General features: G+C 63.7%; 56 protein-coding genes and 1 pseudogene (1 of these 57 running past the window's edge). 31 read left to right on the forward strand and 26 right to left on the reverse strand.

The genetic code is table 11. The features are described 5' to 3' along the window. A pseudogene (locus tag FJ424_RS04730) lies at positions 1 to 112 on the reverse strand (S-(hydroxymethyl)glutathione dehydrogenase); the annotation flags it as partial. Positions 113 to 526: 414 nt separating this feature from the next. On the opposite strand from FJ424_RS04730, the gene FJ424_RS04735 reads away from it, so the two are divergent. The 6 genes from FJ424_RS04735 to FJ424_RS04760 all read left to right on the forward strand — a co-directional run bounded on the left by FJ424_RS04735 (position 527) and on the right by FJ424_RS04760 (position 5,581). After that, a complete protein-coding gene (locus FJ424_RS04735) occupies positions 527 to 1,774 on the forward strand; it encodes an ABC transporter substrate-binding protein (RefSeq protein ID WP_140652921.1) in 1,248 nt (415 codons plus the stop codon). Positions 1,775 to 1,841: 67 nt separating this feature from the next. Next, positions 1,842 to 2,768, forward strand: a complete 927-nt coding sequence (locus FJ424_RS04740) for a YVTN family beta-propeller repeat protein (RefSeq protein ID WP_181167029.1) — start codon at positions 1,842 to 1,844, stop codon at positions 2,766 to 2,768. Between the two features lie 32 nt (positions 2,769 to 2,800). Then, entirely contained in the window at positions 2,801 to 3,247 is a 447-nt protein-coding gene (locus FJ424_RS04745) for a hypothetical protein (RefSeq protein ID WP_140652892.1), read from the forward strand. Positions 3,248 to 3,288: 41 nt separating this feature from the next. Continuing rightward, positions 3,289 to 4,083: an ATP-binding cassette domain-containing protein gene (locus FJ424_RS04750; protein ID WP_181182018.1), complete on the forward strand. Its 795-nt coding sequence runs from the start codon at positions 3,289 to 3,291 to the stop codon at positions 4,081 to 4,083. 11 nt (positions 4,084 to 4,094) lie between these two features. Continuing rightward, entirely contained in the window at positions 4,095 to 4,955 is an 861-nt protein-coding gene (locus FJ424_RS04755) for an ABC transporter permease (protein WP_181182021.1), read from the forward strand. Next, positions 4,955 to 5,581, forward strand: coding sequence for a hypothetical protein (locus FJ424_RS04760; protein ID WP_140640299.1), 627 nt, complete (start codon positions 4,955 to 4,957; stop codon positions 5,579 to 5,581). The genes FJ424_RS04755 and FJ424_RS04760 overlap by 1 nt, the downstream gene beginning before the upstream one ends. Before the next feature lie 17 nt (positions 5,582 to 5,598). Here the strand turns inward: FJ424_RS04760 and FJ424_RS04765 are convergent, their stop codons facing one another. Further along, entirely contained in the window at positions 5,599 to 5,799 is a 201-nt protein-coding gene (locus FJ424_RS04765) for a hypothetical protein (protein WP_140640301.1), read from the reverse strand. A 215-nt stretch (positions 5,800 to 6,014) separates the two neighbouring features. Then, complete coding sequence (locus FJ424_RS04770) at positions 6,015 to 7,004, reverse strand: LysR family transcriptional regulator (protein ID WP_140652888.1); 990 nt, start codon at positions 7,002 to 7,004, stop codon at positions 6,015 to 6,017. Positions 7,005 to 7,123: 119 nt separating this feature from the next. On the opposite strand from FJ424_RS04770, the gene FJ424_RS04775 reads away from it, so the two are divergent. From FJ424_RS04775 to gph, 10 genes are read left to right on the forward strand one after another with little or no spacing between them, the layout of a single operon-like run. Further along, a complete protein-coding gene (locus tag FJ424_RS04775; RefSeq protein WP_140652887.1) occupies positions 7,124 to 8,173 on the forward strand; it encodes a class 1 fructose-bisphosphatase in 1,050 nt (349 codons plus the stop codon). Between the two features lie 8 nt (positions 8,174 to 8,181). Next, positions 8,182 to 9,054 (forward strand): phosphoribulokinase, encoded by an 873-nt coding sequence (locus FJ424_RS04780; RefSeq protein WP_140640307.1) that lies wholly within the window; start codon positions 8,182 to 8,184, stop codon positions 9,052 to 9,054. A 10-nt stretch (positions 9,055 to 9,064) separates the two neighbouring features. Further along, a complete protein-coding gene (tkt, locus tag FJ424_RS04785; RefSeq protein WP_140652885.1) occupies positions 9,065 to 11,068 on the forward strand; it encodes a transketolase in 2,004 nt (667 codons plus the stop codon). 11 nt (positions 11,069 to 11,079) lie between these two features. Then, positions 11,080 to 12,159, forward strand: coding sequence for a class II fructose-bisphosphate aldolase (gene fba / locus FJ424_RS04790; protein WP_140652883.1), 1,080 nt, complete (start codon positions 11,080 to 11,082; stop codon positions 12,157 to 12,159). Between the two features lie 35 nt (positions 12,160 to 12,194). After that, positions 12,195 to 13,655, forward strand: a complete 1,461-nt coding sequence (locus FJ424_RS04795; RefSeq protein WP_140652881.1) for a form I ribulose bisphosphate carboxylase large subunit — start codon at positions 12,195 to 12,197, stop codon at positions 13,653 to 13,655. Between the two features lie 11 nt (positions 13,656 to 13,666). After that, positions 13,667 to 14,086: a ribulose bisphosphate carboxylase small subunit gene (locus FJ424_RS04800; protein WP_140652879.1), complete on the forward strand. Its 420-nt coding sequence runs from the start codon at positions 13,667 to 13,669 to the stop codon at positions 14,084 to 14,086. Between the two features lie 24 nt (positions 14,087 to 14,110). Further along, complete coding sequence (cbbX, locus tag FJ424_RS04805; RefSeq protein WP_140652877.1) at positions 14,111 to 15,049, forward strand: CbbX protein; 939 nt, start codon at positions 14,111 to 14,113, stop codon at positions 15,047 to 15,049. Then, entirely contained in the window at positions 15,046 to 15,732 is a 687-nt protein-coding gene (rpe, locus tag FJ424_RS04810) for a ribulose-phosphate 3-epimerase (RefSeq protein ID WP_140652875.1), read from the forward strand. The genes cbbX and rpe overlap by 4 nt, the downstream gene beginning before the upstream one ends. A gap of 19 nt (positions 15,733 to 15,751) precedes the next feature. Next, positions 15,752 to 16,309 (forward strand): thioredoxin family protein, encoded by a 558-nt coding sequence (locus FJ424_RS04815; RefSeq protein WP_140652873.1) that lies wholly within the window; start codon positions 15,752 to 15,754, stop codon positions 16,307 to 16,309. Next, a complete protein-coding gene (gene gph / locus FJ424_RS04820) occupies positions 16,306 to 17,004 on the forward strand; it encodes a phosphoglycolate phosphatase (RefSeq protein ID WP_140652871.1) in 699 nt (232 codons plus the stop codon). The genes FJ424_RS04815 and gph overlap by 4 nt, the downstream gene beginning before the upstream one ends. Positions 17,005 to 17,046: 42 nt before the next feature. Here gph and FJ424_RS04825 read toward each other — a convergent pair whose 3' ends face one another. Then, positions 17,047 to 17,427, reverse strand: coding sequence for a cytochrome c family protein (locus tag FJ424_RS04825; RefSeq protein WP_140640321.1), 381 nt, complete (start codon positions 17,425 to 17,427; stop codon positions 17,047 to 17,049). A gap of 291 nt (positions 17,428 to 17,718) precedes the next feature. Here FJ424_RS04825 and FJ424_RS04830 point away from each other — a divergent pair, with 291 nt between their 5' ends. From FJ424_RS04830 to FJ424_RS04845, 4 genes are all read left to right on the forward strand, one after another. Beyond that, positions 17,719 to 17,928 carry a hypothetical protein gene (locus FJ424_RS04830; protein ID WP_140640323.1) on the forward strand — a complete coding sequence of 70 codons (210 nt, stop codon included), beginning with the start codon at positions 17,719 to 17,721 and terminating at the stop codon, positions 17,926 to 17,928. Between the two features lie 37 nt (positions 17,929 to 17,965). After that, entirely contained in the window at positions 17,966 to 18,958 is a 993-nt protein-coding gene (locus FJ424_RS04835) for an ABC transporter substrate-binding protein (protein WP_140652869.1), read from the forward strand. Between the two features lie 77 nt (positions 18,959 to 19,035). After that, positions 19,036 to 19,782 (forward strand): ABC transporter permease, encoded by a 747-nt coding sequence (locus tag FJ424_RS04840; RefSeq protein WP_181182020.1) that lies wholly within the window; start codon positions 19,036 to 19,038, stop codon positions 19,780 to 19,782. Continuing rightward, entirely contained in the window at positions 19,751 to 20,491 is a 741-nt protein-coding gene (locus FJ424_RS04845; protein ID WP_140652917.1) for an ATP-binding cassette domain-containing protein, read from the forward strand. The genes FJ424_RS04840 and FJ424_RS04845 overlap by 32 nt, the downstream gene beginning before the upstream one ends. 56 nt (positions 20,492 to 20,547) lie before the next feature. Here the strand turns inward: FJ424_RS04845 and FJ424_RS04850 are convergent, their stop codons facing one another. Beyond that, positions 20,548 to 20,901, reverse strand: a complete 354-nt coding sequence (locus FJ424_RS04850) for a hypothetical protein (RefSeq protein ID WP_140640327.1) — start codon at positions 20,899 to 20,901, stop codon at positions 20,548 to 20,550. Between the two features lie 696 nt (positions 20,902 to 21,597). Here FJ424_RS04850 and FJ424_RS04855 point away from each other — a divergent pair. The 3 genes from FJ424_RS04855 (at position 21,598) to FJ424_RS04865 (ending at position 25,056) form a co-directional block, all read left to right on the forward strand. Further along, positions 21,598 to 23,499, forward strand: a complete 1,902-nt coding sequence (locus FJ424_RS04855) for a methanol/ethanol family PQQ-dependent dehydrogenase (RefSeq protein ID WP_140652865.1) — start codon at positions 21,598 to 21,600, stop codon at positions 23,497 to 23,499. 158 nt (positions 23,500 to 23,657) lie between these two features. Further along, the gene (locus FJ424_RS04860; protein ID WP_140640331.1) at positions 23,658 to 24,182 is read left to right on the forward strand and encodes a c-type cytochrome, methanol metabolism-related; all 525 of its coding nucleotides are present in this window, start codon (positions 23,658 to 23,660) and stop codon (positions 24,180 to 24,182) included. 1 nt (position 24,183) lies between these two features. Beyond that, on the forward strand, positions 24,184 to 25,056 hold the full coding sequence (locus tag FJ424_RS04865) for a substrate-binding domain-containing protein (protein WP_348640106.1): 873 nt from the start codon (positions 24,184 to 24,186) through the stop codon (positions 25,054 to 25,056). On the opposite strand, the gene FJ424_RS33445 is transcribed toward FJ424_RS04865, so the two are convergent. Beyond that, positions 24,999 to 25,490, reverse strand: a complete 492-nt coding sequence (locus tag FJ424_RS33445; protein WP_181182017.1) for a hypothetical protein — start codon at positions 25,488 to 25,490, stop codon at positions 24,999 to 25,001. The genes FJ424_RS04865 and FJ424_RS33445 overlap by 58 nt on opposite strands. Here FJ424_RS33445 and pqqB point away from each other — a divergent pair. Genes pqqB through pqqE form a run of 4 tightly spaced genes read left to right on the forward strand, consistent with a single transcriptional unit; the run spans position 25,474 to position 28,599 of the window. Next, a complete protein-coding gene (gene pqqB / locus FJ424_RS04875) occupies positions 25,474 to 26,412 on the forward strand; it encodes a pyrroloquinoline quinone biosynthesis protein PqqB (RefSeq protein ID WP_140652916.1) in 939 nt (312 codons plus the stop codon). The genes FJ424_RS33445 and pqqB overlap by 17 nt on opposite strands. Next, a complete protein-coding gene (gene pqqC, locus FJ424_RS04880) occupies positions 26,409 to 27,167 on the forward strand; it encodes a pyrroloquinoline-quinone synthase PqqC (RefSeq protein WP_140652861.1) in 759 nt (252 codons plus the stop codon). The genes pqqB and pqqC overlap by 4 nt, the downstream gene beginning before the upstream one ends. Beyond that, positions 27,164 to 27,460, forward strand: a complete 297-nt coding sequence (pqqD, locus tag FJ424_RS04885; protein ID WP_140652859.1) for a pyrroloquinoline quinone biosynthesis peptide chaperone PqqD — start codon at positions 27,164 to 27,166, stop codon at positions 27,458 to 27,460. The genes pqqC and pqqD overlap by 4 nt, the downstream gene beginning before the upstream one ends. After that, positions 27,457 to 28,599: a pyrroloquinoline quinone biosynthesis protein PqqE gene (pqqE, locus tag FJ424_RS04890; RefSeq protein WP_140652857.1), complete on the forward strand. Its 1,143-nt coding sequence runs from the start codon at positions 27,457 to 27,459 to the stop codon at positions 28,597 to 28,599. Before pqqD ends, pqqE begins: the two co-directional genes overlap by 4 nt. A gap of 53 nt (positions 28,600 to 28,652) precedes the next feature. Here the strand turns inward: pqqE and FJ424_RS04895 are convergent, their stop codons facing one another. The 12 genes from FJ424_RS04895 to uxuA all read right to left on the reverse strand — a co-directional run bounded on the left by FJ424_RS04895 (position 28,653) and on the right by uxuA (position 42,286). Beyond that, entirely contained in the window at positions 28,653 to 29,501 is an 849-nt protein-coding gene (locus FJ424_RS04895) for an SMP-30/gluconolactonase/LRE family protein (RefSeq protein ID WP_140652855.1), read from the reverse strand. Between the two features lie 10 nt (positions 29,502 to 29,511). Next, positions 29,512 to 31,368 carry a CoA-transferase gene (locus tag FJ424_RS04900; RefSeq protein ID WP_181182016.1) on the reverse strand — a complete coding sequence of 619 codons (1,857 nt, stop codon included), beginning with the start codon at positions 31,366 to 31,368 and terminating at the stop codon, positions 29,512 to 29,514. Continuing rightward, positions 31,365 to 32,147 (reverse strand): enoyl-CoA hydratase/isomerase family protein, encoded by a 783-nt coding sequence (locus FJ424_RS04905; protein ID WP_140652853.1) that lies wholly within the window; start codon positions 32,145 to 32,147, stop codon positions 31,365 to 31,367. The genes FJ424_RS04900 and FJ424_RS04905 overlap by 4 nt, the downstream gene beginning before the upstream one ends. 2 nt (positions 32,148 to 32,149) lie before the next feature. Then, complete coding sequence (locus tag FJ424_RS04910) at positions 32,150 to 33,355, reverse strand: CaiB/BaiF CoA-transferase family protein (protein WP_140652851.1); 1,206 nt, start codon at positions 33,353 to 33,355, stop codon at positions 32,150 to 32,152. A gap of 19 nt (positions 33,356 to 33,374) precedes the next feature. After that, positions 33,375 to 34,160 carry an SDR family oxidoreductase gene (locus tag FJ424_RS04915; RefSeq protein WP_140652849.1) on the reverse strand — a complete coding sequence of 262 codons (786 nt, stop codon included), beginning with the start codon at positions 34,158 to 34,160 and terminating at the stop codon, positions 33,375 to 33,377. A gap of 1 nt (position 34,161) precedes the next feature. Further along, the gene (locus FJ424_RS04920; protein ID WP_140652847.1) at positions 34,162 to 35,157 is read right to left on the reverse strand and encodes an ABC transporter permease; all 996 of its coding nucleotides are present in this window, start codon (positions 35,155 to 35,157) and stop codon (positions 34,162 to 34,164) included. A gap of 63 nt (positions 35,158 to 35,220) precedes the next feature. Further along, positions 35,221 to 36,753: a sugar ABC transporter ATP-binding protein gene (locus tag FJ424_RS04925; RefSeq protein WP_140652845.1), complete on the reverse strand. Its 1,533-nt coding sequence runs from the start codon at positions 36,751 to 36,753 to the stop codon at positions 35,221 to 35,223. Beyond that, positions 36,743 to 37,726, reverse strand: a complete 984-nt coding sequence (locus FJ424_RS04930) for an ABC transporter permease (protein ID WP_140652843.1) — start codon at positions 37,724 to 37,726, stop codon at positions 36,743 to 36,745. The genes FJ424_RS04925 and FJ424_RS04930 overlap by 11 nt, the downstream gene beginning before the upstream one ends. Positions 37,727 to 37,950: 224 nt before the next feature. Beyond that, positions 37,951 to 38,982 carry a sugar ABC transporter substrate-binding protein gene (locus FJ424_RS04935; protein WP_140652841.1) on the reverse strand — a complete coding sequence of 344 codons (1,032 nt, stop codon included), beginning with the start codon at positions 38,980 to 38,982 and terminating at the stop codon, positions 37,951 to 37,953. A gap of 26 nt (positions 38,983 to 39,008) precedes the next feature. Next, complete coding sequence (locus FJ424_RS04940; protein ID WP_140652839.1) at positions 39,009 to 39,860, reverse strand: IclR family transcriptional regulator; 852 nt, start codon at positions 39,858 to 39,860, stop codon at positions 39,009 to 39,011. Then, positions 39,860 to 41,002, reverse strand: a complete 1,143-nt coding sequence (locus FJ424_RS04945; RefSeq protein ID WP_140652837.1) for an extracellular solute-binding protein — start codon at positions 41,000 to 41,002, stop codon at positions 39,860 to 39,862. Before FJ424_RS04945 ends, FJ424_RS04940 begins: the two co-directional genes overlap by 1 nt. 99 nt (positions 41,003 to 41,101) lie before the next feature. Further along, positions 41,102 to 42,286 carry a mannonate dehydratase gene (gene uxuA, locus FJ424_RS04950; RefSeq protein ID WP_140652835.1) on the reverse strand — a complete coding sequence of 395 codons (1,185 nt, stop codon included), beginning with the start codon at positions 42,284 to 42,286 and terminating at the stop codon, positions 41,102 to 41,104. A 187-nt stretch (positions 42,287 to 42,473) separates the two neighbouring features. Between uxuA and FJ424_RS04955 the strand changes: the two genes are divergently transcribed. Genes FJ424_RS04955 through FJ424_RS04970 form a run of 4 tightly spaced genes read left to right on the forward strand, consistent with a single transcriptional unit; the run spans position 42,474 to position 45,826 of the window. After that, positions 42,474 to 43,208 carry an FCD domain-containing protein gene (locus FJ424_RS04955; protein WP_140652833.1) on the forward strand — a complete coding sequence of 245 codons (735 nt, stop codon included), beginning with the start codon at positions 42,474 to 42,476 and terminating at the stop codon, positions 43,206 to 43,208. Positions 43,209 to 43,221: 13 nt separating this feature from the next. Further along, positions 43,222 to 44,007 (forward strand): SDR family oxidoreductase, encoded by a 786-nt coding sequence (locus FJ424_RS04960; protein WP_140652831.1) that lies wholly within the window; start codon positions 43,222 to 43,224, stop codon positions 44,005 to 44,007. A 2-nt stretch (positions 44,008 to 44,009) separates the two neighbouring features. Further along, entirely contained in the window at positions 44,010 to 45,125 is a 1,116-nt protein-coding gene (locus FJ424_RS04965; protein WP_140652829.1) for a mannonate dehydratase, read from the forward strand. Continuing rightward, positions 45,125 to 45,826 (forward strand): RraA family protein, encoded by a 702-nt coding sequence (locus FJ424_RS04970; RefSeq protein WP_140652827.1) that lies wholly within the window; start codon positions 45,125 to 45,127, stop codon positions 45,824 to 45,826. The genes FJ424_RS04965 and FJ424_RS04970 overlap by 1 nt, the downstream gene beginning before the upstream one ends. 32 nt (positions 45,827 to 45,858) lie before the next feature. Here FJ424_RS04970 and FJ424_RS04975 read toward each other — a convergent pair whose 3' ends face one another. The 8 genes from FJ424_RS04975 to FJ424_RS05010 all read right to left on the reverse strand — a co-directional run. Further along, positions 45,859 to 46,770, reverse strand: coding sequence for a DMT family transporter (locus tag FJ424_RS04975; RefSeq protein WP_140652825.1), 912 nt, complete (start codon positions 46,768 to 46,770; stop codon positions 45,859 to 45,861). Positions 46,771 to 46,979: 209 nt separating this feature from the next. Beyond that, entirely contained in the window at positions 46,980 to 48,773 is a 1,794-nt protein-coding gene (locus FJ424_RS04980) for a hydantoinase B/oxoprolinase family protein (protein ID WP_140652824.1), read from the reverse strand. A 26-nt stretch (positions 48,774 to 48,799) separates the two neighbouring features. Beyond that, positions 48,800 to 50,860: a hydantoinase/oxoprolinase family protein gene (locus tag FJ424_RS04985; protein WP_140652822.1), complete on the reverse strand. Its 2,061-nt coding sequence runs from the start codon at positions 50,858 to 50,860 to the stop codon at positions 48,800 to 48,802. 26 nt (positions 50,861 to 50,886) lie between these two features. Then, entirely contained in the window at positions 50,887 to 51,876 is a 990-nt protein-coding gene (locus FJ424_RS04990) for an ABC transporter permease (protein ID WP_246677142.1), read from the reverse strand. Next, positions 51,873 to 52,898 (reverse strand): ABC transporter permease, encoded by a 1,026-nt coding sequence (locus FJ424_RS04995; RefSeq protein ID WP_210239387.1) that lies wholly within the window; start codon positions 52,896 to 52,898, stop codon positions 51,873 to 51,875. Before FJ424_RS04995 ends, FJ424_RS04990 begins: the two co-directional genes overlap by 4 nt. Further along, positions 52,895 to 54,382: a sugar ABC transporter ATP-binding protein gene (locus FJ424_RS05000; protein WP_140640378.1), complete on the reverse strand. Its 1,488-nt coding sequence runs from the start codon at positions 54,380 to 54,382 to the stop codon at positions 52,895 to 52,897. The genes FJ424_RS04995 and FJ424_RS05000 overlap by 4 nt, the downstream gene beginning before the upstream one ends. 109 nt (positions 54,383 to 54,491) lie before the next feature. Continuing rightward, positions 54,492 to 55,550, reverse strand: a complete 1,059-nt coding sequence (torT, locus tag FJ424_RS05005; RefSeq protein ID WP_140652820.1) for a TMAO reductase system periplasmic protein TorT — start codon at positions 55,548 to 55,550, stop codon at positions 54,492 to 54,494. 255 nt (positions 55,551 to 55,805) lie between these two features. Continuing rightward, positions 55,806 to 55,820, reverse strand: partial view of an aspartate aminotransferase family protein gene (locus FJ424_RS05010; protein ID WP_140652818.1) — the 3' end only. Its footprint extends 1,362 nt past the window's final position; 15 of the gene's 1,377 nt are visible here — the last part of the coding sequence; the start codon falls outside the window, past its right edge — the gene reads right to left on this strand; its stop codon occupies positions 55,806 to 55,808.

The raw sequence follows: 55,820 nt of genomic DNA on the forward strand, positions 1-55,820 counted from the left end.
CCGGTCGCCTTGACCTCGACCAGCACCTCGCCGTCGCGCGGCCCTTCGAGGTCCACCTCCATGATCTCAAGCGGCTTCCGGCGGCAACGGCAACGGCGGCACGCGTTTTCATGAGGCACTCCTCCCAAGGCAATCGAAAAACTTCATGTTCCGGCGGACTTGACGTCCGCCGGACAACAAAAAATACCGTTTCCAAGCCGTAGTGAGCTAGCAATAATCGAACGCTCTACCTCATAAGTCTATTCTACCAAGGTCCCCCCACCCTTCACCTGTTTCGAGGTGGCCACCCGATAGACGCGTTGCTTGATCTCGAGGATCGACCGGGAACTTTCCGCGCAGTTCGGCATGCCGCGATCCACTTGATCGCCGGCCGCCTTGCCGGCGGCGAATAGGACTAAAGCAGAAGTGGCAGGTCAGCTTACAAGGTTTGAGAAATCCAACACGTCCGCTAAGTTTTCCGCGGGCACCTTGGCTTGGCGCCGGTCCGATAGGATTGGACCCGGCACGAGAGTGGGTAATGTTATCGATGACGAGCGCGGTGCCGACCACTCTCACGACCTTTTTGTGCTTTCTTTTCCTGGCCGCCAACATTTCCGGTGCGCCGGCTCAGGAAGCGAGCAAGCAACCGGCCGCAACGGCCAAGCCTGAAAAGAAGATCACCGAAATCAAGATAGGCTATTTGCGGGCATACGCGCCGCAGCTGACGCTTTCCCTGCTCGACCTGCCGCCAAGAGACGAGGGTGTTGCCGGCGCCAAGGTGGCGATCAGCGACAACAATACGACAGGAACGTTCCTCGGCCAGAAATTCAGCCTCGACATCACCGAAATAAAGCCGAACGCCGATGTGGTTCAGGCATTCGACGACCTGATCGTCAAGGGCGACCGCTATGTGGTAGCGGACCTCTCGGCCAGGCAATTGCTGTCCATCGCCGACATCGCGCGCGACAAGGGCGTGCTGATCTTCAACATCGGCGCCACCGACGATAGCCTGCGCGAGGAGGACTGCCGCATAAACGTCTTCCACATCGCGCCGACGCGCAGCATGCTGGCCGACGCGCTGGCGCAATATCTCATGGTGAAGAAGTGGCCGAACTGGGTGCTGCTCTACGGTTCGCATGAGCAGGACCATCTCTATGCCGATGCGTTGCGCCGCGCGGCTGCCCGTTTCGGTGGCCAGATCGTGGCGGAGAAGGAGTTCAAGGACTCCGGCACCGCCAGGCGCACCGACACCGGCGCCACGCAGATCCAGCAGCAGATCTCCGTGTTCACGCAGGACCTGCCGGAACACGACGTGGTGCTGGTCGCCGATGAGAGCGAGGTATTCGGAACCTATGTGCCCTACCGCACCTGGACGCCGCGGCCGGTCGCGGGCACGGCCGGGCTTGTCGCCTCGTCATGGCATCCCGCGAGTGAGCAGTGGGGCGGCATCCAGATGCAAAGCCGGTTCCTGAGGACGACGGGCCGGCGAATGTTGTCCAAGGACATGTCGGCCTGGACGGCCGTGCGGGCCGTCGGCGAAGCCACCACGCGCACCAATGGCGACGATCCGAAAAAGATCAGCGACTATATCCGCTCGGACGAATTCTCGGTCGCCGCCTTCAAGGGCCAGAAGCTGACCTTCCGCAAATGGAACCTTCAGCTGCGCCAGCCGATCCTGCTCAGCGACGCCAAGTCGGTCGTCTCGACCTCGCCGCAGGAGGGCTACCTCCATCAGGTTTCCGAGCTAGACACGCTCGGCGTCGACCAGCCGGAGACGAAATGCGCCCTTAAGTAAAAAGCAATCGGGAGGAAAATCGGTGCAAGGACGAGCTTGTGCACTCGCCTTTCTCGCGACCGGCCTCATGGCCGGTCCGGCATCGGCCTATACGGCCTATGTCTCCAACGAGAAGGACAACACCATGACCGTCGTCGACACGGCGACGATGAAGGTGATCAAGACCGTCGATGTCGGGCAGCGGCCGCGCGGCATCACGATTTCGCCCGACGGCAAGTTCGTCTATCTGTGCGCCAGCGACGACGACACGGTCCAGATCATCGATACGTCGAGCCTTCAAATCGTGGGCGACCTGCCCTCCGGGCCCGATCCTGAATTGTTCGTGCTCTCGCCCGACGGCAAGACCCTCTACATCGCCAACGAGGACGACAATCTGGTGACCGTCGTCGATGTCGCGAGCAAGGCGGTGCTCTCGGAGATTCCGGTCGGCGTCGAGCCGGAAGGCATGGGCGTCAGCCCCGACGGCAAGACCATGGTCAACACCTCCGAAACCACCAGCATGGCCCATTTCATCGACACGCAAAGCCATGAGGTGACGGACAACGTCCTGGTCGATACGCGCCCGCGCTTCGCCGAATTCAAGCCCGACGGCTCCCAGGTTTGGGTCAGCGCCGAGGTCGGCGGCACGGTAAGCGTCATCGACAACGCCAAGCGCCAGGTGGTGAAGAAAATCCAGTTCGCGATCAACGGATTGCGGGCCGAGACCATCCAGCCCGTCGGCATCGCCATAACCGCCGACGGCAAGAAGGCCTATGTCGCGCTCGGCCCGGCAAACCATGTCGCGGTGATCAACACCGAAACCTACGAAGTGGAAAGATACATCCTCGTCGGCCAGCGCGTCTGGCATCTCGCCTTCACCCCCGACCAGAAGACGCTGATCACCACGAACGGCAACTCGAACGACATCACCTTCATCGACACGGCGACCGATGAACCGGTCCAGTCACTCACCGTCGGCCAGCAGCCGTGGGGCGTGGCCATATCGCCGAACTAGCGATGTCCCAAGCAAGCCAGGAAGTTCGCTCCATGAAGACCAGTCGCATGATTGCCTTCGCCGTTCTTGTCGGGCTGGCGGTTGCCCCGCTCGCGGCCAGTGCCGACGACGATGATGCCCCGAAGGTGACGAGATCCAGCAAGAACCTCCCCGAGCTTGTCCTGGGCTCGGACAAATCCAGCTACGACGTCAATCGGACGGATTTCGAACTGGTCGCCGGCCAAGGCTATCGCTGGAAGATCACATCTCACGGCGGCTTCGAATACAAATTCATGACCGATCTCTGGCGCAACGTCTGGATTGACCAGATCGTCATAAACGATCTCGAGGTGCACATGGCCGGCGCACCGGCCTGGTTCGAATTCGACGATGCGGGAACCATATTGGTTCAGTTCCATACCGTGCGCCCCGGCGAATACACGTGGTCCGTCGCCGACCTTGCCGACAAGGGCCTGAAGGGCAAGATCACAATCAAATGAAAACCGGCAAATGAGGACCGGGCGCACATGAGAACAGGGTGATGGGCGTGCAGCATGTACGGACAGGCGGTTCGGAAAATGAGGTGGCGGCGCTCGACGTCGTCGGCATCAGCCATTCCTACGGTCCCAAACGGGCGCTGAACAACGTGTCCTTCTCGATCGCCCCGGCGACCTTCACGGTGCTGCTCGGCCTCAACGGGGCGGGCAAGACAACCTTGTTCTCGCTGATCAGCCACCTTTACGACACCCGCCATGGATCGATCCGCATCTTCGGCCATGACATCCGCCGCGCTTCCGGCGAAGCGCTCAGATGTGTCGGCATCGTGTTCCAGGCACGTACGCTCGACCTCGATCTCAGCGTGTACCAGAACCTCTCCTACCACGCCTCGCTGCACGGTATCGGCGGCGGCGAGGCCCGGCAGCGCATCGCCGCCCTGCTCGAAACGGTCGACATGCAGGGCCGTGAGCATGACAAGGCCCGTTCTCTCTCCGGCGGCCAGATGCGACGGATCGAAATCGCCAGGGCGCTGCTCCACCGCCCCTCCCTGCTGCTGCTCGACGAGGCGACCGTCGGTCTCGACGTCCAGTCGCGCGCCGGCATCCTGGCCACCATCCGCAGGCTCGTCGAAACCGAAGGCATCGGCGTTCTGTGGGCCACGCACCTGATCGACGAAGTCGACGACAGCGACCATGCCGTCGTGCTGCGACAGGGCAACCTTGTCGCCAGCGGCACGGTGTCCGATCTCATCCAGGCCAGCGGCGTCGGTTCGATCCGCGACGCCTTCTCGAAGCTCAACCGCAGCGAGACGACCGGCATTGCGGAGATTTCGCCATGAGCACGTCCGCGATGCCGCAAAAGGTCGCCTCCGTCACGCCGGTGAGGTCGGACGCGTTCGGTCCGCGCCACTATCTCGTCTGCCTCAAGGGCATCGTCCTGCGCGAGTGCTTGCGTTTCCTGCATCAACGGGAGCGCTTCATCTCCTCGCTGGTCAGGCCGCTCGTCTGGCTGTTCATCTTCGCCGCCGGCTTTCGCCAGGTGCTCGGCGTCTCGATCATACCGCCCTATAAAACCTACGTCCTTTACGAGGTCTACATCACGCCCGGCCTGTGCGGCATGATCCTTCTGTTCTCAGGCATGCAGTCTTCGCTGTCGATGGTCTACGACCGCGAGATGGGCAATATGCGCACCCTGCTTGTCAGCCCGTTTCCGCGCTGGTTTCTGTTGGTGTCCAAAATGCTCGCCGGCGTCGCCGTATCGATCGCGCAGGTCTACGCGTTCCTGATCGTGGCCTGGTTCTGGGGCGTCAAGGCGCCGCCCCTTGGCTACCTGTTCGTGCTGCCGGCGCTGTTTCTGTCGGGCATGATGCTTTGCGCCCTCGGGATGCTTTTATCCTCGGTGATCAAGCAACTCGAAAACTTTGCCGGCATCATGAACTTCGTCATATTCCCTGGCTATTTCGCCTCACCCGCCTTGTATCCGTTGTGGCGCATCCAGGAAGCCAGCCCTCTCCTCTACAAGATCTGCATCGTCAATCCGTTCACCTACGCGGTCGAACTCATCCGCTTCGCCTTTTACGGTCAGATCGATTGGGTGTCGCTGGGCGTCGTCGCCGGATGCACGCTGCTGTTTCTGGCCGGAGCCATCATCGCCTACGACCCCTCGCGCGGCCTGATGACCCGCAAGCAGGATACGGGAGGAAATGCCTGATGACGGGAATGCTTGCTCGCAGCCTGGTTGTGGTCGCCATGCTAGCGCCGGGCGCGAATGCCGGGGCGGCGACCGCCGATCCGGGCTGGCCCTGCGTCCAGCGCAAGGTGCCGCAATTGTCGCTCGGCCAGGTCTGGAACGGGCCGGACCTTCCGCCGTCGGCCAAGGACTGGTCAAACGACTCATCGGTCTCCGCCCTTGTCGAGGACGTCTCGGCGCGGCGGCTGCCGCTCGGCGACGCTCAGAAGAAAATCAGGGATTTTGCGGCATCGCTTCCGGCCGAGCAGCTTGCGCCGAAAATGGCGATGCTCGTGCAGGGCATGTTCGACCACATGGACGCCGAGCGTTCGCACGTCATTTCCGGCATTTCCCGTTATGCCCACAGGCAGCTCGAAATGGCCGCCGACTTGCGCAAGCAAGCGTCCGACGTCGATGCGTTGCGAGCAAAGCCCGGCGCGGATCAGGACGAGGTCGAGCGGCGGACCGACCAGCTGAATTTCGCGACGCGGATCTTCACGGAGCGCGCGCAATCACTGACCTACGTCTGCGACGTGCCGACGATAATCGAGCAGCGGCTTTACCAGCTGGCCAAGACCGTCTCGGAGACGCTTGCCGCGAAGAAATAACTCTTCCTGGAATTGCTCTAGCTGCTCCGGCCGGGCAGCACGCGCCAGCGCTGCACGAAATAGCCGGGATGTGTGTCCAGCCAATGCGCGACCAGCGGCTGTGCCTGCATGAAGGCCACTCCGGGATTCATGGCCAGGCCGTCCGCCATTTCCTCGCGTTGCTCACAGGTCTGCGGCACGGTCGTCATGCAGACCATCATCACGATTGTATAAAGCATTGCCCCTTCCCCTTCGAAATCCCGAACCCCACGCCGGGACGCATGGCGATTTGCCTGCAGGTTTGGCTGCACTTCCGCCTTGTGTGAATTGCTGCCCTACCCCTTCCATTAGCAATATGCCATGCAGGCCTGCCGACCACCATGGCGATGACCCATTGCTCACGCCCTTCCCCAACCTTTTCGCACGATCCCCGACAGCCGATATGTCAGGCGTTTCACTTGGGCCGCCTTGCAGGCGTTCTCGCTTGCCGTGTCTGCGCTGCTTCATCCGCTTCGGCATGTGGATACAGTTTGCCGAACAAAGGCAGGTAAGTCGCGCCCTTGCGCATCAGGAAATCGTTGAAGGTTGCCATCGCGGGCGAGATCACGTGATCGGTGCGCATCACCGAAAACCATTGCCGGCGGATCGGCATGCCGGCCACGTCGAGAATGACGAGCCGACCGGCTTCCGTTTCCGCGGCGATGGTGTGGGCGGAGATGAAGGCAATACCGAGACCTGCCATCACCGCCTGCTTGATCGTCTCGTTCGACCCCATCTCGACGCCGAGATCGTCGATCCGGCCAGGCACGTCGCTCAGGAATATCTCCAGCGAGATGCGCGTGCCCGAGCCTGGCTCGCGGATCAGGAAATGCTCCTCGGCGATCCTTTCCTTGGAAATGTCGCGTGCCGAAACCAGTTTGTGTTCGGGCGGCGCGATGATGACCAGCGGATGGTCGCCGAAGACCGAAGCGCGCACCGAAACTTCCTTGGGTGGACGGCCCATCAGCGCGATGTCGATGTCGTGATTCTTCAGCCTGTCGATCGTTTCGGCTCTATTGCCGATGGCAAGCCGCATGTCGATGTCGGGATGTTCCTTCATGAAGCCGGCCATCAGCCGCGGCGCGAAATATTTGGCGGTGGAGACGACGCCGAGCCTCAGGCTGCCGGCGCGCACGCCCTTGATGGCGTCCATCTCGTCTTCAAGCATGCGCAGCCGCTCCTCGATGGCCTGCGCCGCCTCGACGAAGGCCAGCCCTGCGGTAGTAGGACGCATGCCGTCCGACGTCCGGTCGAACAAGGCCAGCTGGAACTCCTCCTCCACTTGTCGCAACTGGATCGTAACCGCTGGAGGAGAGAGGCCTAACACCTTGGCCGCGCTCACGATTTTCCCGTGGCTGACGATGGCCTGGACGGTCTTGAATTGCTTGAGCGTGAGAGTCCTCATGCAGCATACTAAATTATTTTTAGCGCCAAGGTAAAGTTATTGAATTTTACTTATCTTGGGCCGTTTGATTTCATCTCTCCATCCGGCGCCTGGGAAATACGCCGGACCGGGAGGTTACGATGCCAGCGGCAACGCTCGACGCTTTTCTGAACTCCTATCTCGGCGATCAGCCGGACGAACGCCGATCCGCGGTCGTCGCCACCGTCCGTCAGTTCACGCAGGCGGCTACCAAGGTCCGCAATGCCATCAACCAAGGAGCGCTCGGCGCCGCTTTTGCCGGGACCCGCGGCGCCAATGCCGACGGCGATGTCCAGAAGGATCTCGACGTCTTCGCCGACGATATCTTCCTCGACGCCATGCGTCGCGCCCCGGTCGCGCTCTATGCCTCCGAGGAGCTGGAGCAGCCGGTCCTGCTCGACAGGCAAGCCCCCCTCGCCGTCGCCATCGACCCGCTGGACGGCTCCTCCAACATCGACACCAACGTGTCGGTCGGAACGATTTTCTCGCTCCTCCCTGCAACTGGCGCGCCGGACGCCGATCCGGCCGCCTCCTTTTTGCAGGCAGGCGCGAACATGCTGGGCGCCGGCTTCTTTATCTACGGGCCGCAGTTGGCGCTCGTTCTGTCGCTCGGTAGCGGCACGCACGTCTTCGTGCATTCGACCAGGCTAGGCACCTTCGTCCAGGCCTACGAAAGCCGGATCATCCCGGAGCGGACCCAGGAGTTCGCCATCAACGCCGCCAACTACCGCCACTGGGACGAGGCCGTGCGCCTCTATGTCGACGACTGCCTGGAAGGCACCGAAGGCCCACGGGAGAAGGATTTCAACATGCGCTGGATCGCCTCGTTGGTTGCCGAATGCTACCGCATATTGATGCGCGGCGGCGTGTTTCTGTATCCCGGCGACCAACGCCGGGGTTACAGCCAGGGACGGCTTCGGCTGGTCTATGAGGCCAATCCGATTGCCTATCTGATCGAACAGGCGGCCGGTGCCGCGACCGATGCGATCACCCGCATCCTGGAAATCGAACCCGAGAGCCTGCACCAGCGCGTACCCGTGGTCTTCGGATCCGCGCGGGAAGTCGCGCGGATCGCCCGCTACCACACCGAACCCAGCGCCATCGGCGAGCGTGCGCCGCTGTTCAGCCGCCGCGGACTCTTCAGGGCCTGAGCGGAACCATGTCGGCGAAGCACCCCATCATCACCATCACCGGATCGTCGGGCGCGGGCACGACCTCGGTCAAGCGCATCTTCGAGATGATCTTCCGGCGCGAGAACATCGAGGCTGCCTTCATCGAAGGCGACGCCTTTCATCGCTACGATCGCGCCGCGATGAAGGTGGAGGTCGCCAAGCAGGAAAAGGCCGGCAACCCGAACTTCACCCACTTCCATGCCGAGGCGAACGAGCTCGAGATCCTCGAGGAGGTTTTCGAGGAATATGGTCGCCGGGGGAGCGGGAAGACCCGCACCTACATCCATGACGAGGATGAGGAGAAGCAGTACGGCACGCCGCCCGGCCATTTCACCGAATGGCGCGAATTCGCGCCGAGCGACCTGCTCTTCTACGAAGGCCTGCATGGCTGCGTCGTCACCGAAAAGATCAATCTGGCCAGGCATGCGGACCTCAAGATCGGCGTGGTGCCGGTCATAAATCTCGAATGGATCCAGAAGATCCATCGCGACCGCGCCACGCGCGGCTATTCGACCGAGGCGGTGATGGACGTGATCCTGCGCCGCATGCCGGACTATGTCCGCTACATCGTTCCGCAATTCTCGCAGACCGCGATCAATTTCCAGCGCGTGCCGATCGTCGACACGTCGAACCCGTTCATCGCGCGCTGGATCCCGACCCCCGACGAATCGATGCTGGTGATCCGCTTCGCCAATCCCCGCGGCATCGATTTCCCTTACCTGCTTTCAATGATCCACGACTCCTTCATGTCGCGGCCGAATTCCATAGTGGTGCCGGGCAACAAGCTCGACCTTGCCATGCAGCTGATCCTGACGCCGCTCATCCTGCAATTGATCGAACGCAAGAAACGTGTGTCGTGAGGAGGATGCCATGACCACGCTGGCAGCACTAAAGTCCACCGCCGCAGTGTCCGAGCGCGACATGGCGAACGCCATCCGCGCACTGGCCATGGACAGCGTGCAGAAGGCCAGTTCCGGACATCCGGGCATGCCGATGGGCATGGCCGATGTCGCGACGGTATTGTTCAGCCGCTTCATCGCCATCGATCCGACGGCGCCGGATTGGCCCGATCGCGACCGGTTCGTGCTTTCGGCCGGACACGGCTCGATGCTGCAATATGCCCTGCATTACCTGCTCGGCTACCAGGACATGCCGATCGAGGAGTTGCAACGGTTCCGTCAGTTGGGCAGCCGTACTGCCGGGCATCCGGAGCATGGCCACGCGCTTGGTATCGAGACGACCACCGGTCCCCTCGGGCAAGGCATTTCGACCGCTGTCGGCATAGCGCTGGCCGAGCGCATGCTGGCCGCCCGCCACGGCGCCGATCTCGTCGACCACTACACCTATGTGATCGCCGGCGACGGCTGCCTGCAGGAAGGCATCAGCCACGAGGCGATCGACCTCGCGGGTCACCTGAAGCTCTCCCGCCTGATCGTGCTTTGGGACGACAACGCGATCTCCATCGACGGACCGACCTCGCTTTCGACATCGATGGATCAGCCGGCCCGGTTCAAAGCCGCCGGATGGCATGTGCAGTCGGTGGACGGCCACGACATGGAAGCCGTCGCCACGGCGATCGAGGCAGCACAGCATTCGGATCGGCCATCCCTGATCGCCTGCCGTACGGTGATCGGCAAGGGCGCGCCCAATCTTGAGGGTTCGGAAAAGACGCATGGCGCGCCGCTGGGCGATGCGGAGATCGCCGCGACGCGCGAAAACATCGGCTGGGCCCACGCGCCGTTCGAGGTGCCGCACGACATCCTTTCGGCCTGGCGCGAGATCGCCGAACGCGGCCAGGCGGCGCGGCGCGCCTGGGAGCGGCGGCTTGCCGCCTCGGCGCGCCGCGAAGACTTCGAGCGCGCGCTTTCCGGCAAGCTGCCCGATGCGGTCTTCGAAGCGCTGAACGCCTTCCGCGCGGAGCATGTCGAGAAGGCGACCAAGGTCGCAACGCGCAAGGCCTCCGAAATGGCGCTCGCCGCGATCAACGGCGCAACCGAGCTGACGGTCGGCGGCTCCGCCGATCTGACCCATTCGAACCTGACGATCACCAAAGGCATGGATCGCATAGCGCCGGGCGACTATGCAGGCCGCTATATTCATTACGGCATTCGCGAGCACGGCATGGCCGCGGCCATGAACGGCATCGCCCTGCATGGCGGGTTCGTGCCTTATGGCGGCACCTTCCTGTGCTTCGCCGATTATGCTCGCGGCGCGATGCGGCTCTCGGCGCTCATGAGCCAGCGCGTCGTCTATGTGATGACGCACGATTCCATCGGCCTCGGCGAGGACGGACCGACCCATCAGCCCGTCGAGCACCTGGCGATGCTGCGGGCGACGCCAAACCTCAACGTCTTCCGTCCTGCCGACATCATCGAAACGGCGGAGTGCTGGGAACTGGCGCTGAAGAGCGGGACGCGGCCGAGCTTGCTCGCGCTCTCGCGCCAGAACCTGCCGATGCTGCGCCAGGTACATGGCCACGAGAACCGGTCCGGCCGCGGCGCTTACGTCTTGCGCGAGCCATCCGCGCACCGCGCCGTGACGCTGATCGCCACCGGCTCGGAGGTCGAGATCGCCGTTGCCGCCGCCGAACGGCTGGAAACCCAGCACGGCATCGCCGCCGCGGTCGTCTCGATGCCGTGCTGGGAATTGTTCGAGGAACAGGAAGCCGACTACCGCAAGTCCGTCCTCGGCTCGGCGCCGCGCGTCGCCATCGAGGCGGCCGCCCGTCTCGGCTGGGACCGCTGGATCGGCGACACGGGCGCTTTTGTCGGCATGACCGGCTTCGGCGCCAGTGCCCCCGCCCCTGACCTGTATCGGCATTTCGGCATCACACCCGAAGCCGTCGCCGAGGCGGCGCTGAAACTCATCATCTAGGAGGACCGACAATGGCCCGCATCACCCTTCGCCAGCTTCTCGACCATGCCGCCGAGCACGGTTACGGCGTGCCGGCATTCAACATCAACAACATGGAACAGGGCCTCGCCATCATGGAGGCGGCCAGGGCCTGCGACGCGCCTGTGATCATCCAGGCGTCGCGCGGCGCGCGCTCCTATGCCAACGACATCATGCTGTCCAGGATGATGGAGGCGCTGACCGAGATCCATCCGGCCATTCCGCTGTGCATCCATCAGGATCACGGCAACAACGAAGCCACCTGCCTTTCGGCGATCCGCCACGGCTTCACCTCGGTGATGATGGACGGGTCGTTGATGGCGGACGCCAAGACCCCGGCGAGCTACGACTACAACGTCGCCATCACCGAACGCGTCGCGCGCATGGCGCATTGGGTCGGCGCTTCCGTCGAAGGCGAGCTCGGCGTGCTCGGCTCGCTGGAAACCGGCCAGGGCGAAGCGGAGGACGGTCACGGAGCGGAGGGCGCGCTGTCGCACGACCACCTCCTGACCGATCCCGATCAGGCGGTCGACTTCGTGACCGCCACCCGTGTCGATGCGCTCGCCATCGCCTGCGGCACTTCCCACGGCGCCTACAAGTTCACGCGCAAGCCGGACGGCGACATCCTGGCCATGCAGGTGATCGAGGCGATCCACGAGAAGCTGCCGAACACGCATCTGGTCATGCACGGTTCGTCCTCCGTGCCGCAGGAGCTGCAGGACATTATCAACAAGTACGGCGGCGAGATGCCCCAGACCTTCGGCGTTCCGGTCGAGGAGATCGAGCGCGGCATCCGCTATGGCGTGCGCAAGGTCAACATCGACACCGATTGCCGCATGGCCATGGCCGGGCAGTTCCGCCGCGTCGCGACGCAGGATCCGCGTGAATTCGATCCGCGAAAATTCCTGAAGCCCGCCATGGACGCCTTGCGCGACCTCTGCCGCGATCGCTTCGAACGCTTCGGCACCGCGGGCAACGCCTCGAAGATCAAGGTCATCGCCATGGACGAGATGGCCAAGCGCTACGCCGCGGGAAAGCTCGACCCGCAGATCGCAACCGCGAAAGCCGCCTGAGCGGCGGTCCGCCAAGCAAGGAAAGGACCAGACTCATGCCCAACAAATCCGAGACCGTGACCGGCAAGGACCGCTACAGATCCGGTGTGATGGAATACAAGAAGATGGGCTATTGGGAGCCCGACTACGAGCCCAAGGACACCGACATAATCTCGGTGTTCAGGATCACGCCGCAGGACGGCGTCGACCCGATTGAGGCCGCCGCGGCAGTCGCCGGCGAATCCTCGACCGCAACCTGGACTGTGGTCTGGACGGACCGGCTGACGGCGAGCGAAAAATACCGCGCCAAGGCTTATCGGGTCGACCCCGTGCCGAACGCGCCCGGACAGTACTTCGCCTATATCGCCTACGATCTCGACCTGTTCGAGCCGGGTTCGATCGCCAATCTTTCGGCATCGATCATCGGCAACGTCTTCGGCTTCAAGCCATTGAAAGCATTGCGGCTGGAGGACATGCGTTTTCCCGTCGCCTATGTGAAGACCTTCCAGGGTCCGGCGACCGGTATCGTTGTCGAGCGCGAGCGCCTCGACAAGTTCGGCCGCCCGCTGCTCGGCGCCACCGTCAAGCCGAAGCTCGGCCTTTCCGGCCGCAACTACGGCCGTGTCGTCTACGAGGCGCTGAAAGGCGGGCTCGATTTCACCAAGGACGACGAAAACATCAACTCGCAGCCCTTCATGCATTGGCGCGAGCGTTTCCTCTACTGCATGGAGGCGGTCAACAAGGCGCAGGCCGAGACCGGCGAGATCAAGGGGACCTATCTCAACGTCACCGCGGCCACCATGGAGGACATGTACGAACGGGCCGACTTCGCCAGGGAGCTCGGCTCCAACATCGTCATGATCGACCTCGTGATCGGCTACACGGCGATCCAGTCGATGGCAAAGTGGGCGCGCAGGAACGACATGATTCTGCACCTGCATCGCGCCGGGCACTCGACCTACACGCGGCAGAAGTCGCACGGCGTTTCCTTCCGCGTCATCGCCAAATGGATGCGGCTTGCCGGCGTCGATCACATCCATGCCGGCACCGTCGTCGGCAAGCTGGAAGGCGATCCGGCGACGACAAGGGGTTACTACGATATCTGCCGCGAGGACCATAACCCGATGCGGCTGGAGAACGGCATCTTCTTCGACCAGCACTGGGCATCGCTCAACAAGCTGATGCCGGTGGCGTCGGGCGGCATCCATGCCGGCCAGATGCATCAGCTCATCGACCTGCTCGGCGAGGATGTGGTGCTCCAGTTCGGCGGCGGCACGATCGGCCATCCGATGGGGATCGCGGCCGGCGCCACCGCCAACAGGGTGGCCCTCGAAGCGATGATCCTCGCCCGCAACGAGGGTCGCGACTACCTGCGGGAAGGGCCTGAGATCCTCGAGCGCGCCGCCCGCTCATGCCTGCCTCTGCGACAGGCCCTCGACGTCTGGAAGGACGTGACATTCAACTACGCCTCGACCGACACGCCGGACTTCGTTCCGGTGGCAACAGCCGCCGAATAAGGAGACAGACAATGCGCATAACCCAAGGGGCCTTTTCCTTCCTGCCCGACCTGACCGACGATCAGATCCGCGCTGAGGTGCAGTATTGCATCGACAACAAATGGGCCGTCAGCCTCGAGTTCACCGACGACCCGCACCCGCGCAACACCTATTGGGACATGTGGGGCCACCCGATGTTCGACAATCCGGACGCGGCGGCGCTGATGATGGAGCTCAACGCATGCCGCAAGCTCTATGGCGATCGCTATATCCGCGTCGTCGCCTTCGATTCCTCGCAGGGCTGGGAATCGGTGAAGCTCTCCTTCATCGTGAACCGCCCGGCCGAGGAACCCGGCTACCGGCTCGACAGGCAGGAAACCGCGGGCCGCATGATCCGCTACACCACCAAGCCCTACGCGGCCGACAGGCCGGCCGGGGCGAGATACGGCTGATCATCGCGACAGGAGGAAAATACCATGTCGGCGCCAGCCTTAGCCGAAACGCAAGTGCCGCAAGCCGCCGCCCCGGCGGCGATCGATCTGCGCGAGGAATTCGAAACGTCCGGCGTCAAGGACGTCCTGGCCGAGCTCGACCGCGATCTGATCGGGCTCGCCCCGGTCAAGCGGCGCATCCGCGAGACGGCGGCGCTCCTGCTGGTCGAGCGGGCCCGCCGCCGCATGGGCCTCGCGCACGAAACGCCGACGCTGCATATGAGCTTCACCGGCAATCCGGGCACCGGCAAGACGACCGTCGCGCTGCGCATGGCCGACCTGCTGCATCGCCTGGGCTATATCCGCAAGGGCCATCTGGTTTCGGTTACCCGCGACGATCTGGTCGGCCAGTATATCGGCCATACGGCCCCCAAGACCAAGGAGATCCTGAAGAAAGCAATGGGCGGCGTCCTGTTCATCGACGAGGCCTATTATCTCTATCGCCCTGAGAACGAACGGGATTACGGCCAGGAAGCGATCGAGATCCTGCTGCAGGTGATGGAGAACCAGCGCGACGATCTCGTCGTCGTCCTCGCCGGCTATGCGCAGCGCATGGATCGCTTCTTCGAAAGCAATCCGGGATTCCGTTCACGCGTTGCCCACCACATCGACTTTCCCGATTATTCCGACGACGAGCTTCTCAGGATCGCGGAACAAATGCTCGAAAAGCAAAACTACCTGTTCGACACCGAGGCAACCGCCGCAATGGCCGACTACATCGCGCGCCGCCGCGCACAACCGCATTTCGCCAATGCCCGCTCGATCCGCAACGCGCTCGACCGGACACGGCTGCGGCAGGCCAACCGCCTGTTCGAGAGCGCTAGGGAACCGCTCGACGCCAAGGCGCTGTCGACGATCTCCGCCGAGGACATCACCGCCAGCCGGGTGTTCGCAGTGAAGCCCGGGGAAGGAGAAGGCAAATGACCGCAAAGACCATCATCGCCCCTTCCGTTCTGTCGTCGGATTTCTCGCGGCTCGGCGACGAGATCGAAGCGGTCGCGCGGGCGGGCGCCGACTGGATCCATCTCGACGTTATGGACGGACATTTCGTGCCCAACATCACCTTCGGCCCGCCGGTGATCAAGGCGATCCGCGATCGAACCGACAAGATCTTCGACTGTCATCTGATGATCGCGCCGGCCGATCCCTATCTCGCCGCCTTCGCCGACGCCGGTTGCGACATCATCACGGTGCACGCCGAGGCCGGGCCGCATCTCGACCGCTCGCTGCAGGCGATCAGGAACCTCGGCAAAAAGGCCGGCGTGTCGCTCAACCCGTCGACGCCGGAAAGCGTCATCGAATATGTCCTCGACCGGCTCGACCTAGTGCTTTTGATGACCGTCAATCCGGGTTTCGGCGGTCAGGCCTTCATTTCGGCGGTCATCGACAAGGTCAGGCGTGTCAAGGCGCTCGTCGGCCAGCGTCCGATCGACATCGAGATCGACGGCGGCGTCACGCCCGAGACGGCTCCCCTTGTTACCGCGGCCGGCGCCAATGTGCTCGTCGCCGGCTCCGCCGTTTTCAAGGGTGGCGCCGAGGCCGCCTATCGCGCCAATATTGGCGCGATCAGACAGGCGGCCGACGGAGCGGTCCGGCGAGCCGCGTGAACCACTTGCGGAGGATGACATGGCGGCAATCCCACCGGTCTGCGATTTCGGCTGGCAAGGCGTCGACGCCGTCTTGCCCGGCATCGACGGCAGATCGCATTCGATCTTCGGCCAGGCCGGACCCAACGGGCTGGTCGTCGCCTTCATCTGCAATCACTGCCCCTATGTGAAGGCGGTGATTTCGCGCATCGTGCGCGACGCCGACGACCTCAAGGCCGAGGGTATCGGCTTTGTTGCGATCAACGCCAACGATGCCGACGCCTATCCTGACGATGGCTTCGACAACATGAAGCTCTTCGCCAGGGCGAACGCCTTCACCTTCCCGTATCTCCATGACGAGTCGCAGGCGGTGGCGCGCGCCTATGGCGCCGTGTGCACCCCGGATTTCTTCGGCCTCAACGGCGAGCTGACGCTGCAATATCGCGGCCGGCTGGATGCATCGCGACGCGAGGCCGGACAGCCTGGACTGAGACGCGATCTGCTGGAGGCGATGAAGCAGGTTGCCCGAACCGGTAACGGACCGCGCGACCAGATCGCTTCGATCGGCTGCTCGATCAAATGGAAGGAAGCCGCATGAAAGACGCAAGCAAGCCGTTTGGGTCGCCAAGGGCGATCCTGTTCGATCTCGACGGCACGCTGATCGATTCGGCGCCCGATATCGCGGCGGCCGTGAACGAGCTGCTGGCCGGCCGCGATCTGCCGCCGCTCAGCGTGGATCGGGTCAGGGCGATGATCGGCGGCGGTGTCATGAAATTGGTCGAGCGGGCTTTCGCCGCCTCGGGGTCGCCGCTTGCCGGCAGCGTTCTCGAGGAAGCCAATCGCGACATGGCGCCGATCTACCGCAGACATCTGACCGGCCTGACGAGGCTGATGCCTGGCGTCAGGGAAGTTCTCACCCACTTCCATCTGAACGGAACGGCCATGGGCGTTGCCACCAACAAGCCGCAATTGGCGACGCGCGAAATCCTGCTGCATTTCCACTTGACGGAATATCTCGGCGCGATCGTCGGCGGAGATGCCGTGACAAACCTGAAACCGGCGCCTGACGCTCTGCTTCTGGCGCTCGACCAGCTTGGCGTCGAACCATACGAAGCGCTGATGGTTGGAGACAGCATCAGCGACGTCGGCGCCGCGCGCGCGGCCGGCATGCCGGTCGTTCTGGTGCGCGGCGGCTACACCCATGTCCCCGTCGAGGAGCTGGGCGCGGACCTCGTATGCGACAGCCTGCTCGATCTGCCTTCCGCCATGCGGAGGCTGCGTGACGCCGCGTAGAGCGGCTCGGCGATTCTATCAACGCTGGACCGCTTTAGGCCGTCACTTCGAGAATTGCTTGAGATAGGCGATGACGTTGGCCACGTCCTTGTCGTCCTTGAGGCCGGCAAACGCCATCTTCGTGCCTTTCACCATGGCCTTTGGATCATGGAGATAGGTCGTCAGCGTCGGCTCGTCCCATTTGACGCCGGACTTTCCGGCCGCGACCATGGCCTGGGAATAGCTGAATCCCGGATGCGTGCCGGCCGTGCGGCCGATGACGCCGTTCAACGACGGACCGACCTTGTTCTGGTCCTTGTCCGCGACGTGGCAGACCTTGCATTTGGTGAAGACCTTCTCGCCTGCCGCCGCATCCTGCGCGTAGGATTGGTCCGTAATGAAAGTAACCAGGAATATGGCGGCGAAAAATGCGATAGCGCGCATGGCAATTCCTCATTGATCGTCAAATCCCCGGCATGAGCAAAAAGCTAACCGGCGGATGGCGGAAGTCAATCATACGAAGGTCCAGACTGCCACACCCGAGAGAGCCCATCCTGTACTTTCGACTTTGTTGACGGTCCTGGGGCGAGCGCGTAGCTTCAGGCCGTTCTGGATTCCCAAGGGCACCTCGGGACACCGGTCAGGCTGGTTTCATCCAGGCTGGGATTTGCCCAGGCAATGGGGGCGGCGGCATTTCGCCAGAGCGGGCGTCTTCGCGCGCGCAAGAGGTGCTGAATGAATATGGTCGACCTCATATTGACGGTTTGCCTGAGTGCCAATCCCGGCGATTGCCGAGACGAGCATCTCTATTTTGAAAGCCGCGGCTCCCTGTTCCAATGCATGATGCTGGCGCCCAGCGAAATCGCGAAATGGTCGCAGGAACACCCGGCCTTGAAGGTCAGGCGCTGGAAATGCGCTTTCCCGACGAAGGACCGGGCAATCTGACCGGCGCCCCTGGTTTGTTGCAGTCCCGGGAGGACGCATCGTGATTTCGCGGCGGGAAGCGCTCCGTCTGGCGGCTCTTGGAACGGCGGCGGTTCTCGGCTCACACGCCGTTGCCGCCTCCGCCGCGTCCAAGCTTCGCATCGGCGTGCTGAAGTTCGGCACGGTGAGCTGGGAGCTTGATACGCTGAAGCAGCACAAGTTCGACACCGCCAACGGGATCGATCTGGACGTCATCAATTTCGCCGGGGAGGATGCGACCAATGTGGCGATGCTGGCAGGCGCGATCGACATGATCGTGACCGATTGGCTGTGGGTCTCGCGCCAGCGCTCGGAGGGCGGCGACGTGACATTGGCCCCCTATTCGACCGCCGTCGGGGCGATCATGGTGAAGGACGCATCGCCGATCCGCACGATCGCAGACCTCAAGGGAAAGAAGATCGGCGTCGCCGGCGGAGCCATCGACAAGAGCTGGCTGCTGATACAGGCGCTGGCCAGGCGCGATCACGGCATCGACCTGCCGGCGGTCAGCGATGTCGTCTTTGGCGCGCCGCCGCTGATTTCGCAAAAGGCCATTCAGGGCGAGCTCGATGCGGCGCTCAATTTCTGGCACTTCTGCGCCAGGCTCGAGGCCGACGGCTTTCGTCGGCTGATCGGCGCCGGCGACGCGCAGATGGCGCTCGGAGCATCGGGTCCGGTATCCGCGCTTGGCTATGTCTTCCACGACAAATGGGCGAACGACAATCCGCAAGCCGCCCGCGGCTTCCTCAAGGCTTCCGCGCAGGCCAAGGATCTGCTGGCAAGGTCCGACGAAGAGTGGCTGCGCCTCGCGCCGGTCATCCGCGCCGACGGCAAGGAGCTGGCCAAGCTGCGCGACCGCTACCGCGAGGGCATCCCCAGGCGGCCGGTCGCCGAGGAGGCGGTCGATGCCGGCAGGCTCTATCGGGTGCTGGCCCGAATCGGCGGCGAAAAGCTGGTCGGCAGCGCGCCGGAGATGGCGCCCGGCACATTCTGGCGGGAGCCGCCGCAATGACCGCAAGAGACGGCGGCGATCGCACGCTCGGCGAAGCGGCCGGCATCTCCGGCCGTTCCGGCTCCGCTGCGACGCTGATGCCCGCGCTGACGGTGACAGTCTCCTTGCTCGGGCTTGGCCTGCTGTGGAGCCTGGCGGCGAATACCTGGCCGAGCCCCGCCTTTCCGGGACCAGGTGAGGTCTGGCAGGTGTTGCTGAGAGAGGCGGCGAGCGGCGACCTTTTCTACCACCTCGGCACAACGCTGGGCCGGGTCGCCGCGGCGTATCTCGTCGCGATGATCGTCGGATCGGCGATCGGCATCCTGCTGGGCAGCTACCGCCGCGCGGACCGGTTCTTCAACCCCTGGCTCATCCTGTTCCTCAACATCCCCGCGCTGGTGGTCATCGTGCTGGCCTATATCTGGTTCGGCCTCAACGAGGCGGCGGCGATAGGCGCGGTCGCCGTAAACAAGATCCCGAATGTCGTGGTGACCATGCGCGAGGGCGCCAGGGCGCTGGACCCGAGTTACGCCGAAATGGCGGCCGTCTACCGCTTTGGTCCCCTCGACCGCCTTCGCCATATCCTGCTGCCGCAATTGCAGCCCTATCTGGCCGCGGCCTCGCGCTCCGGTATCGCTCTCATCTGGAAGATCGTTCTGGTGGTCGAACTTCTCGGCCGCTCCAACGGCGTGGGCTTTCAGATCCACCTCTATTTCCAGCTTTTCGACGTCGCCGCCATTCTTGCCTACACGCTGGCATTCGTGGCGGTGATGCTCGTGATCGAACTTCTTCTGGTGCAGCCCGTTGAACGACATGCAACCCGTTGGCGCCGCCGCTCCGCTTAGGGTCGACATCGCCGAAAAAACCTTCAGGTCCGCGCAGGGCGTCTCGGTCATGGCGCTGAAGAACCTTTCCTTCGAGGTCCAACAAGGCGAATTCGCCTGCCTGCTCGGGCCATCGGGCTGCGGCAAGACCACGACGCTGCGCATTCTGCTTGGGCTCGACAGGCAGTTCTCCGGTTCTTTCCAGCTGCCCGAAGGCGGCTCGAACCGCATAGCCGCCGTGTTCCAGGAACCCACCTTGCTGCCCTGGCGCACGGTGGAACAGAATGTCAGGCTGGCGCTGCCGAAAGACCTGCGCGCGAAAAATCTCGACGCGCTGTTCGACACGCTCGGTCTCGCCGGCATGCGCTCGCTCTATCCGGCGGAACTTTCGCTCGGCCTCGCGCGAAGGGCGGCGCTTGCGCGGGCCTTCGCGACCGAGCCGGCGGTGCTGTTCCTCGACGAGCCCTTCGTCTCGCTCGACGGACGGACCGCCGGGCAACTCCGGCGCCTGCTTCTCGACGTCTGGTCGGCCAGGCCCACGACCGCCCTGATGGTGACACACAACCTGACCGAGGCGCTAACGCTGGCGGATCGCATCATCGTGCTTGCGCCGCGGCCCTCGCACGTGCTCGGCGTTTTCGACATAGGGCTGCCCCGGCAACACCGCGGCCCCGAGGCGACGAACGGCCTTTTGCGATCGTTCCATCAGAAATTTCCGGGCGTGGCCTGACCGCCCTGGTCCATGCAGTTCCGGACGGAAAACCACTGCGGACTTTCCCGGATGCTTCAGAAGCAACGCACGTCGGCTTCGGCCTGCGCCTGCTTCAGCTCCGTCCGCGCGGCTTTCGCCGGCGCGCTTTCGCGGAACAGACCTGCATTCTCGCCTGTCGTCAGGGACAGGCTCTTGAAGGTCTCGGCCCTCTCATAATGGTCGTAAGGGAGGATCGAGGCGATGACGTCGATCGAGCATGAACAACTCTCCAGCGCCTGACGCGTCTGGCCGTTCGTCTGCATGCAGCCGAGCACGTAGTCGACAATCGTCGCCGTCGGGTAGTCCCCCGCGGCGCCGGCTGGGTTTGCAAGGACCATTGCCGGCGAAAAGAGGAGCGGAAGGATCGAAAATCCAACATATCTGACCATGAGAAATTCCTCCGATTGCCCGCGCGCGCTGCAGCGAGGCAGCACCATCGTGCCCAGTTGGCGGCATGCCGCAAGCCCGGTCAAGTTCTCACCGCCCCGGTATAGGACCAAAGGAGGAATGCCTTTCCCACCGACGGCAGCTCTCCAAAGCAGCTCCACGGCTCGTCCCAGCGCCCATCTTAGCGAATATTTTTTCATAGCCAGATCAATGCGGACAACCAGAGATATCAAGCGAAACGAGACACAAGAATATTTAGAAATATACTTAGAAGTTTATCACGCCTATAATACGATCATATTAGATATTGCATATGAAATTATTCGATTTTAAACTTCTAACCATGGTGAAATTTTGAATGTCTTTTTTCTCTAAATTTTATATTGCGTCGCACTAGATAAATGCTGCATCGCACAATTCAGGCGGGGGTTTTTCCTTGCCTGACATTTTGCAATGACATAGCCTTACCCTGTTTCCGGCTTCAAGGACATCGCTGTAACAAGGGAGCGGCGGCAGTCTTTCGTAGGCCAACCGGGCGGGTGCAGGCTAGGCTGATTTGGTAGAGGATAGGAAAGTTCCTCTGCTACTTGAAGTTTAGGTCGTGACAGCTGCCGGAAATACTTCCCAATACCAATCGCCTGAACAAGCTCTTGCGAGCTTGATTGCCGATTTCTTGTTGTCAACATGGGAGGAATTTGATGCGCGCACTTACTCAAGCCACCTACATCGCAACAACCGCCACGCTACTGTCGTTAGGCGCACTCTATACAGCGTCAGCCAACGAAGACCTCGTGAAGATGGCCGAAAATCCGAAAGACTGGGTGATGCAGACTGGCGACTACGCCAACACCCGGTATTCCAAGCTCAAGCAGATCACCAAGGAAAACGTGAAGAATCTGCAGGTCAAATGGACCTTCTCGACCGGCGTGCTGCGCGGCCACGAGGGCGGACCGCTGATCATCGGCAACGTGATGTATGTCCACACACCGTTCCCGAACACCGTCTTCGCCCTCGATCTCGACAATGACGGGAAGATCCTCTGGAAGTACGAACCCAAGCAAGACACCAACGTCATTCCGATCATGTGCTGCGACACGGTCAATCGCGGCGTCGCCTACGGAGACGGCAAGATCATTCTCAACCAGGCCGACACCACCGTCGTTGCGCTCGATGCCAAGACCGGCAAGGTCGTGTGGTCGGTCAAGAACGGCGAACAGACCGACGGCGGCAAGGGTGAGTCCGGCACATCGGCGCCGGTGGTCATCAAGGACAAGGTCCTCGTCGGCGTATCCGGCGCGGAATTCGGCGTCCGCGGCTGGCTGGCCGCCTACAATCTGAAAGACGGCAAGCTCGCCTGGAAGGCTTATTCGGAAGGTCCGGATGCGGACACCTTGCTCGATCCCGAGAAGACCACGCAGCTCGGCAAGCCGGTGGGAAAGGACTCCGGCACGAATACCTGGGAAGGCGAGCAGTGGAAGACGGGCGGCGGCACGACCTGGGGATGGTATTCCTATGATCCCAAGCTGAACCTCGTCTACTATGGCACCGGCAATCCCTCGACCTGGAACCCGGTCCAGCGCCCCGGAGACAATCGCTGGTCGATGACCATCTTCGCCCGCGATGCCGACACCGGCGTGGCCAAATGGGTCTACCAGATGACCCCGCATGACGAATGGGACTTTGACGGCATCAACGAGATGATTCTCGTCGACGGCATGGAGGTCAAAGGCAAAAAGCACGATGTGCTGGTGCATTTTGACCGCAACGGCTTCGCCTACACCATGGATCGCGCCAACGGCGAACTTCTCGTCGCCAAGAAGTACGACCCGGCGGTGAACTGGGCGACCGAAGTCAATATGGACCCCAACAGCAAGGAATACGGCCGCCCGCAGGTCGTGGCGAAATATTCGACGCAGCAGAACGGCGAAGACACCAACTCGACGGGTATCTGCCCGGCAGCGCTCGGAACCAAGGACCAGCAGCCGGCCGCCTACTCGCCGAAGACCGGGCTGTTCTATGTGCCGACCAACCACGTCTGCATGGACTATGAGCCGTATAAGGTGAGCTACACGGCCGGCCAGCCTTATGTGGGCGCCACGGTGTCGATGTATCCGGCGCCTGGCGGTGACGGCAACATGGGCAACTTCATTGCCTGGGATGCCGCCAAGGGTGAGATCGTCTGGTCGAAGCCCGAGCAGTTCTCGGTGTGGTCGGGCGCTCTGGCGACCGCTGGCGACGTCATCTTCTACGGGACCCTCGAAGGCTACATCAAGGCAGTCGATGAGCACGGCAAGGAACTTTACAAGTTCAAGACCCCGTCCGGCATCATCGGCAACGTCACGCCCTTCGAGCATGACGGCAAGCAGTACATCGCCGTTCTGTCCGGTGTCGGCGGATGGGCAGGTATCGGCCTCGCCGGCGGACTGCTGTCACCCGACAACGCCGCCGCTTGGCATGGCGCCGTCGATCAGGGCCGCGCGCAGGGCGATCAGGCCGCGGTCGTTGGAACTGCCGGTCTCGGAGCGGTCGGTGGCTACGCGGCACTCGCCGACTACACGACGCTGGGCGGCCAGCTCACCGTCTTCGGTCTTCCGGATTGATATCCCGGGAAAACCTTAAGACCGAAGGCTGAAAGATCGAGAGCCCGGATCATCCGCAGGCAACGGCCGGGCTCTCGATCTGCAGCACACCCGAACACCGGTCAACGCCGCTTCGCGACGGCAACCCCTCGTCCTTGGCAAAATAAGGAAGTGTCTGAATGTCCATCCGCATCGCAGTTTCCGTTCTCGCCCTGACCCTTCTGCCTTTGGCCGGCCCGACTTCAGCGCAGGCCGAGGACAGCGCCGACAAAGCCAAGGCGGTGAAGGACGAGGGCGGCAAATATTTGGATGCGGATGGAAATCCAACCTACAAGATCGAGAACGGAACCGTGGATTGGTACACCTTCAGCGGCTATCGCCGCTATCACTCGGACTGCCATGTCTGCCACGGACAGGACGGGATGGGTTCGACCTATGCCCCGGCCCTGGCGAACAGCCTGAAGACAATCGACTACCCTACCTTCCTCTCGATCGTCGCCCAGGGCCGCAAGAACACCGCCAACGGCAAGGAGAATGTCATGCCGGCCTTTGGTGACAACAAGAACGTCTATTGCTACCTGGATGACCTCTACGTCTATCTGCGCGCCCGCGCCGACGGCGCCGCGCCGCGCGGCAGGCCGCCCAAGCACGAGGACAAACCCCAAGCGGCCAAGGATGCCGAAAAATCCTGCATGGGGGGATGACGTGACAGGCCGGGTTGCATCGAAGCCACGTTTCGTTCTGCCCCTGCTCGGCGCGCTCGCCTTGCTGCCATCGGCCGCCTGGGCGCAAGGCGCCGGCCTTGGCGCAGCGGGAGAGCTGGTCGATCCCGACATTCTGCGCGTCTGCGCCGATCCTTCGAACATGCCCTTCACCGACCAGAACGGTCAGGGATTCGAAAACAAGCTGGCCGAGCTGGTCGCCAGGAAGACAGGGCGGAAGTCGGTCGCCTACACATGGTTTCCGACTGTCATGGGCTTCGTGCGCAACACGCTTGCCGCCAACCGATGCGACATCATCATGGGCTATGCCCAGGGCGACGAGCTGGTGCAGAACACCAACGCCTACTATCGCTCCTCCTACGTGCTTGTGCACCCGAAGGGCGATGACCTCGAGGGTGTCGAGACGATCGAGGATCCGAAACTCACCGGTAAGAGGATCGGCATCGTCGAACGCACACCGCCGACCGCCAATATGGCCGCCAACAAGCTCTTGCGAACGGCGAAGATCTACCCGCTGGCCGTCGATACGCGCGTCACCCCGTCGATGGGAGAAGTCGTGCTCAAGGACATGCTTGCCGGCAAGATCGACGCGGCGATCCTGTGGGGGCCGATGGCAGGCTACTACGCAAGGCAGCTCGGCGCGAATGTCACGATCGTCCCGCTGGTCAAGGAAAAGACCGGTTCGCGCATGTCCTACCGCATCACCATGGGCGTGCGTCCATCCGACCAGGAATGGAAGCGTATGCTCAACAAGGTGATCCGCGAGAACCAGGCGGAGATCAACAAGCTCCTGCTCGACTACAACGTGCCGCTGATCGACGAACATGACAACCCGATCACGGCGGCGCCGGGGTGAGCGCGATCGGCGCGAAAACGGCGATGGAGGGAAGGAACCGATCTTCGAGGCAGATAGTTTTCTTTAGTTGTTTTGAGAACCCGGTGTTTCATTTGTCCATTTGTGAAGTGATGGACGAGCCATTGCACCGCCCGCAATGGCGTCAATGACATGACCGGCCCCTTCGGGCTGGCAGAAGAGGAGAATGCCATGAAGAAGAGCTGGAAGAAACCGACCATGTGCCAAGTCGCTGCGGGCTTCGAAATTTCGCGGTATCTGCCTGCTGAAATTCCTCCCAGGAAGTAGGCCGCAAGGGTGCATGTCCCTGGCAGCAGGGGCATGCACCCCGCCGCAGGCTTTGCAGCGGGAAACAACGCGGATACAAAGCTTTCTAACGCCGACAAGCCGGTCAGACTGGCCGCGGAGCACGCATTTGCCATGCGCGTGAAGATCATCGGATCGGCGGCCGGAGGCGGCTTTCCGCAATGGAACTGCAATCACCGCCTGAGCCGCGCGGCTCGCAGCGGGATGTTCGGCGTACATTCGCGAACCCAATCATCCATTGCCGCATCGGCGGACGGGACGGGTTGGGTTCTCTTCAACGCATCGCCCGACATCCGCCAGCAGATTGCGCACGCGCCCGAGCTGCAGCCCGCGGCCGACGCACCGTTGCGCTCGACGCCTATCCGCGCGGTGGTGCTGACCAATGCCGACGTGGACCATATCGCCGGCCTGCTCAGCCTGCGTGAACGACAGCCCTTCGCGATCTATGCGACGGCACAGGTGCTGGCGACGCTGGAGGCGAATTCGATTTTCAATGTCCTCGATCCGGTGATCGTGCCGCGGCGTCTCCTGGCGCCAACGGAGGAAATGGCGATCCGCGACGCGGACGGCCATCCGACCGGCGTTGTCGTCGGCAGCTTTCCGGTGCCCGGGAAGGTCGCGCTCTATCTCGAGCAAGGAGGCGATCCCGATGCCGACTTCAGCTCCGACACGGGCGACACGATCGGGGTCCGTATCAGCGGGGCCGACGGCAGCGGCGCCGTTTTCTACATTCCGGGCTGCGCGCGCATCAATGCCGCGCTGCGCGCGCGCCTGGCCAATGCCCGCTGCCTTCTGTTCGACGGCACCGTCTACACGGACGACGAGATGATCGCGGCGCGTGTCGGCCAGAAAACCGGTGCGCGCATGGGGCACATCGCAATGTCCGGACAAGTGGGTTCGATTGCCGGCCTGGCCGATGTGAAGATCGCTCGCCGTATCTTCATTCATATCAACAACACCAATCCTGTTCTGGACGAGAATTCCGCCGAACACGCGGCGGTCAGGGCGGCTGGCTGGGAAATCGCCAGCGATGGAATGGAGATGGAATTTTGAGCGATTTCCGCGACGCGGCCAGAGGTGGCCTGTCCAAGAGCGAGCTCGAGGCTGTGCTGCGGCAGGTCGGTGACGAGCGCTATCACAACCGCCATCCTTTCCATCACAGAATGACCGGCGGCGCGCTGTCGAAAGCCGAAATGCAGGCCTGGGCGCTGAACCGATATTGCTACCAGGCGGTCATTCCGCGCAAGGACGCCATGATCCTGGCACATGCCGAGGATCCGGCGTTTCGCGCCGCCTGGCGCAAACGCATCGAGGACCATGACGGCGAGGACGGCTGGAGCGGCGGCATCGCGCGCTGGCTGCATCTGGCGACCTCGCTCGGGCTCGATGCCGAAGCGGTCAAAAGCGAAAGGCTGGCGCTGCCGGCGACCCGCTTCGCCGTCGGCGCCTACCTGTCATTCTGCACGAACCGGACGCTGCTCGAGGCGGTCGCGTCGTCGCTGACCGAGATGTTCTCGCCGCGCATCATCGGCGAGCGGGTGCCGGCGATGCTGGCGAAATACGATTACATCACCGAGGATACGCTGGCCTATTTCAGCCGGCGTCCCGAACAGGCATCGCGCGACGCCGACTTCGCCCTCGCCTACGTGCTCGCCCACGCCGACACGCCCGAACGCCAGCAGCAGGCGATCGATGCGCTGGTGTTCAAATGCGATATACTCTGGGCCATGCTCGATGCTCTCCAGCATGCCTACGGCGCGCCGGGAAACATCCCGCCCGGCGCCTTCCGCCCGGAGGAGGCCTTATGACGGCGCTGCGCGAAAGAGCCATTGTGTCGTTGCGGTCTGCGCCATCGCTGCCCAAGCATGTGCGCATCCAGTACGATCCCGTGCGGCAGGCCTTCGCCGTGCTTTCGCCGGAGAAGGTATTCTGGCCGAACGAGATCAGCCTCGACATACTGCGCCGCTGCGACGGCCAGTCCACCGTCGACAGCATCATCGCCGGTCTTGCGGCCGATTATGACGCAGGCCCGGAGGACGTGGCGGCCGACGTCATCGCCTTCCTGCAGGAATGGTCGGACAAGCTTTTGGTGAAGCTATGAGCGAGCCCATTCTGCCTCCGATCGGCATGCTGGCGGAACTGACGCATCGCTGCCCGTTGCAGTGCCCCTATTGCTCCAATCCGCTCGAATTGCTGAAGGCCAATCGCGAGCTCGACACGCAGACCTGGCTCGATCTCTTCTCGCAGGCCGCCGATCTCGGCGTGCTGCAGGTGCATCTTTCCGGCGGCGAGCCGACCCTGCGCCGCGACCTCGAGCAATTGATTGCCGGGCTTTCGGCGCGTGGCGTCTACACCAATCTCATCACCGCCGGCGTCGGCATTGCCGAGGGCCGCATCGAGGCCTTTGCCGAAGCCGGACTCGACCACCTGCAACTGAGCTTCCAGGGCGCCCGACCAGTGACAACCGACCGTATCGGCAACCACCGGGGCAGCCACGAGAAAAAGCTGGAGACGGCGCACCGCGCCCGCGCGGCCGGGCTGCCCCTCACCATTAATGCGCCGGTTCACCGGCACAACATCGAGGAAGTGCCGGAATTCATCGATCTGGCCCTTTCGTTGGATGCGGAGCGGATCGAGATCGCCAATGTCCAATATGCCGGTTGGGCGCTCGCCAACCGCGACAGGCTGATGCCCGACCTGGCAGCGGTCAACCGGCAGGCGGACATTGTCGCGGCGGAGCGCGAAAGGCTTGCCGGCATCATGGACATCGACTTCGTCACGCCGGATTATTTTGCCATCTATCCCAAGCCATGCATGGGCGGCTGGGCGCGCGACGCGTTCATGGTGGCTCCCGACGGCACCGTGTTGCCGTGCCATGCCGCGCAGACGATTCCCTCGCTCCGCTTCGAGCGCTTTGGAGAACGCAGGCTAGCCGAAATCTGGACCGATTCAGAGGCATTCAACGCCTTCCGCGGCACCGAATGGATGCAGGAACCTTGCCGAAGCTGCGAACGGCGCGAGGTCGATTGGGGTGGGTGCAGATGCCAGGCGATGGCGATTGCCGGCGATGCCGCGGCCACCGATCCGGCCTGCATCAAGTCACCGATCCACAAGTACATGGCGATACTGACCGAAGCCGCGCAGGGAGAGGCAGCACCGGGGGAAAATGAAAGCTTCATTTTCCGGCGGATCGGCGCCGCAACCCGACCTGACACGCGCGCCGAGCCTGCCCACCGATAACGGCCCGAAGGATACCTTGGCCCTTGGCGGTATCGCCTTGTGTCTCTTGCCGATTAGGCGCCGCTCAAGCCCGGAATCCCGGCCAGATCGATCTCGGTGATGTGCCAGCGGCCAAGGTTTGCGGTGTAGAGCTTGTCGCCCTTGAAGGCGATGTTGGTGGGATGCGCCAGCGTCGTCGCCGCCAGATCCTCGATCAGCACTTCGAGACCTTGCTGCTTTCGCCAGCGATAGATGCGGCTCGGCTCGTAGCATGAGATCAGCAGCGAGCCGTCGCGAGCGAAGGCGACACCATCGGGAACGTTGCGCACGCCTTCGACCACGACCTCACGGTCCCCTGCACTGCCGTCGCCAAGGATCGGCACAAAGCTGACGCAAGGCGCGTTGCTTTCCACCACGTAGAGGCCGTTGCCGTCCGGCGCCATGGCCATGCCATTGGCGAACGACATCGGCTCCTGAAACCACAGGCCGCCCTCGCCCGTCTTGAGATCGTAACGGAAGATGCCCGAGCGGTTGTCCTGGCCGACGCTGTCCGAAACGAAGAGCCAGCCTCTCGCCTCGTCGACGATCGGATAGTTGGGCACGCGGATACCGGACGAAGCGAAGCGCTCCATGCGACCTGTCGCGGCGTCCCAGCGGAAGATAGCGGCATGCCTGAGATCGCAGGCAAAGCAGTTGCCGGCACGGTCGAAGGCAATGCCGAGCAGAAAACCGTCGGTGCCGCCCATGCGCTCGACCGAACCGCCATCGGCGGCAAGCCTCAGAAGGTCGCCAGTCTCGGTGCCGCACCAGATCGATTCGTCGCGATGGACAGCCACGCCCTCCGGATGCGCGACACGCGGATTGCTGAAGATGCCGTCGAAGAAGACCCGGGCGGCGGACATGTCGAGCAACGGCTTTGCCATGGAACGCACCTCAGCTTGCGGCAGGCGAGCTTTGAGCGGCGATGCAGCGCTCGACCATGGCGCGGTCGGCCGCGAGGATTTCGGCGATGAGCGCGCCGCGCTCCTTGGCGCTGACGAATTCGAGACGTCGCAGGCCAAGCGGGTCGATGCGGTTTCGCAGCACGGCAAGCGTATCGCTGGAGGGCGCCGGCACCTCGTGGCAATCGGCGTCGAACGTCACCGCAAAGCCGGTGGCGTCACGGATCTGCTGTCGGGTGACGCCCGGCATGGTTTCGATAACGATCAACTCCCGTGATGCCTCGTCGAGCCGGAGGACGCAGAGGTCGGTGAAGACCAGCGCCTTGCCTGTCCGATACCCCATCGGTTCGCGTTCGGCCGGCGTGAGCAGCCCGCGGGCGGAACTTGCGATCTCGACCGCGTTCACCAGCGATTGGACCGAATGACGCGGGACGTAGAGCAGATAGTCGCGATGCATGTTGGCGACGTCGGCCATGCCGCCCTGCCCTGGCAGCCGGATGAGGCCGCCGTTCGGCTTGCGCAACGCGATGGTGTTGACGCGGCCGCGCCGGTCAACCTGTGCCGCGCCGACGATCTCATGCGTCACCGCGCCCGCCTGATAGTAGGCCGAATAGGTGTCGTCGCCGCCGGCATGCGCCACGGCCGTCTCGCAATCGAGGCTTTCGATCAGCGACAGCACCATCGGGCTCGGCGCGATGTCGAGGTGGCCGCAGCTCATCGTCGCGATGATCATGTCCGGCGCGTGCGTCGCCTTGGCCAGCCGGTAGGCGACGTTGGCGAGCGGCGAGACCGCCCCGGCGCTGGCGAAGCTCTCATTGTCGAGCTCGGCGGCGATGCGGGCGGCGATGATCTCGTCGACGGTTGCCTTCCCGTTCCCCTGTGCGGGCACCGGCATCGCGAGGACCGTTTCGGCGGTGACCTTGGCCGCTTTTTGAAGCCGCTCCGGCAGGCCGTCAGCAGGCAGGCCGAGCTTGTCCGACAAAGCTGCGTCCTTCGTCGCGAACGCCTCCGACAAGGCCTGATAATCCGTGACGTAGAATGGCAGGCACGAGGCCGGATAGGCGCCGCCCGGGACCAGCGCTATCGCCGAAACTTGATTGCGGGTAAGCACGCTCTGGCGGCCGTCCCGCCGCAGTGCTCCGACCGGGACGATCTCCTCGACCGTGACCAGCACCTGGCGCGCCGCGCCCGCCATGGCGAAGTCCAGCGCCCGCGGCCCGATGATCTCGACATTGCCGCTTTCGTCGGCGCGCTGGGCATGGACGATGAACGTATCGAGCCTGAGCGGTGGGACGAACCCCGTCTCGGTCCCGGCAAGCGGATCGGGCCTGGCGACCGCACCCGGCACGCGCGCCAGCATGTCGGAACCCTGAGGCAACTGGAACGGCATCGACGGCAGGTTCTGCTGTGCCGCCCGCAGCGCCTGGATCATGGCCAGAGCCGTCCAGTCGCGGACGGGGATCGCGCCGTTTTCGGCCGCCGCGCGGAACCTCGGCGGCAGCCCGAAGATGTCGAGGCTGGAAAAGCACAGCTCGATTTCCGCCACCGCGCCCGCCTCGAGCAGCAGCTCGAGCGGCAGCCCGCCGGCCCAGGAGACGTAGTGCAAGTCTTTCACGCCGGACCCGGCGATCGCGCGCAGCAACGCGATCGGCAGCCGGGCGAAGTGGTGGCCGCCGACGCCGAAAGCGTCGCCGTGGCCGACCATCGCCGCCAGCCCCTCGATATCGGTGAAGCGGGGCCGGTTCGACTTGACCAGGGAAACTGACCTGCGATCTGTCACAGCGCCGAGCCGCTGCACGGTCAGCGCGCCATGCGCCCAGCCGAGGTCGCGATGGTCGTCGCCACTCATGAGCCGGCCTTCTTCACGGCGCTCCTCTCGGCGAACTCCTTGACGCGCCGCTGGCCGATCTCGCTGCGGTAGAGGCCGCCCAATATGTTGCGCTCCATGGCGAGGCCATCCGCCAGATCGCCGGACTCGGCATGGGCCGTCAGGGCCTTCAGGCCTTCGATCGCGGCGGCGGGCTCGGCGGCGATCATCCCGGCCAGTTCCAGCGCGCGCGGCATCAGCCTTTCGACATCGACGATCTCGTTGACCAGGCCGGTGCTCACGAATTCGGAGGCCGGCACGATGGCGCCGGTCATCAGCAGAAGATTGGCGCGGTTGCGGCCGAGCTTGGCGACGCTGCGTTGCGTGCCGCCACCGCCGGGGATCAGCCCGAGCTTGATTTCCGGCAGGCCGAGTTTCGCGAACTGGTTGGCGATCACGATGTCGCAGCACAGCACCAGCTCCATGCCGCCGCCCAGCGCGAAGCCGTTGACCGCCGCGATCACCGGCTTGCGGTTGTTCTCGATCGCCGCATACATGCGCGTCCCGGCAGCCTGGAACGTGTCGAACTCGGCGGCGGTCTGGGCGGCGTATTCCTTGATGTCGGCGCCGGCCATGAAGCCGCGCCCCTCGCCTGTCACCACGATCGCGCCGACGCCGGGGTCAGAGGAGAGAGCCTCGAACGCCTCCGTGATCTCGCCTTGCATGATCCGGTTCATGGCGTTGAGCTGGTCGGCGCGGCGGAAGGTGACGACCGCGACCCGGCCCTGGGTTTCGACCGTGAGTGTCTGGTAGGCGCCCATCCTCAGACCGCGTCCACGGTCATGTCGCCCGACGCTTCGAGTGCAGCGATCTCGTCCTTCGACAGACCGAACTCGGCCAGGATCTCGCGGCCATGCTGGCCGACCAACGGCGCCGGTCGCTCGATGGTCGCGGGCGTCTCGCTCATCTTGACCGCTGGCGCCACCACCTTCACCTTGCCGCCGCGCGGATGATCGTAGCTGGTGATCATGCCCATATGCGTGACCTGCGGGTCTTCCGCCGCGCGACGAATGTCCTTTACTTCGGCGCACCAGATGTCGGCTGCCAGTAGCCGCGCCAACAGGTCCTGCGTGGCGAATTTCTTCGTCTCGGCATTGACCTTCTCGAACACCTCGTCGCGCTTGTCGAACAGCGTCTTGAGATCGTCGTAGACGGCGAGTTGCGGCGCCTCCAGCACTTCGTAGAGCGTCTTGAACGGGCTCATGGCGATCGACACATAGCCGCCATCCCTGGTCTCGTAGATGCCAAACGGCGCCTGCATGCCGGGATGGCCGATGCCGGAATTCGGCCGCACGAAATCCTCGCCGAGATTGAGCACGGCGACATATTCCTGGTTGAGATGCGCCAGCAGGCCGGCCAGCAGATTGACCTCGATCTTCTGGCCCTTGCCGGTCTTCTCGCGATAATAGAGCGCCGACAGGATGCCGTAGACCATATTCATGGCGCCGATCTGGTCGGCGAGGCCGGCGCCTGCCGGCACCGGCGCCTGATCGCCGCGGCCGGTGTTGGCGATCAGCCCCGCCAGTCCCTGGATCAGCATGTCCTGTCCGGGGCGCTCGACGTAGGGCCCCTCCTCGCCATAGCCCGAACCCGAGCAGTAGATGATGCGGGGATTGACGGCCTTGAAGTCCTCGTAACCGTAGCCGAGCTTGGCCAGCACGCCGGGGCGGAAGTTCTGCACCACGACATCCGCAGTCCGGGCCATCTCCATGATGATGGCATGCACCTTGCGGCTTTTCAGGTTGAGCGCGATGGAACGCTTGTTGCGGTTCCAGGCGAGGAAGTTCGGGCTCTCGGAGCCCCCGACCCATTTGGCGAAGAAGGTCATGCCGCGGAACATGTCGCCGGCGCCGGCGCGCTCGATCTTGATGACGTCGGCGCCCATGTCGCCCAGCAGCTGCGTGGCGAACGGCCCCTGCAGCAGATGGCTGAAATCGAGGATACGGACGCCTTCGAGGGCCTTGTTCATTTCATGTCTCGTTTCGTTTTCAAAGCAGTTCGGGAACGTAGCGGGGTGCCGCCGTCAGCCCGCCATCGACGCGCAGGTCGGTGCCGGTGGTGAAGCCGGCGGCATCGGAGGCGAGATAGACGGCGGCCTCGGCCACTTCGGAAGGCTCGCCGATGCGGCCGAGCGGATGCATCTTGACCCAGGCCTTGGCGAGATTGCCGCCGATCTCCTTGATCAGCCTGTCGTTCATCGGCGTGTTGATGGTGCCGGGCGAGATCGAATTGACGCGGATTTTCATCGGGCCGAACTCCACCGCCATCTGGCGCGTCATCGCCATCACCGCGCCCTTGGCGCCGGCATAGGCGGTCCAGCCGTCGAGGCCGATATGGCCCTGCGCCGAGGCCATGTTGATGATCGATCCCGACTTCTGCGCGATCATGTGCGGCAGCGTGTATTTGCAACCGCGGAACACGCTGGTCAGGTTGACGGCGATCAGCCGGTGCCATTGCTCGTCGGTCATCTCGTGCACCGGCATGCCGCCGATGGCGATGGCGGCGTTGTTGACCAGGATGTCGAGATGTCCGGTCTTCTTCACCGCGCTGTCGATCAGGCTGGCGATATCGGCTTCCTGGGAGACGTCGCAATGGACATAGTCGGCGCGGCGGCCGGCCGCGCGAAGTGCCGCGGCGAACGCCTCGCCGGCCTCGTCGGCGATGTCGCCGAGGAAGACATGCGCCCCTTCCCGCGCCATCGCCTCGGCGATCGCGTGGCCTATGCCGTCGGCCGCACCCGTGATGACTGCGGTTTTTCCTTCAAGACGAGCCATGTCAGCCTCCATTCGCGCGCCGGCGCTTCGCTTCGTCGAAGGCGACCGCGGCAATGATGATCATGCCGGTGATGACAAGCTGCCATTCGGTCGGCAGCCCGAGCCCGCGCAGGCCGTTCGACAGGAATTGCAGGATCAGCACGCCCAGCGCCATCCCTGTCAGGCTGCCGATGCCGCCGGCAAGGCTCACGCCGCCGAGGACCGTCGCGGCAACGACCTGGAATTCGAAGTTGAGCCCCGCCGTATGCTGCGCCGAGCCGACACGTGCCGCCAGGATGATGCCGGCGACCGTCGCCAGCAGCGCGCTGATGATGAAGCAGATGAACTTGACGCGCCGTACGTCGTAGCCTGCCAGCCGCGCCACTTCCTGATTGCCGCCGACGGCGTAGATCTGCCGCCCGAACGGCCGGTGCTGCATCATGTAGCCGAAGGCGGCGAGGAGCATGATGGCGATCACCGCCGAATATGGGATGATGTTGAACAGACGCCCGTCGGACAGCGCGATGAAGCTGTCGAGGCTGGCGTCGTCGGGAATCGCGCGCTGGCCGGTGTAGAGATAGACGCCGCCGCGCATGATGAACATCGTGCCGAGCGTTACGATCAGCGAGTTGATGCCGGCATAGGCGACGAGATAGCCGTTCACCATACCGATGATCAGGCCGAACAGCAGCGCTCCGCTGACGCCGAGCAACAGCGAGTTGGTATCGTTCATGATGATGATCAGCGGCAGCGCGATGGTCGCCAGCAGCGAGCCGATCGAGATATCGACCTCGCCGGATATGAAGACGATGGCGCAGCCGATGCCGGCGGTGAGCGCCAGCGAGGCCTGGCCCAGCACGTTGGTCATGTTGCGCACGGAGAAGAAATTCTCGACCGTCGCGGAAAAGAACGCCAGCACCAGGATCAGGCAGACGAGCAGCGCCAGTTCCTGCCGGGCAAAGAGCCGCGCCAGCATGGATGGCCGGTCTTTTGCGGAAGCCGTGCTTGCCAGGCTCATCGCTTGCCTCCTCCAAGGGAATGGTGCGTATCGCAAGAAGTGCTGCGGCGATGCGCCATGGTTCTATCCGATCGCCGCATTGAGGATCTTCTCCTGCGTGGCTTCCTCGCGCGACATGATCGAGGTCAGGCGGCCCTCGCACATCACCGCGATGCGATCGGCGAGGCCGAGCAACTCCGGCATCTCCGACGTCATCATGACGACCGCCAGGCCCTCGCCGGCGAGCCGGTCGATCAGCGCGAAGATTTCCGACTTGGCGCCGACATCGATGCCGCGTGTCGGCTCGTCGACGACGATGACCTTCAGGCCGCGCATCAGCCAGCGCGAGATCAGCACCTTCTGCTGGTTGCCGCCCGAGAGGTTCTTGATCTGCTGGAACAGGCTGGGCGTCTTGATGCGGAAGCGGTCGACATAGTCTTGCACCGCCTGATGCTCTTTCGCCTTGTCGACGAAGCCCAGGCGGGCGAACGCGCCGAGCGAGGCGAGACTGGCATTCTGGTAGACGGGCAGCTCGCCCATCAGGCCTTCGCTCTTGCGGTCCTCGGTGAGCAGGCCGATGCCGAGCCGCACGCCGGTGCGCGTGTCGTGCGGCGCGAGGTGCTGACCGTCGACCGCGATGGTGCCCGAAATGATCGGATCGTAGCCGACGATCGCCTTGGCGAGCTCGGTCCGGCCGGCGCCCATCAATCCAAAGAAACCGAGCACCTCGCCGGCGCGCGCCTCGAATGACACGTCGATGAGCTTCTTCGCCGTGCTGAGCTTCTCGACGGAGAGCGCCACCTTGCTGCCCGCCGCGGCACGCTGACGGGGAAAGAGGTTGTCGATGCGGCGGCCGATCATGTCCTGGATCAGCGTGTCGTTGGTGTGCTCGCCGATCGGCTTGGTCGAGATGTGGCGTCCATCGCGCAGCACCGTCACCGTGTCGGCGATCTCGAACACCTCGTCGAGCTTGTGGCTGACATAGACCACGGCGATGCCGAGCGATGCCAGGCGGCGGATGACGGTGAACAGCAGCGAGACTTCATTCGGCGTCAGCGAGGATGTCGGTTCGTCCATCACAACGACACGGGCTTCGTGGGCGAGCGCGCGGGCGATCTCGACCATCTGCTGCTGGCTCACCGGCAGCGATCCTGTCCGCGCCGCCGGATCGACGTTGAAGCCGATGCGATTGAACAGCGCCGCCGAGTCCGCGCGGATCTTCTTCCAGTCGATCGAGCCGGCCCTGCCGGTCGGATAGCCTTCAAGGAAGATGTTTTCCGCGACGGTAAATTCGGAGATCAACGCGATCTCCTGGAAGACGACCTTGATGCCTTCCTTCAGGCTGTCGCGCGGCGACTTGATGTCGACCTCGCGTCCGCGCATGCGCACCGTGCCGGCGTCCTTGCCGTAGACCCCTGCCATGATCTTGATCAGCGTCGACTTGCCGGCGCCGTTCTCACCCATCAGGGCATGGATCTTGCCGGCCTCCAGGGTGAAGTCGACATTGTCCAGCGCCACCACGCCCGGAAACCGCTTGCCGATGCCGCGCATCTCCAGCGCCGACACATTCGTGTCGATGGCCGCGCCTTCGCCGGGATGAAGGAAATCAACGGACATTGGCTTTGTTCCGGATGATGTCGAGATAGGTCGCCAGGATGATGACGATGCCCGGCACCACCATCTGCAGGTCCTGGTTCCAGCCGAGGATGATGATGCCGTTGTCGATCACCTTCAGCACCAGCACGCCGAGCAGCGTGCCGAACAGCGAGCCGCGGCCGCCGAGCAGACTGGTGCCGCCGAGAATGACGGCGGCGATCACCGTCAGCTCGAAGCCGCGCCCGGCGGTCGGCTGGCCGGCATTCATCAATGACGACAAGATCATGCCGGCAACGCCGACGCACAGGCCGGTGACGACGAAGGCAAGCAGCTTAAGCCGTTCCGAACGCAGGCCGGACAGGCGCACCGCCTTTTCATTGGCGCCGACCGCGTAGAGATAGCGGCCGAGCGTGGTGAAGCGCAGCGTCACATAGGCAACAAGGAAGATCAGCGCCGCCAGGATGACGGGGACCGGCACGGCGCCGACATAGCCGGCGCCGAGATCGGTGAAGCTTGCCAGTTGATTGTGGTTCTGCACCGCTTCGCGCGTGAACAGATAGACGCCACCCTGCAGCATCATCATAGTGCCGATGGTGGCGATCAGCGAATTCACCCTAAGCCTGGTGACGACGAGCCCGTTGAACAGGCCGACGCCGCCGGCAAAGGCGAGTGCCGCCAGCATGCCAAGTGCGAGGCTGTGAGTGGAATTGAGCACCGCCATGCCGATGCAGCCGACAAAGGCAAGCGAAGCGCCGACCGACAGGTCGACCTCCGCCGTGATGATGAGCATGGTCATGCCCGAAGCGACGATCAGCACCAGCGCGCATTGGCGCAGGATGGCGATGATGTTGGCCTCAGAATAGAACTGCGGCGCCGCGATCGATATGGCGATGCAAAGCACCGCCAGGATGGCGCTCAGCACCAGCTGGCTGCTGCCGAGAAGCTGGCCGCCGATGAAACGCTTCTGCGCGGAAGCGTGTGTAAGCTCGCTCATATCAGTCCGTTCCCGTCGCTAGAGCATGATGCCGAAAAGTGTGAAGCGGTTTTCGGACGACATCATGCTCTATCTCTCGGATTTAGAGACGGATTCAGATTTCAGGTCGAACAGACCTGAAATCATCCGGCTCTAAGGTCAGGCGCCGGCGCCGTGTTTTCGCTGGCCGTCGGCGCCTGGCTGGTGGTCCTTCCCGCGACGCGGGAAGGACCGTGTCGATCGACCTATTTCTTCAGGTCGGCCGAGGTCTTCATGCACTTTGCCGGCGGCTGCAGCGCATTGACGGCGTCCCATTTGATGGTGCGGGTCGTGCCGTCATAATCATAGTATTTCTTCCACTCGTCGCCAGTCATCGGCGCGGTCGGGCTGACGATGTGCTCCGGCACCTGCTCGTTGTTGAACAGCTTGACCGCGGCGTCGATGGTCGTGAAGCCTTCCTTTTCCGGGAACATGGCGGCCTCGATGCGGTAGGACGGCTCGTTCTGCATGGCGTTGATGAAGGCAAGTCCTTCGCCACCGGTGCCGACCGTCAGCAGGCCGTCCTGCGACTTGCCGGCAGCCTTCCAGGCCTGCAGGCCGCCCAGCGAGGACGAATCGTTGATACCGTAGATGATGTTGACGTCGGAATTCTTGGCGAGGGCGGCCGAAGACACTTCCAGCGCGCGGTCCGGATTGCCGCCGCCGTCAAGGTCGTGGACCATGACCGCGTCGGGGACGATGGTCTTCAGCCCGTCCATGAAGCCTTGCGAACGCAGCACCGTCGCCGACAGCAACGGCAGGCCGACATTCATCACCTTGGCGACGCCGCCGAGCTTTTCCTTGGCATATTTGCCGGCCTCGACGCCCGAGAAATAGCCGGTGTCGTAGTCGCAGATGGCAACCATCGTGGTCATGCCCTTGACCGGGTTGCCCTCGAGCACCACCGGGATGTTGGCGGCCTTGGCCTGACGCAGCAGCGGCACCACGCCTTCCTCATTCACCGGGGTGATGATCAGCACGTCGACGCCCTTGGCGATGAAGTCTTCGGCCGCGGCGACCTGCTTGGCTATGTCGAGATTGGCGTCCTGCACCTCGACCTCGATTCCCAGTTCCTTGCCATGCGCCTTCATGCCCTTGATGACATTCTGGTACCACTCATGCGTGGCGTAGTTGGTGACGTAGCCGATGTGCTTGGGCATGTTCTCGGCATGCGCCGCCGCCGCGCCGATGGCCAGCATGGCCGCGGATGCGAGCAGGATTGATTTGGACCAGTGCATTTTTCTCTCCCAGGTTTTCGTTTGTCTCAGTCGCTGAACGGGTAATCCCGCCGTTCCGGGTCGGCACGTGAAGAGCTGTTGGCTTCGCCCCAGCCGAGCGCGGCCGATATCTTCTCGGCGGCTGTCCGGGTTCGTTCGAAGACGGTCTGACGGTCGAAACGTGCTGCTTTCTGCGGCAGCAGCGGGACCGTAAGCGCGGCGATGACGGCGCCGACATGGTCGCGCACGGGCATGGAGATGTTGGTGCAGCCCTCGACAGCCAGCGACGCGCGCATCTCGTAGCCAAGCCTGGCCACCTCGTTCAGCCGTGCCTCGATTTCCCCGCGCGTTCCCTGGCCTTCGCCGGCGGCGACGATGCGCTCGACGATGCGGTCGCGCTCGGCCCGGTTCGAGTGGGCGAGCAGCACCGCGCCGGAACTGGTTTCCAGGATCGGGAAATGCGATCCGAGCGCAACCGAATAGCGCATCGGCAGCGGTGAATCGATCTGCAGCACCACCAGCGCGTTCTGCCCTTCACGCACCACAAGGTGGCAGCTCTGGTCGGCATTGGCGGTCAATTCGCGCATCGCCGGCAGCGCGGATTCGACGAGCCTGTTCACCGGCGGATGCATATGCGCCAGCTCGAACAGTTTCAGCGACAGCCGGAAGCGGTCCGATTGCGTTCGGAAGATGTAGCCGCGCTTCTCCAGCAAAAGCAGGATGCGGTAGATTTCGTGGATGGACCTGCCAAGGCCGGTCGCGATCTCGGTCTGGGTCATCGCATCGGCGCTTGAGGCCATGAACTCCAGCACGTCGAGCGCCTTCTCCACCGCCGGCACGCGATATCCGTTGCGGCCGCTTTCGCTTTCCTCGAGCGTTTCGGCAATACCGGCAGCCATCACGCAATGCTCCGTTCCGGCTGCCTGGTTTCGCGATAGAGGCGGTTCACGTGGTCGGCGAGCTCCGCAGCGCCGATGTCGCCGGCTATGGCCGCGGCCGCGCGCGGCGCGCATTCGCGGAAGAAGGCGATGAAGCCCGGATGTGTCGGACGCAGATAGGACGAGCTGATCGTGCGCAGCGTCGAGGAGAAGAAATTGCCGGAGAGACGATTGACCTCGGCGTCCTTCCAGGCTGCCAGCGATCCCGGCTGTCCACCCGACTTCACATAGTCGCCGCGCTGATAGTCGGGCGAGCACAGGAACAGCGCGTAGTCGATCGCCTGCTGCTTGTGCCTCGACTGGGCGCTGACGCCGATGCCGGCGCCGCCGAGCAGGGCGCCGGCCGATCGCGGGGTCGGCACGTCGGCAAAGCGCAGATACGGCCTGTCGGTCTTCGCGGCATAGTTCACGTAGCCGAAGGCGAACGGCACATAGACAACGTCGTCATGCGCGACCATGTGGTCGTAGCAGCGGATCGGATTCCAACCGGACGAGTTCGGATGCGACAGTGCCGCAAGCTCGCGCAATTGCCCGACGACCTGCTCGACCATGTCCGTCGCGATGAATTGCTCGCCGTCCTCCTGTGGGTCGCCAAGCGTCAACAGCAGGCACATGGCGTCCGTCGGCACGAAAGGCAGGCCGAGCCATTTCCCTTCCTTGCGCGCCAGCCGGCCGAGCGCGACCACCTCTTCATGCGTGCGGGGCACCGGTGCGTAGCGTTCCAGCAGGTCCGGGCGATACGAGGCGACGTGGCAGGCGGCATCGATCGGCAATGCCCATTGGCGCCCGCTCTTCTCGTAGGACCGCCAGGACGGACCGACGGAATCCTGCTCGAAGAAGCGGACCTGCTCCGCCGACAGATAAGCGTCGAACGGCACCATCAGCTCGTCCTGCGCGATGTCGCCGATGAAGGGATGGTCGAACACCACCAGATCGTAGGCCGAGAGCACGGGGCCGAGCGCGCCCTCGCCGAATTCATAGAGGCTGCGCCGGTCCCATTCGATCTCCAGGCCGGGATTGGCGGCGCGATACGGCCCGACACTGGCATCCAGCGGACCCCAGCAACGTCGATGATCCCACGCAAGACCGCGCAGTCTTGTCATATCCCGCAATTCCTCCCTGCAACCGGGCATGTGCCCGGTCCGCAAACCACTAGCAGGTATTTTTACCTGAGCAAATAGTTTTTATATACGCAAATCGTCTCAAGCCAGCCCGAACCGCTCGACGGCCCGCATGATGCCGCGCAACTCGGCGAGGCCCTTGAGCCGGCCGATCAGCGAGTAGCCGGGATTGATCCTGGCCTTGCCGATGTCGTCGGCGAGGAGGTGCCCGTGGTCCGGACGCATCGGGATGCGCCAGTCGGCGCGGCCTTCCTTGCGACGGCGCGCCTCCTCCTGCATCAGCGCGAGGATGACATGCGCCATGTCGGTGCCGCCCTCGAGGTGCTCGGCCTCGTGGAAAGAGCCGTCATCCTCGATGGTGACGTTGCGTAGATGGACGAAATGGATGCGGCTGGCGAACTCCTTGACCATGGCGACGATGTCGTTGTCGGCGCGCGTGCCGTAGGAGCCGGTGCAGAAGGTCAGGCCATTGGCCGGGCTGTCGACGGCATTGAGGATGAAGCGCGCATCCTCGGCGGTCGAGACGATGCGCGGCAGGCCGTAGAGCGAGAATGGCGGATCGTCGGGATGGATGCACATGCGCACCCCTTCCTGTTCGGCCACCGGAATGATCTCGCGCAGGAACCAAGCCAGGTTCTCGCGCAATTCCTTCGGCCCGATCGCATCGTAGTCGGCCAAGGCCTCGCGAAAGCTGTCGCGGTTGTAGGCGCGCTCGGTGGCGGGCAGGCCGGCGATGAGGTTGCGCTCGATCCTGTCTATTTTCTCGTCGCTAAGCTCCTTCAGCCGCGCTTCCGCCTCGGCGATGCGCGCAGGCGTGTAGCCGGCCTCGGCATTTCGGCGCTTCAGCACGAAGAGGTCGTAGGCGGCGAAATCGATCGCATCGAAACGTAGCGCATAACCTGTCGTCGGCAGGCGGTAAGCCAGATCCGTGCGGGTCCAATCGACCACAGGCATGAAGTTGTAGCAGATCGTCGCGATGCCGGCCTTCGCCAGGGCGCGGATCGTATCCTTGTAGAAGCCGACATAGCGGAGCCGCTCCGGCGAACCGATCTTGATCGAGTTGTGGACGGGAATGCTCTCGACCACCGACCAGGTCAGTCCTGCCGCCTCGATGATCCGCTTGCGCTCGAGAATGTTTTCCAGCGGCCAGACGCGCCCGTCATAGATGCCGTGCAGGGCCGAGACCACGCCCGTCGCCCCCGCCTGTTTGACGTGATCGAGGGTCACCGGATCGTCCGGACCGTACCAGCGCCAAGTCTGTTCCATTTGCCGCTTTCCTCCGTGAGAAGTCGGCAACTTATTGTTGGACCACAATGGGAGTCAAATTAAAATTTGGCGCTCGTGAGCGGCTACTTCCTTGGATCAGATCCAGAAAATTCACTAGGGAATCAAGCCAAAACCGGTTGTTTTCGACAAATCATACGATATGTTGGTCCAACAATTAGGAGGATCGATGTCGGAAAACCCTCAGGGACGCGACAATGCCGGCGCCCGCCGCGCTGGCGGCAGCTCCGCGGTCGACACTGCGGCAGGACGGATCCTCGACCTTATTCGCGCGCGACAGCTCAATGTCGGCGACGTGCTGCCGACGGAACGCGAGCTCAGCGAGATCACCGGCGCCAGCCGCAACACGGTGCGCGAGGCGTTGCGCACCATCCGCACCTATGGACTGATCGAGCCCAAACCGCGCGTCGGCGCGGTGCTCGCCGACGGGCAGAGCATCGCCATCCAGAATTTCTTCGCCGCCCACATGGATGTTTCGCGCTCGTCCTTTGCCGACATCCAGGGTTTTAGGCGCATCATCGAGGTCGGCATCGGCGACCACATCGTGCTCAATGCCACGAGCGAGCAGATAGAGGCGCTCGATGAGATCAATGCCCGGATCGTCGACAGCCGCTCGATCGAGGAAGCCGCCGAGAACGATTTCAATTTCCACAGGGCGCTGATCGGGCTGGCGGACAACCGCATGCTCACCGACATGTATTCCTTCCTGTCGCCCGTGATCCTGCGGATCATGACCATCGGCAAGGAAATGCGCCCGGTGCTGGCCGACACCCGTACCGCGCATGGCGAGATCATAGCCGCGCTGCGCGCACGCGACAGGCTGGCTTACGCCTATCTGATGAGCCGCCATCTCGATTTCGCCCTGCGATTCCTGCCGGAAGAACCGGCTTCCGACAATGACTGAGGGAGTTCCCGCAATGAAGGATTTTGAAGGCAAAGTCGCGCTGGTGACCGGGACGACCGGGATTGGTCTCGCAACCGCCAGGCGCCTTGCCGCCGGGGGCGCCGCGATCGTCGCCTGCGGCATCGATCGCTCGGCCAATGCCGCGATGCGAGCGGAGCTGGGAAGCTCAGGGGCCGGCACGCTGGTCGTGGACACCGACGTCTCCGTGCAAGGCCAGGTCCGCGACGCCGTCGCTGCCGGCGTGGCGCGCTTCGGCGGCCTCGACGTGATCGTCAATTCAGCGGCGGTCCATCCCTATGGAACCGCCACGACGACCGACTGGGAAACCTGGAACAAGGCGATGACGGTCAATGTCGGCTCGATCTATCTGACCGCCCATTTCGGCATCCCGGAAATGATCAAGCGCGGCGGCGGGGCGATCGTCAACGTCGCCTCGGTGCAGGGTTTCGCCTGCCAGCAGGATGTCGCCGCCTATGCCACCACCAAAGGCGCCATCCACACGCTGACGCGTTCGCTGGCGCTCGACTATGCGGCCGCCGGCATCCGGGTCAATTCGGTCAGCCCCGGCTCGATTCGCACGCCGATCCTCGAGAAAGCAGCGCGTGGCGAAAACGGCAGCGATGCCGACGTCGAGGAAGCCTACAGGCGCTTCGGCGCGGCGCATCCGCTCGGCCGCATCGGCGAGCCTGAGGAAGTGGCGGAACTCATCGCCTTTCTGTGCTCTTCCAAGGCCGGCTTCTGCACCGGCGCGGACTACAAAATAGATGGCGGCCTGACCGCTGGCATTGGCGTGAAATGACCATGAAGATCGGACTTGGCCTTTACCGGGAGTCGCTGACACCGGACAATTTCCGCTTCGCCCGCCAGGCGGGCGCCACCCACATCGTTGCCCACCTCACCAATTATTTTCGCGGGCGTGATCCTTCGCTGTCGGCCGGCAGCGAGACGGAAGGCTGGGGCGATTGTTCCACCGATGCGCTGTGGAACTACGAGGACTTCGCCGGCCTGGTCAGGACCGTGCGCGACAACGGGCTGGAAATCGCCGCGATCGAGAATTTCTCGCCGCGCTTCTGGTCCGACATTTTGCTCGATGGTCCCGACAGGGCGAAGCAGATCGAAGGGCTGAAGCGGCTTGTCCAGGATGCCGGCCGCGCCGGCATCCCGTGCATCGGCTACAACTTCTCCATCGCCGGTGTCTGGGGCTGGTCGCGCGGGCCCTTCGCGCGCGGCGAGGCTATGTCGGTTGGGCTCGACCTTGCGGCCATCGACCCCGATTTGCCCCTCCCCGACGGCGTGGTCTGGAACATGCGCTACCGCGCCGGCCGACCGGCCGCCGCGCCGGTGACGGTGAGCAGCGATGAGCTCTGGCAGCGGCTCGGCGCCTTCCTGCGGGAAGTCGTTCCGGTAGCCGAGGAAGCCGGCGTGGTGCTCGCCGCGCATCCGGACGATCCGCCGGCCGAAGCGCTGCGGGGCGCGGCGCGGCTCGTCAACCGGCCGGAAAAATACGACCGGCTGATGGAAATCGTCGATTCACCGTCCAACGGGCTGGAGCTCTGTCTCGGCTCGCTGCAGGAAATGCCGGGCGCCGACGAGATTTACGGGCATGTCCGGCGCTTCGCCCGACGCAAGCGCATCGGCTACATCCATTTTCGCAACGTGCGCGGCAAGGTGCCGAACTATCACGAGACCTTCGTCGACGACGGCGACATCGACATGGCCGAGATCGTCCGCATCCTGCGCGACGAAAACTATGAGGGCGTCATCATCCCCGACCACACGCCGGAAATGTCCTGCGACGCGCCCTGGCACGCGGGGAAGGCCTTTGCGCTCGGCTATATGCGCGCGCTGGTGCAGAATGCCGCAGCGCTGGGACCTTCGCGGACCATTCAATCCACCAACATCCGGATGCAAGCCTGATGACCAGATCGACGCGCCTCTATGCCGACGACGGCGAAATGTACCGCCTGTTCGAAACCGAACTCTTCGTTGCGGTGGTCGGCGACGTAATGGACACGCTGGGGCTGCAGCATCAGTTCCTGCCGCCCGTGTTCAAGCCTGTCGACGAGAACACGCGCCTGCTCGGCCGGGCCATGCCGGTGCTCGAGACCGATATCTTTCCTTCCGACGGGCCGACGCGCAATCCGCTGATGGCAAAGCCCTTCGGGCTGATGTTCGAAGCGCTGGACGATCTGAAGCCCGGCGAAATCTACGTCGCCAGCGGCGCCTCGGCCCGCTACGCGCTGTGGGGCGAGTTGATGTCGACCCGCGCGAAGATCCTCGGCGCGCATGGCGCGCTGGTCGACGGTTTCGCCCGCGACACGGATGGCATCAAGGCGCTGGGATTTCCCTGCTTTTGCACCGGTTATTACGCGCAGGACCAGGGCGTGCGCGGCAAGGTCGTCGACTATCGCTGCGCGCTCGAAATCGGCGGCGTGCGCATAGAGCCGGGAACGCTGCTGTTCGGCGACAAGGAAGGTGTCCTTGTTGTCCCCGCTGAAGCCGAGGAAGAGGTGGTGCGCCTGGCCCTCGAAAAAGTCCGCGGAGAAAAACGCGTGGCCAAGGCGATCCGCGAGGGAATGAGCGCGGTGGATGCTTACAAGACCTTCGGCATCATGTGAAAGGCCGTGGCCGACCAGGGGTAACCAGATGGTCAGTCGAGCTTGCGCGACAGCACCAGGTACATGGCTGCAAGCATCAGGAACAGGGCCACCCAGAACGAGGCGGCCGGTCGTTCGTCGAAGACGGCCAGACTCCAGAGGATGCCGGCGGCCACGGCCAGATAGTTGAAGACCGAAAAGCGCGTCGGCCCGATGCGAGCGACCAATACGAAGAACAGGACGAAGAAGACGGCATTGATCGCCGTCGCCAGGACGAGCGGCATCGCGGTCCTGCCCGTCCACTCGGACGGCAACGCCGCACCGCCGAGCGCAAGCATGACAACGCCGGCAACGACGGCCCCTCCCAGCAACGTTCCGGCCGCCATCATTACGGAGGACGCACCTTCGGGGCGCAGCCATTTGGCGCAATTGTTGGCGGCAGCGAACATGACCGGGGCAATGAGGGCCACCAGAAACCAAACGATGCCGTCCGAGCCGACAACGCCTACACCGGGCAGCGCGAGGACAGCCACGCCGGCCACTCCGAGCATCATGCCGGCGAAAGTGCGCCAATCGAAGCGATCAAGGCCCGCCAGCGCGCCGATGGCGAGGGTGAATATGGGAGATAGGCAAAGCACCAGAGTGAGCACCGAGGCGTCGACATGCGGAGCGGCCGACACCAGTATGCCGATCGGCAGGCCAACCACCAGGCCGCCCATGATCAGGTACGTGCGCATCTGCCCGATGGTGACGGCGAACCGACCGCCGGCGGCTACCGCCGCCAGAGCCAGGATCACGCCTGCCGCAAGCGATTGGGCAAAGGCGAAACCCACAGGCGGCCATTGCGTCTCGGCGGCCAGCCGGTTGATCGGAAAGATGCCGCCATAGATCGCTGCTGCCAGGAGCAGAAGAGCAGCGTCTATCGGTGGCAGGCCGCGGCTCGGCACGGGTCGGTCGTCATGCATCGCACACCGCCGGGCAGGCGCTCCCTCTCCAACCACCGGCCCGGAATTCGAGGTCTCTCGCAGACCAGTTCCGCGCCTAAGCAATTCCAGGAAAAGTGTGAGCGGTTAAGTTCGGCGTCTTCGCCGTAACCTTCCGTCCGGAATTGCGTAAAAACAAAGGGATAGAGCGGTTCGCCGTTTCCGTGAAACGGTGAAACGCTCTATCGGAGTCAAACGGTTCTGAGGGCGGCTGTACGGGCTTCGTCGACCTTGAGCAGGCCAGGCTCGTCGGCATCGACCAGAACCACCTTGTAGACCGTCTCGGCATCCTCGCGGCTCAGCCAGCCGCGATTGACGGTTGCCGCGACACGCTTCGGATCGCGCCTCAGCGGGTCGCCGTAACCGCCGCCGCCGCAGGCGGTGAACTCGATACGGGCGCCATTCTCGATCGTCTCTTCGCTGAAGGCCGGCAACACGATCTTCTCGTCGGCCCGAAGCTTGATCGTCTCGCTCTCCTTGCCGTCGCCGCCCCCCAGCACGCCGCGCGGCGGGAAGCTGGTGCCGTCGGCGGCGTAGACGATCGTCATGTCGTGGTCGAGCGGATAGAAGACGCCGCCGGTCGCCGGCGCGCCCTCGAACTCGCCGAAACCCTGCGATCCAGGCAGCACGCCACGGCGCTCGATGACGATCGGATACATCGATTCGTCGACCTCGACCGAGTCGAGCTGAATGAGGCCGGCATTGGCCGGGCCGCAATAGGTCAGCCAGCCATCGAAGCCATGGCGGGCGCCGCCGCCGGCATAGCCGACGAAGACCTGGTTGACATAGGACTTGCCGTGCTTGAACGGATCCTCGCCGGAGATGACGCCGACGCCGGCCGGCAGGTGCGAGCCGCTCTCGGCCTGGCCGTAAGGCGCGCCCATGCGCGAAAAGACGCAGTTGCCGGCAATCATCAGGCGGTCGTTGACGTTGGTGGTGGCGACCGAAGTGCCGACCGGATATTTCGGCTTGCCGACGACGCTTCCCTCGCGCAGCAGCACCTTGATCTGCGACTTCGCGCCCTCATTGTGCGGAATGCTCTCGTCGAGATTGTTGAAAACGCCGATCCGGCAGGAGCCTGTTGCGGTGTTTTCCGACAGGTTGAGCCCGCCCGGCACATTGTCGAGGTTGTCGCGCACGTCGACGACGATCTCGCCCTTTTCCGGATCGACATTGATCGTCACCCTGACCGGAATGCCTTCGTCGGCGACGCCGGGCACCGGGTCATGGCGCGTCTCGTAGCTGTAGCTGCCGGCCGGCAGCTTGGCGATCGCCGCCTTGGCGCAGCGCGCACCGTAGTCGAACCAGTCTTCGACGAAGCCGAGGATGGTGTCGCGGCCGTAGCGCGCGAACAATTCGCCGATGCGGCGCTCGCCGGTGCGGCAGGCGCCGATCTGCGCGCGCACGTCGCCCAGCCACATGTCCGGCACGCGGTTGCGCATCGTGCCGATGCGCAGGATGTCCTTCTTCTCCTCGTAGTTCTGCGCGACGCGCACGCAAGGGAAATGCATCCCCTCCTCGAAGATGTTCTTGGCGAAAGGGAGATAGGTCGACGGCACCGGCGCGCCGGTATCGGCGTGGTGCGACAGCGCCACGACCCAGAACAGCGGCTCGCCGTCGAAGAACACCGGCATCGCCATGATCAGGTCGGCGTGATGGGTGCCGCCGGTGTAGGGGCAGTTGTTGAGGAAGATGTCGCCCTGCGTGATGTCGTCGAACAGGTCGGTCAGCGGCCGCGTCGCCATGTCCATAGACATGACGTGGATCGGCAGCGCGTCTTCGACCGAGACCAGCCGATGATCGTAGGTCAGGATGGCGCAGGAGAAGTCGCGCGCGTTCTTGATCACGGCCGAGCGGCTGGCGCGCATGACGACCAGCGTCATCTCGCGCACGATCGCCTCGAAGCGGCTTTTCAGCACCGACATCAGAAAGGGGTCGACCCGCCGTTCCGCGACGTCGAGTTCGAGCCTGTTGATGGAGTCCATAGGATCGTTCCCTTGTGTAGATTTGACTAGGCGATGTTCACGACGAGATTGCCGTAACGGTCGATCTGGCCCTGGTGCTGGTCCTTGAGATAGGCGGTGAAGGTCTCGGCCTCGACCAGGCAGGGGCCGGCAACCTGCGCACCCGCGCGCAACTGCGCAAGTTCGTAGACCGGCACCGTTTCGACACGCCCGCTCTCTTGCTGGTAGATCCCGCGCTTGGCCTTCCGGTCGATGGCGCCGACCTGGTCGGGCAGCGTGTTCTTCTGCCAGATGTCTTGGCCGGAGCGCTTGCCGATGGCGCGCAGCTTCCAGGCCGTGAACTCGACGACGTCATTGTCGGCGCGGATCGAATAGATGCGCTCATGCATCTTGTGGAAGGCTTCGACTAGACCCGGCAGATCGCCCTCGGACACCATGCCGTCCTTTGCCTCGAACGGGACCTCGATCTCGAAGGACTGGTATTCGTAACGGCCGAGGAAGGAGAACTCGAACTGACGATTCTCCACCGCGACGCCGGCTTCGGCGAGGAAGTAGTTGCCAGCCTGCTTCAGCCGCTTCAGCGCATCGTTGACGCCGGCGACGTTGAAGTCGGCATCGGAGGTGAGCAGCACCGCGCTCTCTTCGGAGCGGATGTCGGAGATCAGGCCGCCGAAAGCGCTGAGGCCGGCCATGAAGCGCGGCACCATGTAGCGCTTCAAGCCGAGGATGTCGGCCATCTCGGCGATGTGGATGGCGGTGGCGCCGCCGCCGCAAACGAAGAAGGAGTCGCGCGGATTGATGCCCTCGCGCACCGTGATCTCTTCGATCGCCGCCACCATGTTGTGATTGCTGGTGGTGTAGATCGCGTAGGCCGCCTCCTGCCGCGACACGCCGAGCCGCATCGCGATCTTGTCGACCGCCGCCTCCGCCAGCTCCCGCTTCAGCTGCATCTTGCCGCCGAGGAAATAATCCGGATCGACGATGCCGAGCACGACATTGGCATCGGTCACTGTCGGCTCGGTGCCGCCCTGGCCGTAGCAGGCAGGACCCGGTCGGGCGCCCGCGCTGCGCGGGCCGACCTGCAGCAGGCCGCCTTCATCGACGAAGGCGATCGAGCCGCCGCCGGCGCCGACCGAGCGCACATCGACCTTGGGAATGCCGAGCGAATCGTCGTGGATCATGCTGTCGGGCGTGACGATGATCTGGTGGTCGCGCAGCGCCGAGACGTCGAAGGTCGTGCCGCCCATGTCGCCGACGATGATGTCGGGCTCGTCGGAAAGCGCCAGCGCCGCCATCGGCGCCAGCGTCGGACCGGACATGACGCTGTAGATCGGCTTCCGGATCATGTCGGCCAACGGCATCATGCCGCCGACGCAGTTGGCAAGCAGCAGCTCGCCTTCGAAACCTTCCTCGTCGAGCGCCGTCTTCAGCTTCTCGATATAGGTGCGCACGATCGGGTTGATGGAAGCATCGATCGCGGCCGCGATGATGCGCTTGTACTCACGCGGCATCGGGTTGATCTCATGGCTGAGCGTCACCGGGATGCCGGGCAACTCCTGGTTCAGGATCTCGCGCACGGCGAGCTCATGCGCCGGATTGACCACCGACCACAGCAGGCCGACGGCGATCGCCTCGACGCCGAGACCGCGAAACTCGGCGGCGGCCTTGCGCACGTCATCCGGCGAAAGCGGCGCGAGCTCGCGACCGCGGGCATCGATACGGCCGGCGACGGTCTTGGTGAGATGGCGCGGCACATAGGGATCGGGATAGTTCAGCCGCCACTGGAAAGCGCCTTTGCGCGGACCTTCGCGCAACACCAGTATGTCCTGGTGACCGGCGGTCAGGATGAGGCCGACCTTGACCGTCTTGCGCTCGACCAGCGCGTTGGTCGACACGGTCGAGCCGTGCACGACGAGGTCGATCTGCTTCATGAAGTCGGCGCCGCTCAGGCCGTAGCCCTCAGCCGCGACATGCAGCACGTTGATGAAGCCCTTTTCGAATTCGCCGGGCGTCGTCGGCGACTTGAAGATGGCGATCTCGCCCTTGCTGTTCGAGACAAGGCAGTCGGTGAAGGTGCCGCCGATATCGATGCAAACTTGATAGGCCATACGAGCTTCCCGAAGAGGTTGGAGTATCAGCGCCTGGCTTCGTCGCGATTGACGATCAGGCTGACGATGATGATGACGCCCAGGCAGATCTGCTGCAGATAGCCGTCGATCTGGACGAGGTTCATGCCGTTGGAGAGCACGGTGACGAACAGCGCGCCGAGCACGGCCGCGCCCACGCCACCCTCCCCGCCGGAAAGGCGCACGCCGCCGACCACGGCGGCCGCGATCGCCTCCAATGTGAGATTGCCGCCGAGATTGGGCTCACCCGAGCCGGTGCGCGCGGTGAGCAGAAGCGCGCCGAGCGCGGCAAGCAGCGCGCATAGCGTGTAGGCCAGCACCAGCACCGGCACGGTGCGAATGCCCGCCGCGACCGCCGCCCTTGGATTGGCGCCGATGATGTAGAGGCTGCGGCCGAAGCGCGTCGCCTTGAGCACGAGGAACAAGAGCACGAACACCAGGGCGGCAATCCAGATCGGCATCGGAATCGAGAGCGGCGATCCCTGCGCGAATTCGGCGGTGAGGCTCTTCGGCAGGCCGGTAACGGGGAAGCCGCCGCTGATCGTCGAGGCCAAGGCCAGCACCATGTTGGCCATGCCGAGCGTCGTCACCAGCGGGTTGATGCCGATGCCGGCTATCAGCACGCCGTTGGCGAGGCCGATCGCACCGGCGATCAGCACCGCGGCGCCGACGCCGTAGAGGATCGAGACATCGCCGCCGCCCATTGCCACCATCGCCATCGAGGCGGCGACGCTGACCAGCGAGACGGTGTAGCCGAGCGAAAGATCGAAGCCGCGCGTCAGAAGCACCATGGTCTGCGCCATGGCGAAGATCGCAAGATAGCTCGCCTGCAGCGCGATGTTGCGGAAATTGCCGAGGGACAGAACACGCGGCTCGACCAGGCCGAACAGGATGAGGACAACGACAATGGCGATCGGCAGGCGCGCCGCGCGCAAGATCTCTTTCAGCGAAAGGCCGGAGCTCTGAGCCATCGGTTGTGTCTTGGCCTCCATGCTCATGACTGCCGCTTCCTCAGCAGAAGCCGTTCGATGGCCAAGGCTATGATCAAGACGGCGCCGAGCACCAGCGTCTGGTACTTGCTGTCGACCTGCACCAGGTTCATCGCGTTGGCGATGACCGACAGGAACAGCGCTGCGAGCGCCACCAGTTCTGCGCGGCCGACGCCGCCGCGCAGCGAGACGCCGCCGATGACGGCGGCGGCAATGGTTTCGAGCGCCAGGGTTCCGCCGATCGTCGACTGGCCGGAGCCGAGCCGCGACGTCATCAGGAAGCCGGTGAGCGCGGCGAGCAGGCCGGCAAGCATATAGGCCGCCATCAGCGTGCGGCCGGTGGCGACACCCGACAAGCGCGCCGAGCGCTGGTCGCTGCCGACCGCATAGATATGGCGGCCGAGCGCGGTGAAGCGCTGCATGACGATGCAGGCGGCAAGCACCGCCAACCCGACCCAGAGCACGATCGGCAGGCCCAGAAACTGGCCGCGTCCGACATTGGCGATGAAGAAGTCGGCCACGCCGTAGATCGGGATGCCTTGTGTGAAATAGAGCGCGATGCCCATCAGCACCGACATCATCGCCAGCGTCACCATGAAGGGCGAGAGCGAGAAGGTCGCCACAAGCCCGGCATTGACCAGCCCGACAAGCGCGCCGGCGCCGAGCGCGATGACCAGCGAGGCAAGGATGACGACCAGCTCCATGCCTGGGAAATAGCCGCTGCCGACGAGCATCACGGCAGCCGTCACCACCGAGGTCGCCGCCACCACCGCGCCGACGGAGAGGTCGAAGCCGCCGGCCGTCATCACCAGCATCTGCGCCAGCGACGGAATGAGCAGCAGCGCGAAATTGCGCATGACGTTGAGCAGGTTGAGCCGGTTGAGGAAGCGCGGCTCGATCAGTGCGGTCGCGACCACCGCCACGATCAGGAAGGTGATGACGATGCCGCCCTGCATGAGGAAGCGGTCGAGCCGGCTGGCGCGATGCGATGGCGCGTTGGCAACGGTCATGGTCGCCGTTTCCGAGCTCATGCGCGCCCTCCGAAATAGTGGGACAGGACCTGGGCTTCGCTGAGCTCGTGCTGGGCAAGCTCGGCGACCACCTTGCCTTCATGCATGACATAGACACGCGAGGCGAGATTGATCAGCTCCGGCAATTCGGATGTCGAGACCACCACCGAGGCGCCGGCCTCGACCAGCGATTTGATGAGGTTGTAGACATCGGCCTTGGCGCCGACGTCGATGCCGACGGTCGGCTCGTCGAATAGGTAGACGTCGAACGGCTTCATCAGCCCGCGCGCCAGCATCAGCTTCTGCTGGTTGCCGCCGGAGAAGGCGGACGCCTTGCGCTCGGGCGCCATGGGTCTGAGCGCAAGATTGGCGAGCGGCGTCTTGATCGTCTCGTTCTCGCGCCAGAATTTCAGCACCGGCCCGGACGACAGTTCCGGCAGGTCGAGCGAGCTCATGGTTGCGTTCTCGCGCGCCGAGCGCGCCAGCGCCAGACCCTCCGAGCCGCGGTCGGCCGGGAAATAGCAGACATTGGCGGCGAGCATCGACGTGGGCGTCGGCCGCTCGACCGCCTTGTCGCCCAGCATGATCGCGCCGGCCTCGATGGTCTCGAGACCGAAGACGGCGCGGCAAAGTTCGCTGCGCCCGCAGCCGACGAGACCGGCAAGGCCGACCACCTCGCCCGCCCGCGCCGTGAAGGAAGCGCCGATGACAGAGCGCTTCTCGGTTGTAAGGTCGCGCACCTCGAGCCTGACCGGGCCGGGCTTGTGCTCGATCCTCGGAAACAGCTGCTCGACCGGACGGCCGACCATCATCTCGATCAGGCCCTCGTCCGAAATTTCAGCGGTGACAACCGTGCCGATCTTCTTGCCGCCGCGCAGCACGGTGACGCGGTCGGAGAGATTGCGGATCTCGCTCATGCGATGCGAGACATAGATGATGCCGACGCCGCGCGCTTTCAGCAGCGCTACGGCATTGAAGAGCTTTTCCGCCTCGCCGTCGGTGAGCGAGGCCGTGGGCTCGTCGAGGATCAGCACCTTCGGCCGCATGCGCAACGCCTTGGCGATCTCGACCATCTGTTTTTGCGCGCGCGACAGGAAGGCGACCTTCTCGTCGAGCGGCAGATGGAAGCCGAGACTGTCCAGCAGCTCCGCCGCCGCCTGCCGCATCTGCTTGCGCTTGAGGAACAGGCCGGACGACTGCTCGCGGCCGAGGAAGATGTTCTCGACCACTGTGAGGTCGGGCACCAGGCTGAATTCCTGGAAAACGGCGGCGATGCCGATCTCCTGCGCCACCTGCGGCGTCAGGCTCGTGATGGTGCGGCCATTGATGCGGTAGACGCCTTCCGCCCACGGGAAGGTGCCGGCGATGAGATTGATGAGCGTCGACTTGCCGGCGCCGTTTTCGCCAAGCAGCGCGTGGACCTCGCCCTCATTGAGGGAGAAGTCGACATTGTCGAGCGCGGCGATGCCGCGGAATCTCTTGGTGAACCCTGTAACTTCCAGCATCCAAAAACCCAAGGCTGGCGAGCTAAGTCGCCTGACCGCTTCCGACGAAGCGGCCAGGCCGGGAGGATCGCGATCCAACCGCGATGTGCGGGCCGCGTAAGCGGCTACGCTATTCGACCGAGAACTCGGGGCGCCAGTTGTCCGGCGCGAAGATCTGGGTCGTGTCGATCTTGTCGACATTGTCCTTGGTAACGATGCCGGGGGCAACCAGCAGGACCTTCTCGTGATCCTTCTTTTCCAGCGCGCGAACCGCGAGGTCGACGCCGATGCGTCCCATGATGACCGGATACTCGGTGGCGAAGCCCAGCACCGAGCCGTCCTTGACGGCCTTCAGCATGGTCTGGTTCTCGTAGGAGGACATGATCGTCACGTTGCTCAGGCCGGCGTCGGCGACGGCGCCGATCGCGGCTTCCGCCGTCGGCGCGCCGCCCCAGATGACGTTGACGTCCGGATGGGTCTGCAGCGCATCCTCGACCAGCTTGAGCTGCGCCGGCACGCTGGCCTCGCCGAACATTTCGCCGACCAGCTTGATGTTGCCGGTCTTGGTGCTGTCGCGGAAGCCGTTCATGTAGGTTTCGGCCCAGCCGCTGCCCTGCGGGCCCGGGAACGCCACGGCGGTGCCCTGCTTGTCGCCGAGGAACTTCTTCACATACTCGCCGGTCTGAAAGCCCTTCTGGTAGAAATCGGGCGTGATGCGGGCGGTGATCGGCGTCTCGAGGATCGGGTTGGCGACGGCGATGTTGACGATGCCCTTGCCCATGCCCTCGTTGATCTTGGCTGCCACGCCGGCTTCCGAGATCGCCGAGATCAGGATGGCGTCGGCGCCCGCCGCAACGCAGTCGTCATATTGCGAGATCTGCTTCGGCAGCGCGGTGTATCCACCCGCCTGCAGCACCGTCACCTTGACGCCCAGGCGCTTGGCCTCCTCGACGAGGCCGTAGTCCACCGACACCCAATAGCTGTCCTGCAGATGCGGGAAGAGCACGCAGAGCTTCCAGGGCTTCTCTGCCTTGTCGAGCGGCTTGTATTCGATCTCTCCCACGTTCTTGAGGTCGCCATCCTTCGCCGAGGCGATCTTGAACGGCCACCAGTCGGCGGCATGTGCCATTCCGGCCGACAGCACCGTCGCCGACAGCGCCAAAGCCAGTGACTTCTTCAATCCACTCATATCAGTCTCCCATTTGAACAGCTGCCCTTGGAGGGCCTGGAGTTGTTGACCCGATCGACCGGTTTAGCCCGATCAGTTTTGTATCCAATCTGCCACTTCTTCGTTGGAATTTCAAACTCCAAACGCTGAATTTCGCATAAATGTATCCATTCAGCCTATTCAGCTCACACAATCCGCAACTTACATCGTATATCTTATGTGTCAATGCACGACGGGCCGCTCACCCGACAGGTCGTTTCGACTGCATAGGCTGGCTTAGCCCTGCGCCCG

The organism is Mesorhizobium sp. B3-1-8 (assembly GCF_006439495.1).
Classification (GTDB): Bacteria; Pseudomonadota; Alphaproteobacteria; order Rhizobiales; family Rhizobiaceae; genus Mesorhizobium.

What these genes read in the sequence shown, in the direction of transcription:
- FJ424_RS04740 (WP_181167029.1), top strand. Translation starts at nt 1,842, where the DNA reads ATGGCCGGTCCGGCATCGGCCTATACGGCCTATGTCTCCAACGAGAAG.
- tkt (WP_140652885.1), top strand. Translation starts at nt 9,065, where the DNA reads ATGACCACGCTGGCAGCACTAAAGTCCACCGCCGCAGTGTCCGAGCGC.
- FJ424_RS04760 (WP_140640299.1), top strand. Translation starts at nt 4,955, where the DNA reads ATGACGGGAATGCTTGCTCGCAGCCTGGTTGTGGTCGCCATGCTAGCG.
- pqqD (WP_140652859.1), top strand. Translation starts at nt 27,164, where the DNA reads ATGACGGCGCTGCGCGAAAGAGCCATTGTGTCGTTGCGGTCTGCGCCA.
- FJ424_RS04925 (WP_140652845.1), bottom strand. Translation starts at nt 36,753, where the DNA reads ATGTCCGTTGATTTCCTTCATCCCGGCGAAGGCGCGGCCATCGACACG.
- FJ424_RS04800 (WP_140652879.1), top strand. Translation starts at nt 13,667, where the DNA reads ATGCGCATAACCCAAGGGGCCTTTTCCTTCCTGCCCGACCTGACCGAC.
- FJ424_RS04825 (WP_140640321.1), bottom strand. Translation starts at nt 17,427, where the DNA reads ATGCGCGCTATCGCATTTTTCGCCGCCATATTCCTGGTTACTTTCATT.
- FJ424_RS04795 (WP_140652881.1), top strand. Translation starts at nt 12,195, where the DNA reads ATGCCCAACAAATCCGAGACCGTGACCGGCAAGGACCGCTACAGATCC.
- FJ424_RS04940 (WP_140652839.1), bottom strand. Translation starts at nt 39,860, where the DNA reads ATGGCTGCCGGTATTGCCGAAACGCTCGAGGAAAGCGAAAGCGGCCGC.
- FJ424_RS04845 (WP_140652917.1), top strand. Translation starts at nt 19,751, where the DNA reads ATGCAACCCGTTGGCGCCGCCGCTCCGCTTAGGGTCGACATCGCCGAA.
- FJ424_RS04895 (WP_140652855.1), bottom strand. Translation starts at nt 29,501, where the DNA reads ATGGCAAAGCCGTTGCTCGACATGTCCGCCGCCCGGGTCTTCTTCGAC.
- FJ424_RS04815 (WP_140652873.1), top strand. Translation starts at nt 15,752, where the DNA reads ATGGCGGCAATCCCACCGGTCTGCGATTTCGGCTGGCAAGGCGTCGAC.
- FJ424_RS04915 (WP_140652849.1), bottom strand. Translation starts at nt 34,160, where the DNA reads ATGGCTCGTCTTGAAGGAAAAACCGCAGTCATCACGGGTGCGGCCGAC.
- rpe (WP_140652875.1), top strand. Translation starts at nt 15,046, where the DNA reads ATGACCGCAAAGACCATCATCGCCCCTTCCGTTCTGTCGTCGGATTTC.
- FJ424_RS04840 (WP_181182020.1), top strand. Translation starts at nt 19,036, where the DNA reads ATGCCCGCGCTGACGGTGACAGTCTCCTTGCTCGGGCTTGGCCTGCTG.
- FJ424_RS04935 (WP_140652841.1), bottom strand. Translation starts at nt 38,982, where the DNA reads ATGCACTGGTCCAAATCAATCCTGCTCGCATCCGCGGCCATGCTGGCC.
- gph (WP_140652871.1), top strand. Translation starts at nt 16,306, where the DNA reads ATGAAAGACGCAAGCAAGCCGTTTGGGTCGCCAAGGGCGATCCTGTTC.
- cbbX (WP_140652877.1), top strand. Translation starts at nt 14,111, where the DNA reads ATGTCGGCGCCAGCCTTAGCCGAAACGCAAGTGCCGCAAGCCGCCGCC.
- FJ424_RS04765 (WP_140640301.1), bottom strand. Translation starts at nt 5,799, where the DNA reads ATGCTTTATACAATCGTGATGATGGTCTGCATGACGACCGTGCCGCAG.
- FJ424_RS04860 (WP_140640331.1), top strand. Translation starts at nt 23,658, where the DNA reads ATGTCCATCCGCATCGCAGTTTCCGTTCTCGCCCTGACCCTTCTGCCT.
- FJ424_RS05000 (WP_140640378.1), bottom strand. Translation starts at nt 54,382, where the DNA reads ATGCTGGAAGTTACAGGGTTCACCAAGAGATTCCGCGGCATCGCCGCG.
- FJ424_RS04830 (WP_140640323.1), top strand. Translation starts at nt 17,719, where the DNA reads ATGAATATGGTCGACCTCATATTGACGGTTTGCCTGAGTGCCAATCCC.
- FJ424_RS04900 (WP_181182016.1), bottom strand. Translation starts at nt 31,368, where the DNA reads ATGAGTGGCGACGACCATCGCGACCTCGGCTGGGCGCATGGCGCGCTG.
- FJ424_RS04945 (WP_140652837.1), bottom strand. Translation starts at nt 41,002, where the DNA reads ATGACAAGACTGCGCGGTCTTGCGTGGGATCATCGACGTTGCTGGGGT.
- FJ424_RS04985 (WP_140652822.1), bottom strand. Translation starts at nt 50,860, where the DNA reads ATGGCCTATCAAGTTTGCATCGATATCGGCGGCACCTTCACCGACTGC.
- FJ424_RS04755 (WP_181182021.1), top strand. Translation starts at nt 4,095, where the DNA reads ATGCCGCAAAAGGTCGCCTCCGTCACGCCGGTGAGGTCGGACGCGTTC.
- FJ424_RS04735 (WP_140652921.1), top strand. Translation starts at nt 527, where the DNA reads ATGACGAGCGCGGTGCCGACCACTCTCACGACCTTTTTGTGCTTTCTT.
- FJ424_RS04990 (WP_246677142.1), bottom strand. Translation starts at nt 51,876, where the DNA reads ATGAGCATGGAGGCCAAGACACAACCGATGGCTCAGAGCTCCGGCCTT.
- pqqE (WP_140652857.1), top strand. Translation starts at nt 27,457, where the DNA reads ATGAGCGAGCCCATTCTGCCTCCGATCGGCATGCTGGCGGAACTGACG.
- FJ424_RS04970 (WP_140652827.1), top strand. Translation starts at nt 45,125, where the DNA reads ATGACCAGATCGACGCGCCTCTATGCCGACGACGGCGAAATGTACCGC.
- FJ424_RS04780 (WP_140640307.1), top strand. Translation starts at nt 8,182, where the DNA reads ATGTCGGCGAAGCACCCCATCATCACCATCACCGGATCGTCGGGCGCG.
- FJ424_RS04980 (WP_140652824.1), bottom strand. Translation starts at nt 48,773, where the DNA reads ATGGACTCCATCAACAGGCTCGAACTCGACGTCGCGGAACGGCGGGTC.
- pqqB (WP_140652916.1), top strand. Translation starts at nt 25,474, where the DNA reads ATGCGCGTGAAGATCATCGGATCGGCGGCCGGAGGCGGCTTTCCGCAA.
- FJ424_RS04955 (WP_140652833.1), top strand. Translation starts at nt 42,474, where the DNA reads ATGTCGGAAAACCCTCAGGGACGCGACAATGCCGGCGCCCGCCGCGCT.
- FJ424_RS04965 (WP_140652829.1), top strand. Translation starts at nt 44,010, where the DNA reads ATGAAGATCGGACTTGGCCTTTACCGGGAGTCGCTGACACCGGACAAT.
- FJ424_RS04960 (WP_140652831.1), top strand. Translation starts at nt 43,222, where the DNA reads ATGAAGGATTTTGAAGGCAAAGTCGCGCTGGTGACCGGGACGACCGGG.
- FJ424_RS04750 (WP_181182018.1), top strand. Translation starts at nt 3,289, where the DNA reads ATGGGCGTGCAGCATGTACGGACAGGCGGTTCGGAAAATGAGGTGGCG.
- torT (WP_140652820.1), bottom strand. Translation starts at nt 55,550, where the DNA reads ATGAGTGGATTGAAGAAGTCACTGGCTTTGGCGCTGTCGGCGACGGTG.
- FJ424_RS04745 (WP_140652892.1), top strand. Translation starts at nt 2,801, where the DNA reads ATGAAGACCAGTCGCATGATTGCCTTCGCCGTTCTTGTCGGGCTGGCG.
- FJ424_RS04770 (WP_140652888.1), bottom strand. Translation starts at nt 7,004, where the DNA reads ATGAGGACTCTCACGCTCAAGCAATTCAAGACCGTCCAGGCCATCGTC.
- FJ424_RS04855 (WP_140652865.1), top strand. Translation starts at nt 21,598, where the DNA reads ATGCGCGCACTTACTCAAGCCACCTACATCGCAACAACCGCCACGCTA.
- FJ424_RS33445 (WP_181182017.1), bottom strand. Translation starts at nt 25,490, where the DNA reads ATGATCTTCACGCGCATGGCAAATGCGTGCTCCGCGGCCAGTCTGACC.
- FJ424_RS04775 (WP_140652887.1), top strand. Translation starts at nt 7,124, where the DNA reads ATGCCAGCGGCAACGCTCGACGCTTTTCTGAACTCCTATCTCGGCGAT.
- FJ424_RS04920 (WP_140652847.1), bottom strand. Translation starts at nt 35,157, where the DNA reads ATGAGCCTGGCAAGCACGGCTTCCGCAAAAGACCGGCCATCCATGCTG.
- FJ424_RS04910 (WP_140652851.1), bottom strand. Translation starts at nt 33,355, where the DNA reads ATGAACAAGGCCCTCGAAGGCGTCCGTATCCTCGATTTCAGCCATCTG.
- FJ424_RS04995 (WP_210239387.1), bottom strand. Translation starts at nt 52,898, where the DNA reads ATGAGCTCGGAAACGGCGACCATGACCGTTGCCAACGCGCCATCGCAT.
- FJ424_RS04930 (WP_140652843.1), bottom strand. Translation starts at nt 37,726, where the DNA reads ATGAGCGAGCTTACACACGCTTCCGCGCAGAAGCGTTTCATCGGCGGC.
- uxuA (WP_140652835.1), bottom strand. Translation starts at nt 42,286, where the DNA reads ATGGAACAGACTTGGCGCTGGTACGGTCCGGACGATCCGGTGACCCTC.
- fba (WP_140652883.1), top strand. Translation starts at nt 11,080, where the DNA reads ATGGCCCGCATCACCCTTCGCCAGCTTCTCGACCATGCCGCCGAGCAC.
- FJ424_RS04975 (WP_140652825.1), bottom strand. Translation starts at nt 46,770, where the DNA reads ATGCATGACGACCGACCCGTGCCGAGCCGCGGCCTGCCACCGATAGAC.
- FJ424_RS04905 (WP_140652853.1), bottom strand. Translation starts at nt 32,147, where the DNA reads ATGGGCGCCTACCAGACACTCACGGTCGAAACCCAGGGCCGGGTCGCG.
- FJ424_RS04850 (WP_140640327.1), bottom strand. Translation starts at nt 20,901, where the DNA reads ATGGTCAGATATGTTGGATTTTCGATCCTTCCGCTCCTCTTTTCGCCG.